52 protein-coding genes are annotated in these 51,690 nt (G+C 67.0%); 25 read left to right on the top strand and 27 right to left on the bottom strand.

Annotation, left to right across the window (positions count from 1 at the left end):
- Positions 1 to 118: 118 nt before the first annotated feature.
- Positions 119 to 1,066: a 2,3,4,5-tetrahydropyridine-2,6-dicarboxylate N-succinyltransferase gene (gene dapD / locus ACFQZZ_RS29545; protein WP_378687286.1), complete on the bottom strand. Its 948-nt coding sequence runs from the start codon at positions 1,064 to 1,066 to the stop codon at positions 119 to 121.
- 337 nt (positions 1,067 to 1,403) lie between these two features.
- Here dapD and dapE point away from each other — a divergent pair, with 337 nt between their 5' ends.
- The 9 genes from dapE to ACFQZZ_RS29500 all read left to right on the top strand — a co-directional run bounded on the left by dapE (position 1,404) and on the right by ACFQZZ_RS29500 (position 11,767).
- The gene (dapE, locus tag ACFQZZ_RS29540) at positions 1,404 to 2,507 is read left to right on the top strand and encodes a succinyl-diaminopimelate desuccinylase (RefSeq protein WP_378687284.1); all 1,104 of its coding nucleotides are present in this window, start codon (positions 1,404 to 1,406) and stop codon (positions 2,505 to 2,507) included.
- 252 nt (positions 2,508 to 2,759) lie between these two features.
- On the top strand, positions 2,760 to 3,566 hold the full coding sequence (locus ACFQZZ_RS29535) for a TIGR00730 family Rossman fold protein (RefSeq protein ID WP_378687282.1): 807 nt from the start codon (positions 2,760 to 2,762) through the stop codon (positions 3,564 to 3,566).
- Positions 3,560 to 4,153 carry a TIGR00730 family Rossman fold protein gene (locus ACFQZZ_RS29530; RefSeq protein ID WP_378687280.1) on the top strand — a complete coding sequence of 198 codons (594 nt, stop codon included), beginning with the start codon at positions 3,560 to 3,562 and terminating at the stop codon, positions 4,151 to 4,153. Before ACFQZZ_RS29535 ends, ACFQZZ_RS29530 begins: the two co-directional genes overlap by 7 nt.
- Complete coding sequence (locus ACFQZZ_RS29525; RefSeq protein WP_378687278.1) at positions 4,122 to 5,930, top strand: long-chain-acyl-CoA synthetase; 1,809 nt, start codon at positions 4,122 to 4,124, stop codon at positions 5,928 to 5,930. The genes ACFQZZ_RS29530 and ACFQZZ_RS29525 overlap by 32 nt, the downstream gene beginning before the upstream one ends.
- Before the next feature lie 74 nt (positions 5,931 to 6,004).
- Positions 6,005 to 6,886 carry a dihydropteroate synthase gene (gene folP, locus ACFQZZ_RS29520; protein ID WP_378687276.1) on the top strand — a complete coding sequence of 294 codons (882 nt, stop codon included), beginning with the start codon at positions 6,005 to 6,007 and terminating at the stop codon, positions 6,884 to 6,886.
- A complete protein-coding gene (locus tag ACFQZZ_RS29515; protein ID WP_378687274.1) occupies positions 6,883 to 7,821 on the top strand; it encodes a glucosyl-3-phosphoglycerate synthase in 939 nt (312 codons plus the stop codon). The genes folP and ACFQZZ_RS29515 overlap by 4 nt, the downstream gene beginning before the upstream one ends.
- A 162-nt stretch (positions 7,822 to 7,983) precedes the next feature.
- Positions 7,984 to 8,523 carry a (2Fe-2S)-binding protein gene (locus tag ACFQZZ_RS29510; RefSeq protein WP_378687272.1) on the top strand — a complete coding sequence of 180 codons (540 nt, stop codon included), beginning with the start codon at positions 7,984 to 7,986 and terminating at the stop codon, positions 8,521 to 8,523.
- Complete coding sequence (locus ACFQZZ_RS29505; RefSeq protein ID WP_378687271.1) at positions 8,520 to 9,530, top strand: FAD binding domain-containing protein; 1,011 nt, start codon at positions 8,520 to 8,522, stop codon at positions 9,528 to 9,530. The genes ACFQZZ_RS29510 and ACFQZZ_RS29505 overlap by 4 nt, the downstream gene beginning before the upstream one ends.
- Positions 9,527 to 11,767 (top strand): xanthine dehydrogenase family protein molybdopterin-binding subunit, encoded by a 2,241-nt coding sequence (locus ACFQZZ_RS29500; protein ID WP_378687269.1) that lies wholly within the window; start codon positions 9,527 to 9,529, stop codon positions 11,765 to 11,767. Before ACFQZZ_RS29505 ends, ACFQZZ_RS29500 begins: the two co-directional genes overlap by 4 nt.
- Positions 11,768 to 11,868: 101 nt before the next feature.
- On the opposite strand, the gene ACFQZZ_RS29495 is transcribed toward ACFQZZ_RS29500, so the two are convergent.
- From ACFQZZ_RS29495 to sigE, 6 genes are all read right to left on the bottom strand, one after another.
- Entirely contained in the window at positions 11,869 to 12,945 is a 1,077-nt protein-coding gene (locus ACFQZZ_RS29495; RefSeq protein WP_378687267.1) for an XdhC family protein, read from the bottom strand.
- A gap of 328 nt (positions 12,946 to 13,273) precedes the next feature.
- Positions 13,274 to 14,131 carry a hypothetical protein gene (locus ACFQZZ_RS29490; protein WP_378687265.1) on the bottom strand — a complete coding sequence of 286 codons (858 nt, stop codon included), beginning with the start codon at positions 14,129 to 14,131 and terminating at the stop codon, positions 13,274 to 13,276.
- Between the two features lie 85 nt (positions 14,132 to 14,216).
- On the bottom strand, positions 14,217 to 14,633 hold the full coding sequence (gene tatB / locus ACFQZZ_RS29485) for a Sec-independent protein translocase protein TatB (protein WP_378687263.1): 417 nt from the start codon (positions 14,631 to 14,633) through the stop codon (positions 14,217 to 14,219).
- 33 nt (positions 14,634 to 14,666) lie between these two features.
- Positions 14,667 to 16,205 (bottom strand): S1C family serine protease, encoded by a 1,539-nt coding sequence (locus ACFQZZ_RS29480; RefSeq protein WP_378687261.1) that lies wholly within the window; start codon positions 16,203 to 16,205, stop codon positions 14,667 to 14,669.
- Between the two features lie 10 nt (positions 16,206 to 16,215).
- Positions 16,216 to 16,641 carry a hypothetical protein gene (locus ACFQZZ_RS29475; RefSeq protein WP_378687259.1) on the bottom strand — a complete coding sequence of 142 codons (426 nt, stop codon included), beginning with the start codon at positions 16,639 to 16,641 and terminating at the stop codon, positions 16,216 to 16,218.
- A gap of 61 nt (positions 16,642 to 16,702) precedes the next feature.
- The gene (gene sigE / locus ACFQZZ_RS29470) at positions 16,703 to 17,365 is read right to left on the bottom strand and encodes an RNA polymerase sigma factor SigE (protein WP_378687293.1); all 663 of its coding nucleotides are present in this window, start codon (positions 17,363 to 17,365) and stop codon (positions 16,703 to 16,705) included.
- 389 nt (positions 17,366 to 17,754) lie between these two features.
- On the opposite strand from sigE, the gene ACFQZZ_RS29465 reads away from it, so the two are divergent.
- A complete protein-coding gene (locus ACFQZZ_RS29465; RefSeq protein WP_378687257.1) occupies positions 17,755 to 18,387 on the top strand; it encodes an O-methyltransferase in 633 nt (210 codons plus the stop codon).
- A gap of 22 nt (positions 18,388 to 18,409) precedes the next feature.
- Here the strand turns inward: ACFQZZ_RS29465 and ACFQZZ_RS29460 are convergent, their stop codons facing one another.
- Positions 18,410 to 19,582 (bottom strand): MAB_1171c family putative transporter, encoded by a 1,173-nt coding sequence (locus ACFQZZ_RS29460; protein ID WP_378687255.1) that lies wholly within the window; start codon positions 19,580 to 19,582, stop codon positions 18,410 to 18,412.
- 15 nt (positions 19,583 to 19,597) lie between these two features.
- Positions 19,598 to 20,098, bottom strand: coding sequence for a hypothetical protein (locus ACFQZZ_RS29455; protein ID WP_378687253.1), 501 nt, complete (start codon positions 20,096 to 20,098; stop codon positions 19,598 to 19,600).
- 249 nt (positions 20,099 to 20,347) lie between these two features.
- Here ACFQZZ_RS29455 and ACFQZZ_RS29450 point away from each other — a divergent pair, with 249 nt between their 5' ends.
- Positions 20,348 to 20,701 (top strand): hypothetical protein, encoded by a 354-nt coding sequence (locus ACFQZZ_RS29450; protein WP_378687251.1) that lies wholly within the window; start codon positions 20,348 to 20,350, stop codon positions 20,699 to 20,701.
- A 15-nt stretch (positions 20,702 to 20,716) separates the two neighbouring features.
- Here ACFQZZ_RS29450 and glgC read toward each other — a convergent pair whose 3' ends face one another.
- Complete coding sequence (gene glgC / locus ACFQZZ_RS29445; protein ID WP_378687249.1) at positions 20,717 to 21,931, bottom strand: glucose-1-phosphate adenylyltransferase; 1,215 nt, start codon at positions 21,929 to 21,931, stop codon at positions 20,717 to 20,719.
- Positions 21,932 to 22,092: 161 nt separating this feature from the next.
- On the opposite strand from glgC, the gene glgA reads away from it, so the two are divergent.
- Positions 22,093 to 23,250 (top strand): glycogen synthase, encoded by a 1,158-nt coding sequence (glgA, locus tag ACFQZZ_RS29440; protein WP_378687291.1) that lies wholly within the window; start codon positions 22,093 to 22,095, stop codon positions 23,248 to 23,250.
- On the opposite strand, the gene ACFQZZ_RS29435 is transcribed toward glgA, so the two are convergent.
- From ACFQZZ_RS29435 to ACFQZZ_RS29405, 7 genes are all read right to left on the bottom strand, one after another.
- Entirely contained in the window at positions 23,226 to 24,110 is an 885-nt protein-coding gene (locus tag ACFQZZ_RS29435) for a putative RNA methyltransferase (protein WP_378687247.1), read from the bottom strand. The two genes, glgA and ACFQZZ_RS29435, sit on opposite strands and share 25 nt — an antisense overlap.
- The gene (locus ACFQZZ_RS29430; RefSeq protein ID WP_011211259.1) at positions 24,097 to 24,264 is read right to left on the bottom strand and encodes a DUF3117 domain-containing protein; all 168 of its coding nucleotides are present in this window, start codon (positions 24,262 to 24,264) and stop codon (positions 24,097 to 24,099) included. The genes ACFQZZ_RS29435 and ACFQZZ_RS29430 overlap by 14 nt, the downstream gene beginning before the upstream one ends.
- A 102-nt stretch (positions 24,265 to 24,366) precedes the next feature.
- Positions 24,367 to 25,008: a DNA-3-methyladenine glycosylase I gene (locus ACFQZZ_RS29425; RefSeq protein WP_378687245.1), complete on the bottom strand. Its 642-nt coding sequence runs from the start codon at positions 25,006 to 25,008 to the stop codon at positions 24,367 to 24,369.
- The gene (locus tag ACFQZZ_RS29420; RefSeq protein ID WP_378687243.1) at positions 25,005 to 25,325 is read right to left on the bottom strand and encodes a DivIVA domain-containing protein; all 321 of its coding nucleotides are present in this window, start codon (positions 25,323 to 25,325) and stop codon (positions 25,005 to 25,007) included. Before ACFQZZ_RS29420 ends, ACFQZZ_RS29425 begins: the two co-directional genes overlap by 4 nt.
- A 141-nt stretch (positions 25,326 to 25,466) precedes the next feature.
- The gene (locus ACFQZZ_RS29415; RefSeq protein WP_378687241.1) at positions 25,467 to 26,603 is read right to left on the bottom strand and encodes an Mrp/NBP35 family ATP-binding protein; all 1,137 of its coding nucleotides are present in this window, start codon (positions 26,601 to 26,603) and stop codon (positions 25,467 to 25,469) included.
- Positions 26,604 to 26,623: 20 nt separating this feature from the next.
- Positions 26,624 to 27,496, bottom strand: a complete 873-nt coding sequence (locus ACFQZZ_RS29410; RefSeq protein WP_378687289.1) for a lytic transglycosylase domain-containing protein — start codon at positions 27,494 to 27,496, stop codon at positions 26,624 to 26,626.
- 115 nt (positions 27,497 to 27,611) lie between these two features.
- Positions 27,612 to 28,832 (bottom strand): lytic murein transglycosylase, encoded by a 1,221-nt coding sequence (locus ACFQZZ_RS29405; RefSeq protein ID WP_378687239.1) that lies wholly within the window; start codon positions 28,830 to 28,832, stop codon positions 27,612 to 27,614.
- Positions 28,833 to 28,860: 28 nt separating this feature from the next.
- On the opposite strand from ACFQZZ_RS29405, the gene ACFQZZ_RS29400 reads away from it, so the two are divergent.
- On the top strand, positions 28,861 to 28,992 hold the full coding sequence (locus ACFQZZ_RS29400) for a hypothetical protein (RefSeq protein WP_378687237.1): 132 nt from the start codon (positions 28,861 to 28,863) through the stop codon (positions 28,990 to 28,992).
- Between the two features lie 199 nt (positions 28,993 to 29,191).
- Here the strand turns inward: ACFQZZ_RS29400 and ACFQZZ_RS29395 are convergent, their stop codons facing one another.
- A complete protein-coding gene (locus tag ACFQZZ_RS29395) occupies positions 29,192 to 29,809 on the bottom strand; it encodes a DUF1003 domain-containing protein (protein WP_378687235.1) in 618 nt (205 codons plus the stop codon).
- Complete coding sequence (locus ACFQZZ_RS29390) at positions 29,802 to 31,088, bottom strand: magnesium transporter MgtE N-terminal domain-containing protein (RefSeq protein ID WP_378687233.1); 1,287 nt, start codon at positions 31,086 to 31,088, stop codon at positions 29,802 to 29,804. The genes ACFQZZ_RS29395 and ACFQZZ_RS29390 overlap by 8 nt, the downstream gene beginning before the upstream one ends.
- A gap of 63 nt (positions 31,089 to 31,151) precedes the next feature.
- Here ACFQZZ_RS29390 and ACFQZZ_RS29385 point away from each other — a divergent pair, with 63 nt between their 5' ends.
- Genes ACFQZZ_RS29385 through ACFQZZ_RS29375 form a run of 3 tightly spaced genes read left to right on the top strand, consistent with a single transcriptional unit; the run spans position 31,152 to position 33,216 of the window.
- The gene (locus tag ACFQZZ_RS29385) at positions 31,152 to 32,081 is read left to right on the top strand and encodes an HpcH/HpaI aldolase/citrate lyase family protein (RefSeq protein ID WP_378687232.1); all 930 of its coding nucleotides are present in this window, start codon (positions 31,152 to 31,154) and stop codon (positions 32,079 to 32,081) included.
- 57 nt (positions 32,082 to 32,138) lie between these two features.
- Positions 32,139 to 32,630, top strand: a complete 492-nt coding sequence (locus ACFQZZ_RS29380) for a general stress protein (RefSeq protein ID WP_378687230.1) — start codon at positions 32,139 to 32,141, stop codon at positions 32,628 to 32,630.
- Between the two features lie 4 nt (positions 32,631 to 32,634).
- Positions 32,635 to 33,216, top strand: a complete 582-nt coding sequence (locus ACFQZZ_RS29375) for a suppressor of fused domain protein (protein ID WP_378687228.1) — start codon at positions 32,635 to 32,637, stop codon at positions 33,214 to 33,216.
- A 30-nt stretch (positions 33,217 to 33,246) separates the two neighbouring features.
- Here ACFQZZ_RS29375 and ACFQZZ_RS29370 read toward each other — a convergent pair whose 3' ends face one another.
- Positions 33,247 to 34,323 (bottom strand): magnesium and cobalt transport protein CorA, encoded by a 1,077-nt coding sequence (locus tag ACFQZZ_RS29370; RefSeq protein WP_378687226.1) that lies wholly within the window; start codon positions 34,321 to 34,323, stop codon positions 33,247 to 33,249.
- Between the two features lie 62 nt (positions 34,324 to 34,385).
- Between ACFQZZ_RS29370 and ACFQZZ_RS29365 the strand changes: the two genes are divergently transcribed.
- From ACFQZZ_RS29365 to ACFQZZ_RS29345, 5 genes are all read left to right on the top strand, one after another.
- Complete coding sequence (locus tag ACFQZZ_RS29365) at positions 34,386 to 35,240, top strand: PHP domain-containing protein (RefSeq protein ID WP_378687224.1); 855 nt, start codon at positions 34,386 to 34,388, stop codon at positions 35,238 to 35,240.
- Positions 35,241 to 35,284: 44 nt separating this feature from the next.
- Positions 35,285 to 35,503: a hypothetical protein gene (locus ACFQZZ_RS29360; RefSeq protein WP_378687222.1), complete on the top strand. Its 219-nt coding sequence runs from the start codon at positions 35,285 to 35,287 to the stop codon at positions 35,501 to 35,503.
- 51 nt (positions 35,504 to 35,554) lie between these two features.
- Entirely contained in the window at positions 35,555 to 36,559 is a 1,005-nt protein-coding gene (locus tag ACFQZZ_RS29355) for an FAD-dependent oxidoreductase (RefSeq protein WP_378687220.1), read from the top strand.
- Positions 36,468 to 37,217 (top strand): hypothetical protein, encoded by a 750-nt coding sequence (locus ACFQZZ_RS29350; RefSeq protein WP_378687288.1) that lies wholly within the window; start codon positions 36,468 to 36,470, stop codon positions 37,215 to 37,217. Before ACFQZZ_RS29355 ends, ACFQZZ_RS29350 begins: the two co-directional genes overlap by 92 nt.
- 438 nt (positions 37,218 to 37,655) lie before the next feature.
- Positions 37,656 to 38,852: an NADP-dependent malic enzyme gene (locus tag ACFQZZ_RS29345; protein ID WP_378687218.1), complete on the top strand. Its 1,197-nt coding sequence runs from the start codon at positions 37,656 to 37,658 to the stop codon at positions 38,850 to 38,852.
- Between the two features lie 122 nt (positions 38,853 to 38,974).
- Here ACFQZZ_RS29345 and ACFQZZ_RS29340 read toward each other — a convergent pair whose 3' ends face one another.
- The 5 genes from ACFQZZ_RS29340 to ACFQZZ_RS29320 form a co-directional block, all read right to left on the bottom strand.
- Positions 38,975 to 40,303 carry an MFS transporter gene (locus tag ACFQZZ_RS29340; protein ID WP_378687216.1) on the bottom strand — a complete coding sequence of 443 codons (1,329 nt, stop codon included), beginning with the start codon at positions 40,301 to 40,303 and terminating at the stop codon, positions 38,975 to 38,977.
- A 117-nt stretch (positions 40,304 to 40,420) separates the two neighbouring features.
- Complete coding sequence (locus ACFQZZ_RS29335) at positions 40,421 to 41,134, bottom strand: ABC transporter permease (protein WP_378687214.1); 714 nt, start codon at positions 41,132 to 41,134, stop codon at positions 40,421 to 40,423.
- Positions 41,131 to 41,799, bottom strand: coding sequence for an ABC transporter permease (locus ACFQZZ_RS29330; RefSeq protein ID WP_378687212.1), 669 nt, complete (start codon positions 41,797 to 41,799; stop codon positions 41,131 to 41,133). Before ACFQZZ_RS29330 ends, ACFQZZ_RS29335 begins: the two co-directional genes overlap by 4 nt.
- Positions 41,796 to 42,947 (bottom strand): ABC transporter ATP-binding protein, encoded by a 1,152-nt coding sequence (locus ACFQZZ_RS29325; RefSeq protein ID WP_378687210.1) that lies wholly within the window; start codon positions 42,945 to 42,947, stop codon positions 41,796 to 41,798. The genes ACFQZZ_RS29330 and ACFQZZ_RS29325 overlap by 4 nt, the downstream gene beginning before the upstream one ends.
- Before the next feature lie 46 nt (positions 42,948 to 42,993).
- On the bottom strand, positions 42,994 to 43,932 hold the full coding sequence (locus tag ACFQZZ_RS29320) for an ABC transporter substrate-binding protein (RefSeq protein WP_378687287.1): 939 nt from the start codon (positions 43,930 to 43,932) through the stop codon (positions 42,994 to 42,996).
- 207 nt (positions 43,933 to 44,139) lie between these two features.
- On the opposite strand from ACFQZZ_RS29320, the gene ACFQZZ_RS29315 reads away from it, so the two are divergent.
- The 3 genes from ACFQZZ_RS29315 (at position 44,140) to ACFQZZ_RS29305 (ending at position 47,596) form a co-directional block, all read left to right on the top strand.
- Positions 44,140 to 45,042: a glycine betaine ABC transporter substrate-binding protein gene (locus tag ACFQZZ_RS29315; RefSeq protein WP_378687208.1), complete on the top strand. Its 903-nt coding sequence runs from the start codon at positions 44,140 to 44,142 to the stop codon at positions 45,040 to 45,042.
- A gap of 318 nt (positions 45,043 to 45,360) precedes the next feature.
- On the top strand, positions 45,361 to 46,056 hold the full coding sequence (locus tag ACFQZZ_RS29310) for a PadR family transcriptional regulator (protein ID WP_378687206.1): 696 nt from the start codon (positions 45,361 to 45,363) through the stop codon (positions 46,054 to 46,056).
- Positions 46,057 to 46,126: 70 nt separating this feature from the next.
- Positions 46,127 to 47,596 (top strand): DHA2 family efflux MFS transporter permease subunit, encoded by a 1,470-nt coding sequence (locus tag ACFQZZ_RS29305; protein ID WP_378687204.1) that lies wholly within the window; start codon positions 46,127 to 46,129, stop codon positions 47,594 to 47,596.
- Between the two features lie 56 nt (positions 47,597 to 47,652).
- On the opposite strand, the gene ACFQZZ_RS29300 is transcribed toward ACFQZZ_RS29305, so the two are convergent.
- Together ACFQZZ_RS29300 and ACFQZZ_RS29295 are read right to left on the bottom strand one after the other, a co-directional pair.
- A complete protein-coding gene (locus tag ACFQZZ_RS29300; protein ID WP_378687203.1) occupies positions 47,653 to 49,449 on the bottom strand; it encodes a molybdopterin-dependent oxidoreductase in 1,797 nt (598 codons plus the stop codon).
- Between the two features lie 110 nt (positions 49,450 to 49,559).
- The gene (locus tag ACFQZZ_RS29295; RefSeq protein WP_378687201.1) at positions 49,560 to 50,129 is read right to left on the bottom strand and encodes a CGNR zinc finger domain-containing protein; all 570 of its coding nucleotides are present in this window, start codon (positions 50,127 to 50,129) and stop codon (positions 49,560 to 49,562) included.
- 88 nt (positions 50,130 to 50,217) lie between these two features.
- On the opposite strand from ACFQZZ_RS29295, the gene ACFQZZ_RS29290 reads away from it, so the two are divergent.
- Complete coding sequence (locus ACFQZZ_RS29290) at positions 50,218 to 51,087, top strand: alpha/beta fold hydrolase (RefSeq protein WP_378687199.1); 870 nt, start codon at positions 50,218 to 50,220, stop codon at positions 51,085 to 51,087.
- The last annotated feature ends 603 nt before the right edge of the window (positions 51,088 to 51,690 follow it).

The following is a 51,690-nucleotide window of genomic DNA, read 5'->3' as shown; positions in this document are numbered from 1 at the left end:
GTTCGGCTGTGACACGGGGTGTGAGGACGGCAGTGGGGGTGCGGGGTGGGTGGGGGTGGGGCTTCGGAGGTGCCTTTTTGCTGCGCTTGTCACCCCGGCGCCCGCAGTGGAAAGGGCGTTAGTCGTTGGCGTGCAGAGCGGCGTTGAGTTCGATGCCGGTTCCCTTGCGCGGCACCACTTCTACCGCACCGGTGAGGGAGTTGCGGCGGAACAGGAGGTTGTTCTGACCGGCGAGCTCCGAGGCCTTGGCGGTGGTGCCGTCGGGGGTGATGACCTTGGTGCCTGCGGTGAGGTACAGGCCGGCTTCCAGCACGCAGTCGTCGCCGAGCGGGATGCCGAGGCCGGCGTTCGCGCCGAGCAGTGAGCGTTCGCCGACGGAGATGACGGTGGTGCCGCCGCCGGAGAGGGTACCCATGATGGAGGCGCCACCGCCGACGTCGGAGCCGTCGCCGACCACCACACCCGCGGAGATGCGACCCTCGACCATCGAGGTGCCAAGGGTGCCAGCGTTGAAGTTCACGAAGCCCTCGTGCATGACGGTGGTGCCGGAGGCCAGGTGTGCGCCGAGCCGGACCCGGTCGGCGTCGCCGATGCGGATGCCGGAGGGCAGCACGTAATCCACCATCCGCGGGAACTTGTCCACGCTGTAGACGGTGACCGGGCCGCGGGCACGCAGCTTGGCGCGGGTCAGCTCGAAGCCCTCCACCGCGGCGGGCCCGTGGTTGGTCCACACCACATTGCTGAGCAGCCCGAACTGGCCGTCGAGGCTCAACCCGTGTGGGCGAACCAGGCGGTGCGAGAGCAGGTGCAGGCGAAGGTAGACGTCGTGCGCGTCGACCGGCGCCGCGGACAGATCGGCGATGGTGGTCTGTACCGCGATCACCTCGACGCCGCGGGCATCGTCGAAGCCGACGAGCGCTGCGAGCTCATCGGGAGCCTGGTCCAGCCGCTTGGTGCCGGTCTCGGTGAACTCGCCCAGTTGCGGGTTCGGATACCAGGTGTCCAGGACGGTTCCGTCCGCGGTCACATTGGCGATACCGACTGCTGTTGCTCCCTGAATACTCACGTCACGAGAGAATACCGACTGCAACCCCTCGGCAGGGACGCACGTCTGTGACGTCGAGCCCACAGTGGTGACGCATGGGGTAGCCCCTGGTACCCGCCATCTGCCGTAGCTGCCTGCATGGGCGGCGACCAGTTCGAGGACGCCCTCCTCCTGCCCTGCGTCCAAGTCCATACCTACGCGCCATGGACGGGCGTCCCGCCGGGTGCGGTCAACGCCGACGCCCGTCCTCCGTGTCGATCGCGATTCGTACGGATGGACGGGCGTCGCGCCGGGTGCGGTCAACGCACACGCCTGTCCTCCGTGTCGATCGCGATTCGTACGGACCTAGGCTGAGGCAGTGACCCTCGACCTGCGCGCCGACCCGATCCAGCTCACCGCCGCCCTCGTCGATATCGAGAGTGTGTCCCGCGACGAGGCGAGGATCGCCGACATCGTCGAGCGGGCGCTGCGCGAACAGACCGTGGGATTCGAGGTACTGCGGCACGGCAACGTGGTGCTCGCCCGCACCGATCGCGGATTGCCGACCAGGGTGATTCTGGCCGGGCACCTGGACACCGTCCCCATCGCCGACAATGTGCCCGGCCGATTCGAGGTGGACGAGGCCGGGGAGCAGGTGCTCTACGGCTGTGGCACCGTCGACATGAAATCCGGCGACGCCGTGTTCCTGCACCTGGCCGCCACCGTCGCCGAACCCGTGCACGACCTGACGCTGATCTTCTACGACTGCGAGGAGATCGCCGCCGAATTCAACGGACTCGGCCAGATCGAACGCGAACTGCCGCAGTGGCTGGCGGGCGATATGGCGATTCTCGGCGAGCCCTCCGGCGGTTGGATCGAGGCGGGTTGCCAGGGCACGCTTCGGGTTCGGCTCACCACCGCGGGCGTCCGCGCGCATTCGGCACGAGCATGGCTCGGCGACAACGCCATTCATCGTCTCGCACCGGTCCTGCAGCGCCTGGCCGACTACCAAGCGCGCGAGGTCGATATCGATGGCTGCGTCTACCGGGAGGGCCTGTCCGCGGTCCGAGTCGCGGGTGGTGTCGCTGGCAATGTGGTCCCCGACGCCGCCGAGGTGGACGTGAACTTCCGCTTCGCCCCCGACCGTTCCGTCGAGCAGGCCGTTGACCACGTCCGTGAGGTCTTCGCCGGACTCGACCTGGCTTTCGAGGTGACCGATTCCGCAGCCGGTGCACTTCCCGGCCTCACCGCACCCGCGGCCAAGGACCTCATCGCCTCGGTCAATGCCCACGGTGGCGGCGGCGTGCGCGCCAAGTACGGCTGGACCGACGTCTCCCGCTTCGCCGCGCGCGGCATCCCCGCTGTGAACTTCGGCCCCGGCGATCCGAACCTGGCCCATAAGCGCGAAGAGCACGTTCCGGTCGCGCAGATCACCGCGGTCACCGCCATGCTGCGCAGCTATCTCACCGGCGCGGGTCACTGATTCTGCTCGACTGATTTCGCGAGTACATGGGTAACTCATGAGGTACGTCCAGACCTCGACGTGACACGCGACCGCCCGGTCCGCGACGAAAATGTGGTGCACCCTATGCCCGGCAAGAATCGCGGAGAGGCGGGGGAGTACACCCAGAAGTCAGCCGGGCACTAGGTCGTCGGGTGCCCCGAATATAACTTCGGGCACCCGACTACCGGCAGAAGATCCGAGGAGGCGGGTGGGCGCGGTAGCGTGGGCGCCATGTCCACCGAAGCCGCCGATAACGAGGTCGCAAGCACGCCGAAGTCGACACCCAAGTTCCGCGGACCGATCATGTTCCGCCGCGATCTCAAGCCGGGTGGCACCGCCGATCAGAATCTGCTGGATCAGCATGGACCCAGCGACTGGGTGCACACCGATCCGTGGCGGGTGCTACGCATCCAGGCCGAATTCGTCGAGGGCTTCGGCGCGCTCGCCGAGGTGCCGCGCGCGGTGACGGTCTTCGGTTCCGCGCGCACCCTCGCCGGTCACCCGGAATACGAGGCCGCACGGGCGATCGGCGGCGCACTGGCGCAGGCCGGTTTCGCGGTGATCACCGGTGGCGGGCCCGGCGTGATGGAGGCGGCCAACCGCGGCGCATCGGAGGCGGGCGGATATTCGATCGGTCTCGGTATCGAGTTGCCGTTCGAGCAGAGCCTCAACGAGTGGGTCGATCTGGGCATCAATTTCCGCTACTTCTTCGCCCGCAAGACCATGTTCGTGAAGTACTCGCAGGCATTCGTCTGCCTGCCCGGCGGTTTCGGCACCCTCGATGAGCTGTTCGAGGCGCTGACCCTGGTGCAGACCCGGAAGATCACCCGCTTCCCGATCATCCTGTTCGGCACCAAATACTGGGCGGGGCTGGTGGATTGGCTACGCGATTCGCTGGGTGGGTCCGGCAAGATCGCGCCGGGTGATCTCGGTCTGCTGCATGTCACCGACAGCGTCGACGAGATATGTCAGATCGTCCTCAGCGCCGCCGAAAACGGTGGGAACCTGGAAGCGGTCGGGACGGAGGACCAGTGGTGAGCGCGGCTCCGGTGTACTCCATCTGTGTCTACTGCTCGGCCAGCACCGCCGACCAGGCCCACATCGCACTCGCCGCCCGGGTGGGCACCGAGATCGCCAGGCGCGGTTGGCAATTGGTTTCCGGTGGCGGGCATGTCTCGATGATGGGCGCGGTCGCGACCGCGGCGCGGGCGGGTGGCGCGAACACTGTCGGGGTGATCCCGAAACATCTGGTGCACAAGGAAGTCGCCGATGTCGACGCCGACGAACTCGTCGTCACCGACACCATGCGCCAGCGCAAACAGGTCATGGAGGACCGCGCCGACGCGTTCCTCACGCTGCCCGGCGGTATCGGCACGCTCGAGGAATTCTTCGAGACCTGGACCGGGGGCTACCTCGGTCAGCACGACAAGCCCGTGGTGGTGCTCGATCAGGACGGCTTCTACGACGGCCTGTTCCGCTGGTTGGACGAGCTGTACGACCGGAAGTTCGTGTCCGATTTTGCCAGGGACCGGATCACCGTGGCCACCGATCTGCGGTCGGCCTTCGCGGCGCTGGAACCCCCTGCGGCACTGGATGACAGCTCCACCCCCGACAAGGAGGATTGACAGCGTGAGCACCGAGGCCCGCTCGACCGTCAGCCTGTTCGATGTGGTGAAACGACTGCCTGGCATGGCCGTCGACGCTCCGTCCATGCTTCGGAGCGCCCTCGGTATGCGCATACGCCCGGACGACAAGTCCTCGGTCGGGCTGTACTTCCAGCGCAACGCGCACCGCCATCCGGATCGCCCGTTCCTGCGGTTCGAGGGCAGGACTGTCAGCTACGGCGATGCCAACGCGCAGGTGAACCGGTACGCGAACGTGTTGACCGCGCGGGGTGTTCGCCGCGGCGATGTGGTCGGCGTGCTGATGACGAACCGGCCGGAAACGCTGTTCGTGGTGCTGGCTTCGGTGAAGCTCGGCGCGACCGTCGGGCTGCTCAACCACCATCAGCGCGACACCGTGCTCGCCCACAGCTTCGGCCTGCTCGGCAGCGTGCTGAATGTCGTCGGTGCGGAATGCAAGGAGGCGCTGGACTCACTGCCCGAGCCGCTCGCCGACGTGCTCCAGGCGCAAGAACTCCACGACGCCGCCGAGACCGCGGATGCCGCCGATCCGCCGATGTGCGCGCAGGTCACCGCGAAGGAACGGGCCTTCCTGATCTTCACCTCCGGTACTACCGGGTTGCCGAAGGCCAGCGTGATGACGCATCTGCGCTGGACCAAGAGCATGGCAGGCCTAGGCGGACTCGGAATTCGCCTGCGCGGCACCGACACTCTGTACTGCTGCCTGCCGCTGTACCACAACAATGCGGTGACCGTCGCGCTGTCGTCGGTGCTGTCCGCGGGCGGCACGTTCGCCCTCGGCAGGAAGTTCTCCGCGTCCGGGTTCTGGGACGAGGTCATTCGGGAGAAGGCGACCGCGTTCATCTATATCGGTGAGCTGTGCCGGTATCTGCTCAACCAACCGGCGAAGCCGGTCGACCGGCAGCACAAAGTCCGGCTTGTCGTCGGCAATGGTCTGCGGCCGGAGCTGTGGGACGAGTTCGAGAACCGTTTCGGCATCGACAGGATCGTCGAGTTCTACGGTGCGAGCGAGGTGAATATCGCCTTCGTCAACGCGTTCGGGGTCGACCGCACCGCGGGCTTCGGTCCGCTGCCGTACGCGATCGTCGAATACGACGACGCCACCGGAAAAGCCGAGCGCGGCAAGGACGGACGGCTGCGGCGCGTCCCCTCCGGCGGGGTCGGACTGCTGCTTGCCAAGGTGACAAGCCGCTCACCGGCCGACGGATACACCGACAAGGCCGCTTCCGAGGCCAAGCTGGTCCGTGACGGCTTCAAGGACGGTGACGTCTGGTTCGACACCGGCGACCTGGTCCGCGACCAGGGCTTGCACCACATCGCGTTCGTGGACCGGCTCGGCGACACCTTCCGCTGGAAGGGTGAGAACGTCGCCACCACCGAGGTCGAACGCGCTCTCGCCGCGGCCGAAGCGATCTCGCAGGCCGTGGTCTACGGCGTGGACATTCCGGGCGCCGACGGCAAAGCAGGCATGGGTGCGGTGACGCTGTACCCCGACGTCGAGTTCGACGGGCACGCGCTCGCCGAGCAGGTCTACGCGCTGTTGCCCGGGTACGCCGTGCCGCTGTTCATCCGGGTGGTGCCGGAACTCGAGCTGACCTCCACGTTCAAGAGCCGCAAGGTGGAACTGCGCAAGCAGGGCTACGAGCCCGACGACCACAGTTCGCTGTACGTTCTGGCCGGCCGGTCGGAAGGCTATGTCCCGGCCTACGACGGCTACGTCGTGGACGTCGCGGCGGGACGAGTGCCGAGCAGCACCTGACTGAGCACGACCTTCGCGGCACCTAACTTGTATGGCCTGAGTACGCGGAGTGGCGGATTAGCTACAGTCGAGCCATGCTCAGCCCGCCAGCGCCGCTCCCGACTTTGTGCGGTAAGCCGGTGGCGACGGATCGCGCGTTGGTGATGGCGATTGTCAACCGCACCCCCGACTCGTTCTACGACAAGGGTGCGACGTTCACCGATGAGGCGGCCATGGACGCGGTCGCGCGGGCGGTCGACGAGGGCGCGGATCTTGTCGATATCGGCGGGGTCAAAGCAGGTCCGGGGACGCTGGTCGACGCGGCCGAGGAGGCCGCAAGGGTGGTCCCGTTCGTCGCGGCGATCCGGGCCAAGTACCCGGAGCTACTGATCAGCATCGACACCTGGCGGGCCGAAGTGGCCGCCGCCGCGGTCGGCGAGGGCGCTGATCTGATCAACGACACCTGGGCGGGCGCCGACCCGGATCTGGTGCGGATCGCGGCGGAATTGGGTGTCGGCATCGTGTGCAGCCACACCGGTGGCGCGGTGCCGCGAACCAGGCCGCATCGGGTGCGCTACGCCGATGTGGTGGCCGAAGTGACCGAGACGGTGGTCGCAGCCGCCGAGAATGCGGTCGCGAAGGGCGTTCGCAAGGATTCGATCCTGATCGATCCGACCCATGATTTCGGCAAAAACACCTACCACGGGCTCGAGTTGTTGCGCGGAATCGACATTCTTGTAAATACCGGATGGCCAGTCTTGATGGCACTGAGCAACAAGGATTTTATCGGGGAGACTCTAGGTGTCGGTCTTTCCGAACGGTTGGAGGGCACATTGGCAGCAACGGCGTGGTCGGCAGCGGCCGGCGCCCGAGTCTTCCGAGTCCACGAGGTCGCCGAAACCCGGCGAGTGGTGGACATGATCGCCGCGATTCAGGGCATCCGGCCCCCCGCACGAACCTTGCGAGGTCTGGTATGAAAATCCAACACCGCGAGCCCGCATGGGCGACGACCAATACCTGGGACACACCCGATTGGACGGTGGACGAACTCGTCGCCGCCAAGGACGGGCGCACCGTTTCCGTGGTGCTGCCCGCGCTGAACGAAGAACGCACCGTCGCCGACGTGGTGGCCAGTATCCGGCCGCTGCTCGGCACGCTGGTGGACGAACTGGTGGTGCTCGACTCCGGGTCGACGGACGCCACCGCCGAACGCGCTCGCGCCGCGGGCGCCGATGTGATCAGCCGCGAAGAAGCCGTTCCCGAACTCGATCCGCTCCCGGGCAAGGGCGAGGTGCTGTGGCGCTCGCTTGCGGTGACCAGCGGTGATCTTGTCGCCTTCGTCGACTCCGATCTGATCGACCCGGACCCGGCCTTCGTGCCGAAGCTGCTCGGCCCACTGTTGATGGTCGAGGACATGCATCTGGTCAAGGCTTACTACCGCAGGCCGCTGCGCCAGGGCGCCGCGGTGGACGCGCACGGTGGCGGCCGGGTTACCGAACTCGTCGCCCGCCCGCTGCTCGCCGCATTGCGTCCGGAGCTGTCCGACGTGCTGCAGCCGCTGGGCGGCGAATACGCGGGCACCCGAGAACTGTTGACATCGGTGCCGTTCGCCCCCGGTTACGGCGTCGAGATCGGGCTGCTGCTCGATGCCTACGACCAACTCGGCTTGTCCGCGATCGGACAGGTGAACCTCGGCGTGCGTACGCACCGCAACCGCCCGCTCGCCGATCTCGGTGTGATGAGCCGACAGATCCTCGGCACCGTGCTCGGTCGCAGCGGCGTGCAGGACTCCGGTGCTGCGCTCACACAGTTCCCGCTGGTCGGTGACGCGTTCACCGCGCAAAGCACCGAGGTTTCGCTGGCCGATCGTCCGCCGATGAATACGCTGCGCCCCGCCCGCGCGGCCGCATGATCGATCGCACTGATCACATGCAACGGGTGGGTTAAGAAGTCCTCCCGTCACCTATCGAGTTTGCTGTCTGGTCGCTAGTCTGAATCGCAGGTCCGAACCGTTTGGTTCTGTCCGTCGAGATTGTGTATCCGTTGCGCGTCCACGAGCAGGAGATACGAGTCGATGACGATTGGCGAATTGCCCAAGCAGGACACTCGGCAACCAGAGTTTGCCGGTCCCGGTTATACGTTGGCCACGCTGCGCGTCAACGGCCATGTCTATCCGGTGGCGTTGGAGCCACGGGTCAGTCTGCTCGACGCGTTGCGCGAGTATCTGCGTTTGACCGGCACCAAGAAAGGCTGCGATCAGGGTGCCTGCGGAGCCTGCACGGTATGGGTGGACGGCAAGCGCGAATTATCTTGCCTGACACTGGCACTCAGCGCGCAGGGGCGTGAGGTCACGACGATCGAAGGCGTTGCCGAAGGCGAGGAACTGCATCCGGTGCAGAGGGCCTTCATCGACCGCGACGGCCTGCAGTGCGGATACTGCACGCCAGGGCAGATCATGTCCGCCATCGCGTGTATCGACGAGGGGCACACCGGCAGCGACGAGGAGATCGCGGAATGGATGAGCGGCAATATCTGCCGCTGTGCCGCGTACCAGAATATTCGCGAGGCCATAAAGAGCGCTCGTGACGAAATGTCGGGCGGTGCGTCGAAATGAAGTCGATTTCCTTCGCACGGGCCGAGACGGTGGACGAGGCGATCGCCGCCGTCACCGCCCGCCCGAATACCGTATTCCTGGCCGGCGGAACCACATTGGTCGACATGCTGCGCATCGGTGCGATGGAGCCCGACAATGTGGTCGACATCAACCGGTTGCCGCTTACCGGTCTCGCGCACACCCCGGACGGTGGCCTGCGCATCGGCGCGATGGTCCGGATGAGCGAGGTCGCCGCCGATCCCGGGGTGATTCAGCGGTATCCGTTCCTGTCGATCGCATTGTGGAAGGGCGCATCCCCGCAGATCCGCAATATGGCCTCGATGGGCGGCAATCTGATGCAGAAGGTGCGCTGCCCAGGGTTCCGCGATACCGCGTTCGCGTGCAACAAACGCGATCCGGGCAGCGGCTGCGGTGTCATGGAGGGATTTCATCGCGGTAATGCGGTACTCGGCACCAGCGAGCACTGCTTCGCCATGCATCCCTCCGATGTCGCGAACCCGTTGACCGCCCTCGACGCCGTGGTCCATGTGCAGGGCCCCAAGGGAACTCGGTCCATCGCCTTCGACGACTTCTTCCTGCTGCCGGGGGACACCCCGCACCTGGAGCATCCGATCACCCAGGACGAACTCATCGTCCGCATCGATGTGCCCGCGCTGCCTTTCGCGGTGAATTCGCACTACCTGAAGGTGCGCGACCGCGAGTCCTATGAATTCGCGGGCGCGTCCGCGGCCGTGGCACTCGATATCGAAGACGGGGCCGTGCGCGATGTCCGTATCGGGCTCGGCGGTGTCGCGACAAAACCGTGGCGGGCTCGGATCGCCGAATCGGTGCTCGTCGGGAAGCCGGCGACGAAGGATAATTTCGCGGCGGCCGCCGGTGTCGAGTTGGAAGCGGCCGATGCCACCCATCCGATGAACCGGTTCAAAATCACGCTGGCGCAACGCACCCTGGTGCGTGCGCTGGAGATCGTCACGAACCGGATAGCCGCGAGGGAGGGGCGGAAATGAGCGCACCCACCGCGACACGGAAGCTGGTCGGCCAGGGGATCGATCGTGTCGACGGTCGGGCCAAGGTCACCGGCTCGGCCCGCTATACCGCTGAGATTCCGATGCCGAATGCCGCCTACGGCGTGCTCGTCGGAGCCGAAATCGGTAGCGGCACAATGACGTCGATCGATACCTCCGCCGCGCTGCGGGCCGGTGCTGTCGCGGTGTTCACTCACGAGAATCTACCGAAAGTGGCTACGGTGCCGGTGTTTCCCTCCGGATACGGTGGGCCGGCGCCAGGCCAGACCTTCTTTCCCATGCAGGACACCAGGATTCACTACTTCGGGCAGCCGATCGCGGTCGTCGTCGCCGATACCTTCGAGGTGGCCCAGCAGGCCGCCCGGCTGATCGAGGCGACCTACCAGGCCGAGCCTGTCATGGTGCGCATCGACGACGGCCGGGACCAGCAGTACCTGCCGGACAAGATCTTCTGCAATCTGGTGCCCGCTACCCAATCTCGCGGTGATTTCGCGGCGGCGGCGGCGCAGGCAACGCACACCGTCGATGCCACTTACCATTTCGCCGCGAACCATCACAATCCCATCGAATGCTCGGCGACCGCCGCAATGTGGGACGGTGATTCGGTCACCGTCTACGACGCGAGCCAGGGCATCGTCGCCTCGCAGCTGACCATTGCCGCGTACCTCGGTATGTCACCGGGCAAGGTGCGGGTCATCGCCGACTACGTCGGCGGCGGTTTCGGCGGCAAGGCCATGATGTGGCCGCACGTTACCCTCGCGCCGCTGGTCGCCAGGGAAATGGGCAGGCCGGTGCGGGTGATTCTGAACCGGGAGCAGATGTTCTACGGCACCGGATTGCGCGAAGAACAGGAACAGCACATCACGCTGGTCGCCGACGCCGACGGCCGGATTTCCGGCCTGCGCCACCACAAGCTCTCGATGACATCGCAATTCGACGACTGGGCCGAGCTGTCGCTCGAGGTCGCGGGCAAGGCGTATGGAATTCCCAACTGGGACGGGCAGTATCGGCTGATCAAGGGCAACACCATGACGCCGACGTTCATGCGCGGCCCCGGCGAGACCTCCGGCATGGTCGCGCTGGAATGCGCGATCGACGAACTGGCCGACGAACTCGGGCTCGATCCGGTCGAACTGCGCCGCCGCAATCACGCGGCCGTCGACCCGCAGAGCGGGAACCCGTGGACCTCCGACGGCTACCTGGACTGTCTGAACCAGGCGGCCGAACGCTTCGGCTGGGCCGAGCGGACCGGCGGACCGCGCACCGACGGCAACTGGCTGATCGGCTCGGGCGTCGGCACCGCGGGCTATCCGGTGTATCTGCCCGGCCAGCCGCAACGCGCACACGCCAGGCTGCGTGCCGATGGCTCACTGGTGGTGCAGGCGGCGACGCAAGAGTTCGGCACGGGTGTTGCCACCGCCATGACCCAGGTCGCGGGCGATGCAATGGGCGTGCCGTTCGACCGGATCCGCTTCGACATCGGCACCACCGAATACCCGAACATCGCCGCCACCGTGGGATCGATGGGTGCGGGCATGGTCAGTGCGGCCGTGCACACCGCGTGTACCGAACTGCTCGACCAGCTGATCCGTCTCGCTATCGCGGACGAACAGTCGCCGCTGCACGGCTACGCGCCAGACCTCATCGAAGGCGTCGACGGTCTGCTGCGACCGAAATCCGAACCGGCGCCGACCGACTCGTATGCAGACGTTTTGGGCCGAAGCGGGCTCACCGATATCGAGGCGATCGGCAGCTGGCAGCCGACCGCCGACCCGACCGAGCACGGAATGCTGAGCTTCGGCGCGCAGTTCGCCGAGGTCGGCGTCGACCCCGAACTGGGGCTCATCCGGGTACGTCGCATGGTGGGCGTGTTCGCGCCCGGCCGAGTGCTCAACGCCAAACTCGCACGCAGCCAGGTGCTCGGCGGCCTGAACTGGGGGCTGTCCCAGGCGCTCATGGAGGGATCGGTGGCCGACACCAGAGATGGCCGATGGGCCAATTCCTCACTGCTGGAATACCTCCTGCCGGTCAACGCCGATGCTCCAGAGGTCGACATCTCCTTCGTCGAGGTCGACGATCAGGTGGTCAACCCGCTCGGCGTCAAGGGTCTCGGCGAACTCGGCATGGTCGGCGCCGCCGCCGCGATCATCAACGCCGTGCACCACGCCACCGGCCGCCGCATACGTGAGATCCCGCTGCGGATCGAACACCTGCTCTGATATCGCGCCAATCTCTTTCAGCACGCCGCGGGCTGGTGACGCCACCGACCGGGCGTTCGCGGAGGTGACGAGGTCCGGAGGGCGGTTGGCCGACGCGGCGGTCAGTGGTGAATGGGGCCGTCGGTCCGGTCGAGCGGGCGTGCTGAGCTACCACCGCGCTCGGCCAGGATCTGGGCGGCGATGGAGATTGCGGTTTCGTCGGGTGTGCGGGCATTGAGATCAAGGCCGAGTGGGCTTTTCAGCCGTGCGAGTCGGCCCTCGGTGACTCCGGCGGCGCGCAGCCGCTCCGTCCGCTCGGCGTGGGTGCGGCGCGAACCCAATGCGCCGACGAAGGCGATCTCGTCCATGTTCAGCGCGGCCGCGATCGCGGGCACGTCGAACTTGGTGTCATGGGTGAGCACGCAGACCACGGTGCGGTCGTCTATCCGACCGGCGGCCCGCTCCGCCGCGAAATACCGGTGTGGCCAGTCGACGATCACCTCGTGCGCGGCGGGGAATCGTGCTGTGGTCGCGAAGGTTTCGCGAGCGTCGACCACGGTGACCCGGTAGCCGAGCTGTCGACCGGTCCTGGCCAGCGCTCGAACGAAGTCGTTGGCACCGGCCAGAATCATGCGGGCCGGAATACCGAAGGTCTGTACGAAGACTCGCGGTCGCCGAGTCTGCTCCGTTTCGCACTCCTCGGCGCCGACCACCCCGCTGCGCCCGGCAGCGAACAGGGCCCGCGCGTCCCTGTCCACGCCACGCCATGGTTCGGAATCGCCGGGCCGCAATAGTTTCCACTCCACGACTGAGTCCAGCGTTGTCGCCAGCGCGACCGGCCTATCCGCGTCGATCTGCTGGCGTAACGCCTCGAGCGGCACCAGACGATCGTCGTCGACCCGCTCCACGAACACTTCGATCTCGCCGCCGCAGGTCAACCCCACCTCGAAGCCGTCGCCGTCGGCGTAGCCGAATCGATCGCTCACCGCGTGCCCGGTGGCGAGCACCTGCCGCGCCGACTCGACGACGGTGGATTCGACGCAGCCGCCCGAGAGCGACCCGAACACCTCGCCCGCCGCGGTGACCACCATGGCGGCCCCCGGCTCGCGCGGTCCGGCGCCGGTCGTATCCACGATCCGCGCCAATGCCACCGGCCCACGACGGGTCAGCGTGATCAACTGCTCGAGCATCGCGCGCACAGGCAAAGCCTAGCTACGGAACGGCTATTGCGCGTGTCCGCACATCAGGACTCGCGGGTCGGCGCCGCGCGCTTGCCGGGTTCGCCGATCGGCTCGGCCGCGCCTTCCGCGGCAAGGCGTGCCCGCGGGTTCGCCACGGTCAGGTGCGTGAGCGGGAACGGGTCCGCAAAAGCGCGTCCAGCTGCTCGGCAGAAGGCGGTCTGCGCGGGTAGTCCGCCTCGAGCTTGCCGTGAACCGGATCATCTGATCGCCGACCGCAAGGCGAATCGCGGTGTCGAGGAACGAACCTCGGCTACGCGATATCAGATGTCGGCGGGCGACCTACGACTCAGCGTCTGATACCAGGCAGTGGCGACCGCGGTTCATGGTCGTGCCGGTAGACAGGCGTGAGCAATTCGGCTTCCTGCGGTTCACCGGTGGAGCGGTCGTAGCGCACCGCGACGAGCACCGAGAACAGGTGGGCGGCCGCGCGCTCGTGCAGCGTGGCCAGCCGCGTGGCGAGCAGGCGGATGGCACCGAGCGAGCCGGGCGGATGCAGGCCATCGATGATCAGGACGGTGCCGCGGCCATCAGGGCGCGGCAGTCGGGCCAGGTATGCGATGTCGTGCGGTTCGGGGCCGCCCGGTCGGTATATCCGCCGGGCCGCACGGTCCTCGATGCCGCGTCGAGCATCGCCCGCCCTGGCTACCGCGCGGCGCAGGCGCGGATCGGCCGTGATCAATTGGCGCACACTGGGGGACAGCTCGGGACCGCCGAGCATGATCAGCCCGTCCCGATTCAGGTCGACCGGCCTGCCTGGCAGAAAGTGCTCGACCTCGGCGGTGAAGCCGAGTTCGCGTAGCAACTCGACGAGTCGCTGTGCCGCGGTCGGATCGGGAGCGCCGAGCACCCGACCGCTGCGCACCTCGGGTGCGAGCACGGTGATCGAGCCATGCCCGAAGAACAATCCCTCCGGTGCCGGTCCCTGGGTGCTCACCTGATGGATCCGGGCGCGGGAAAGTCCCGCGGCCGCACCGATTCTGGCGAATGTCCAGCCCTCGGCATGAAGTTCCCTGATTACCGCGCGCCGAATCCTGGTGAGTTCGTTGATGGTCTGCTGGGCCGCCGCCACACCATCGGTGGCTGCTTTCAGTCGCTCGACCTTGTCTTCGATTGCGAAAACGCGCGCCACGTCATCGGCCGACATGTGCGAAGTCTAGACAGCTCGACAGGACGTTGTGTCTAGCCTGCTTGACAGAACTTCGCCCGTTTCAATAGCTCAGCGCCCCTTTTCAGGTCGCGTCGGTGTCGATCGGCGGACGTTCGTTGCGGTCCAACGGCTTTTCCAGCTTGGGCATCGGGTAGTCCGGCATCCCACTGGCTGTGCCCAACAGGTCCTTCCGGTCCGGCACCGCGCTCTCCAAATTGCGGAGCAGCGAATCGTCGCCACTGAGAAGATGTTTGGTCACCATCGAGCGCGGCGACATCTGGCGCAACTCGTTCAGGTCGGCGAGCGGCTTGCGCAACTCCTCGAATTCCGGCCCGAGTTCCTGCTGCAGTTGCTGGGTGGCGCCACTGGCATAGTCGCGCACCTGGCGCAAACTACGCGTGGTCCAGCGAACCGCGCCGGGCAGTCGCTCCGGGCCGAGGATCACGAGGGCGGCGACGAGCAGGATGACCATCTCGCTCCAGCCGATGTTGCTGAACACAGATCCAGGCTACCCGGGGATGTCCGTCGCAGCTCAGTCGGATTCCAGGGTGACCGGCAGGTCCACCTGCCTGCCGTCACGGATCAGCTGCACGTTCACCGTCTGGCCGATTTTGCTCGACTGCACCGCGACGACCAGCTCGTCAGGACCGGTCACCTCGCGGTCGCCGATCTTCACGATCACATCGCCCTCGACGATCCCGGCCTTCGCCGCCGGACCGTTGGGTGCTACGTCGGCGACAGCGGCGCCGCTCATCACCTCGTTCGCCACCTGTTTGCTGCGGGCACTGAGCCCGATCATCGGGTGGTGCATCCGGCCGTCGCGGATGAGGGTCTGCGCGACCTCGGTCACCATGTCGACCGGAATAGCGAAGCCGAGGCCGACCGAACCGCCGGTCTCGCTGCGGATCGCGGTGTTGATGCCGATGACCCGGCCCTCCATGTCGACCAGCGCGCCACCGGAGTTGCCCGGGTTGATCGACGCGTCGGTCTGTACCGCGTCGATCACGGCCTTGGTGTCGCTGCCCTCACCGGACAGCGCGACCGGACGGTGCAGCGCGCTGACGATGCCGGAGGTGACGGTCTTGCTGAGGCCGAGCGGCGAGCCGATCGCCAATACGTCGTCACCGACCTGGACGTCCTTGGACTTGCCCAATTGCGCCACCGTGAGATTCTTCACATCGACCTTGAGCACCGCAAGGTCGGTCTTCGGATCGCGTCCGACGATGTTCGCGGGCACCCGGGTGCCGTCGGAGAAGGTCACCTGGATAGCCGCCCGATTCGACTTGTCCTGGGCCGCCATCGAAATCACGTGGTTGTTCGTCGCGATATAGCCCGCGCCGTCGATCACGACGCCGGAGCCGGTCGCGCCGTTGTCGCCGACGGTGACACGGATCGACACCACCGACGGCAGCACCGCATTGGCGACCTTGGCGATCTGGCCATGCGGCTGTTCGACGCCGCCGGTCTGCTCCAGTGCGACCTTGCGCGAGGTCAGCGGTGCGGCGGCCTCGGCGGTCAGCCTGCCGACCAGCCCGCCGAGCACGCCGATCGCCAAGGCGACCACGGCGAGCAGGGCGAGCGCCTTCGGCGCGACGCGGGCACCGAACAGCACTTCGCGGGCCGAGAGCTTCTTCGCCGGTGGTAGCGGCGCGGGTTGCGGCGTCGGCACGGCGGGCGCGCCGAGCCGGGCGCCGGTCTCCGGATCGCGCCACGGGTCGGCGGGCCCGGCAGCGGGTGCGGTGCCATCCGCGGCATCGGGATCACGCTGCAGGAGCTCGGTGGAGCCTTCCGGGCGTCCGAATGCCTCGGCGAGCACGGCGTCCGGCGGACGGTTCTGCATATCCGGGCCGAGGTGCGGTGCGGCCGAACCGGATTGCGGTGCGGCGTACTCGGCGAACGACCCGGTTTGTCCCGAGGGGCGGCGGAAGGCATGTGCCGTGTGGGTGTCGACATGGGGTCGGTAGACCGGGCGCGGCCCGAGCACAGGCGCGTCCGACGGCCTCAGGTTCCCCCGGTTGGCCGCCGAATCCGGGGTGTCGGCCGATCCGGAGTTCGTCGATTCGGTGGTCACTCGCCAAACTCTACTTGCGCCACCACGTTGTCCACCTGGTCGCGGTGAACGAATCGGTCAGAAAGCCGAAAACCGCCTCGTTGCGCGGGGTCCCATTCGTTGGCGGCGTCGATCCGTTGGTCGCGCCACCGGGTAGTTCGGCCAGCGGAATGCGAGTCAGGCTGTCGTGCAGGCCGGTGGGAATCGACACGTGACCGGCTCGGCGCAGCGCGATCCTGGCCTGCTGCTGCGCATCGACCTCCGCCGCGCATTCCGGGCAGAGGGCGAGATGTTGAGCTGCCCGCAGGTAGGCGTTCATCCGCAGTTCGCCATCGACATAGGCCGCGATCGCCTCACTCGCCAGATGCTCGGTGGGCTGAAAACGCTGCGGCCTTGGGTTCGCGCGCCCATGCTGCTCGTGCGACGGACGACCTGACGTGCTGGAGTCGCCACTCATTCGGTGTTCACCCTTCCGACCGACATCATCCAATGTGTGGGTGACGTCGACACCCGACCGATCACCCTACGTTCGCGTCAGCGGCGAACCGCTCCTCAGTTCCATTATGCGCAAGGTAGTCACGCAGTGCCTGACGGCCACGGTGGATTCGGCTGCGCACTGTACCGAGCTTGACACCAAGGGTTGCGCCGATCTCCTCGTAGGACAGGCCTTCGATGTCACACAGCACGACCGCGGCGCGGAATTCCGGGGCCAGCGAGTCGAGCGCGGACTGCAGGTCCGGGTCGAGCCGAGCATCGTGATAGGCCTGCTCCGGGCTCGGGCCCTCGGCGGGCACCCGGTCGTAGTCCTCGGGTAGCGCCTCCATCCGGATCCGGTTGCGCCTGCGCACCATGTCCAGGAACAGGTTCGTGGTGATGCGATGCAGCCAGCCCTCGAAGGTGCCCGGCTGGTAGTTCGACAGCGAACGGAACACCCGGATGAAGGTCTCCTGGGTGAGGTCGTCGGCGTCTTGGGCGTCGCCGGACAGGCGGTAGGCCAGCCGGTACACCCGATCGGCATGTTCGCGGACCAGTTCGTCCCAGGACGGCATCACCGATCGGTCACCGGTGGCATCGAACGCGGCAGTACCGCTCAGCTCGTCCATCGACTCTGCTGCCGTCTCGAGCTCGATCGGCAGTGCTTGCTCTGGCAGGGTGGCGTATTCGCGCGCCGCATCGACCATGTGGATGGGGCTACCTCCTACTCGGGACCGTGGGCTCTGGGACTCGGCGCCGATCCAGATCTGCGGATCATCGCTGACGGGTACAACAGCCAACCTGCATGTCGTTGTTCCCGCGTCCCGCACCGGGCGGTCAGCTGGTCTTGCGTAGGGCTCACTCTTCTTTGTTCCGATATGCCGCGGATATGGAGACCCTGAGGGACACCTGAGAATCTGGAGCCGCGGCACTTCTTAATTCGGTTATCGCGTCGTACACCGCCGTTGTTGCCAGGCGTGACGCACATAAACCCGTAGGCACGCAATTGCGCGGCGTTGTGCCGGCGGCAAGATTGGACGCACACACTTGTGTGCTGGAAACGCGGACACGCGGACTCGCGAGATAGCCTGCTTAGGTGGCATCGAACCTGGAGCGAAATCTCTCCTACGTGGAGGAATCCGTCGTGGAAGACGAGATCCTCATCAGCGCGCGCGAACGGGCCACCGAACTCGGTGCGGCGCCGATCGCGCCATCGGTCGGGGCGCTGCTCAGCATGTACGCGCAATTGCTCGGTGCCAGGACCGTCGTCGAGGTGGGTACCGGCGCGGGTATCAGCGGGTTGTGGCTGCTGGACGGGATGCGTGAGGACGGGACGCTGACCACCATCGATTCCGAGCCGGAACACCAGCGGGCCGCCAAGGAAGCGTTCCGGACGGCCGAGATCCTGCCCGCCCGCACCAGGCTCATCAACGGCCGTGCCCTCGATGTGCTGCCACGGCTCGCGGACGGCGCCTACGACCTGGTCTTCATCGATGCGGCGCCGCTCGAGCATCCGCAGTACGTCACGCAGGCCGTGCGGCTACTGCGCGCGGGCGGCGCCATCCTGCTGCACAATGCGCTGCTCGGTGGCCGCGTTCCCGATGCGACCCAGCGCGACCCTGCCACGCAGGCCGTGCGCGCCGCCACCAGGGCGATCGCCGAGGACCCCGAGCTCACCAGCGTGCTCATCCCGGTCGGCGACGGCCTGCTCTGCGCCTCACGCGGCTAGTTTCTCGCGGGCAGATCGTCGGTTACTCGACGCGGGTCTGCTGCGGGTACTCGCTGACTTGATCGGCGAGCGCGCGGGCGTGTGGCCAGTGCGCGGCGATCGCGGCGAGCTGGTCGACCTCGTCGAATAGGTCGCGCGCCGGGGGCAGGCGCAGTGCGCCGACAACAGACGTGGGGGCGCCGCGTTCTTTTGCGGTGCAGGCTCTGGCGAGGCGGACGGCGAGGTCGAGTGCGTCGCGCTCAGGGCCGGGCGGCGCAGCATCGGCTATGTCGGTCTCGAGCTTCGGCGGATTCGGCGTCGCGTAGTGCGTGAGGGCGCGGACGCTGTCGCGGACTTCGATGACCGTGCGGTGCACCAGATATCGGCTGCGGCGGGCGACCGCGGGTGCCGGTGCGTGATGGACGATCTCCGGACACGCGGCCGTGAGATCCGACCACATCGGCAGCAGTCGTTTGCGCCTGCGCGACCAACTGTCCAGCGACAGCAATTCGACGAGTCGGGACAGCGCGGGAATGGTCGCGATAATGCAGAGCAGTAGCAGCAGGATGGTGTCGTTGGTCCGCGCCGAATTGTGCACGGCCCTGGTCTGGCGCCAATCGCTGCTGCTGTGCACCTGGAATGCCGCGGACACCGTGAGCCACACGGCATCCGCGACAAGGATGAACAGCAATGCGCCGAACATCAGATACAGCGCGCTCTCCCGCCTGCGCAATGGCGTGCGCAGCTCGGCGATGCCGAGACGCAGCACCGTCACCGTGGACCAGATCGGCGCGGGCAGCACGAACAACCAGAAGGCGAGCGGAGCCAAGCCGACCTGATCGTGCACGGGAATTCCCATCCTGCGTGCGCTCGTCCCGCAGATGATCAGAGCGATCGCGCAGGCCGTCGTGATGGCATAGACGAGCCGGGGACGGGCGGAGGTGTTGTGCACTGCTTGCGCCAGCAACATGGCGGTGACCATGTTGAACAGTCCCGCGATGGTGGCGAGTTGATACAGCAGCGCGCTGGCGAGAATGCCGTCGGACCAGGTCGTCAGCCACTGCTGCACCGTGGCAAGCCGCAGCGTGGTTGCCACGGCGCTCAGACAGACGATCCTGTTCAATCGGCGATCGACGAGGGTCGAGCGGAACCAGAGCGTGCGAATGCCGAATATCAGCCAGGCATATCCGTCGACGACCGCTGCAAGCCAGTTCACCTCGGACGTCGTGCGTCAGTCGCGGAAGATCGCGCGGGCCAGGAACGAGGTCGACCTCGCGCCGACCGTGTCGGACAGGATCAGCGACGCGAACAATTCCGCCTGACTTTCGTGGGCGTCGTCGTAATCGGTGCGCGCGAGGACCCGCAGCACGCTCTCGGCGTCGATATCGGGAAACAATGCCCGCATTGTCCGGCTTTTCGATTGTGGCGAGACGAAGCCCGCGTGGTCGAGCAGCAGATGGGCGATCTCGTGCAGCACGATGTGATCGGCGTGGTAGCCCGAGCTGGTCGCGTCGTAGGTCACGACGATGTTGTCGGCGCGTTCTAGGACGAGACCGCACGGGAAGCCGCCCTTGGCCAGATCGGGCTGCGGGATGAGCACGATCGGTTTTCCCACCCGCTCGGACACGTGCTCGATGAACGTTTCGAGCCGCCACGGCCGCGGAACCTGCAACGATGCGGCCAGGCGATGCACCTGCTCGCCCTCGCGATCGCGCTTGGTCCGCCTGATCATGCCCCCAATCCTCGGGGCTGCTGTTACGGATGTCCAGCGCCGTATGTCATTCGGCGTACGCGACACTCGCACCGCGTCAAGGGCGTTGGGCTGTCTGCGTCGTTCGCGCGGTGCATATCGAAATGGTCGAGATGTCCGACATCGAGGTTCGTATCCTGGGTTGGGCGGGTAGGGGTAGCTGTGACCGACCCAGGAGGGCAGGACCGTCGCCGGTGCCTCGGCGTCATTCATGAGGTGAGAGGGGTACGAATGCGCCGAAACGGGCCCGAGGCGGAAATCGGGGAGGCGGCCGCCGCGCGGGTGGCCGAGTCGCTGGGGTTCGGCCGAGTCGAGTCAACCGGTCATGACCGCCGCCGAGAGCATCATCAAAAAGCTGTGCTGGACTACATCATCGGCAATACACACTCGGATTTCGTCGAGCGGGTATCGGGAGTGCCGCTCGACGACGAGGTGGTCGCTGCCGTCCGTGCGATCGCCGTGCAGACCCTGTGGGTCGGACTGCTCAGCGCCGGTCTGCCCGCGTCGGTTGCCGCGGCGGCGCTGGTACGGCTGACCGAGGTGGCCGAGCGCGGCACGATCACCGGCGAGTTGCGGCTGGAGTAACGAGATGGTCGGTGGTTAGACCCAGACGCCCTTGCCGACGGTGACGACGCCGCCGTTGCTCACGGCGAAGCGCTCGCGGTCGCGGTCCAGATCTACGCCGATGATCTCGCCCTCGCCGACGACCACGTTCTTGTCCAGGATGGCGCGGCGGACCACGGCGCCGCGACCCACGCGGACGCCCGGCATCAGGACGCTGCCCTCGATGGTGGCGCCGTCGTCGACCATCACATTGGAGCTGAGCACCGAGTTGCGGACCGTGGCCGCCGACAGGATGCAGCCGGAACCGATCACGCACTCCTGCGCAAGACCGCCTTGCGCGAACTTCGCGGGGGGCAGATTCTCGGCGGCGCCGCGGATCGGCCAGTGCTTGTTGTAGAGGTTGAACACCGGGTGCACCGACACCAGATCCATGTGCGCCTCGTAGAAGGCGTCGATGGTGCCGACATCGCGCCAGTAGCCGCGGTCGCGGTCGGTGGCGCCGGGGACATCGTTGTCGGCGAAGTCGTACACCGCCGCCTCGTCCGCGGCGACCAGCGAGGGAATGATGTCGCCGCCCATATCGTGGTCGGAGTCGGAGTTGTCGGCGTCCGCGCGGATCGAATCCACCAGCACCTTGGTAGTGAACACATAGTTGCCCATGGAGGCGAACGTCATGTTCGGGTCGTCCGGCGTGCCGGGCGGATGTGCGGGCTTCTCCAGGAACTGGGTGATCCGACCGGACTCGTCGGAGTCGATGCAGCCGAAGGCGCTTGCCTCGCTGCGCGGCACCCGGATGCCCGCCACGGTCACGCCGGCGCCGGAATCGATATGGGCCGCGAGCATTTGCTCCGGATCCATCCGGTACACGTGGTCCGCGCCGAACACCACGATGTAGTCGGGGTCCTCGTCGTAGATCAGGTTCAGCGACTGCATGATCGCGTCGGCGCTGCCGGTGTACCAGCGTGGACCGAGCCGCTGCTGGGCGGGCACCGGCGTGATGTATTCGCCGCCGAAACCCGATAGCCGCCAGGTCTGCGAAATATGCCGGTCCAGCGAATGCGACTTGTACTGGGTGAGCACACACAGCCGCAGGAAACCCGCGTTGACCAGGTTGCTGAGCACGAAGTCGATGAGTCGGTAGGCACCACCGAAAGGAACGGCTGGCTTGGCCCGGTCCGCGGTGAGTGGAAACAGGCGCTTGCCCTCGCCACCGGCGAGCACGATCCCGAGTACGTGCGGCTGGCTCCTCACATCTGCCAAACTACCGCGCCGCACGGGCGAGAGTGGCCCCGTGCGACCCGAACGTCTACTTTGAACCGGTGAGTTTCGGCACGGAGGGCGCGCGCTCGGCGGCAGGATCCGGGCAGGAGCGAATCGACCAGGGCCTTCAGCAGGACCGGCTTCGGGTCGCGATGTTGACCCGCGAGTACCCGCCGGAGGTGTACGGCGGTGCGGGAGTGCATGTCACCCAGTTGGCCGCGCAGTTGCGGCAGTTGTGCGAGGTGACCGTGCACTGCATGGGCGTGCCGCGCACCGATGCGGTGGTGCACCAACCGGATCCGATGCTCTATGCCGCCAATGCCGCGCTGCAGATGATGTCGGCGCAGCTGCGCATGGCCGATGCCGCGGGACAGGTGGACGTGGTGCACTCGCACACCTGGTACACCGGGCTGGCCGGCCATCTCGCGGCCACCCTGTACGGAATACCGCACGTGCTGACTGCCCACTCGCTGGAGCCGCGGCGGCCGTGGAAGGCCGAACAGCTCGGCGGCGGTTATCGGCTGTCCTCGTGGTCGGAACGCAACGCGGTCGAGCATGCCGACGCCATCATCGCGGTCAGCGAGGGTATGCGGCACGACGTGCTCGACGCCTACCCGGCGATCGACCCGGACCGGGTTCATGTAGTGCACAACGGCATCGACGCCGCGGTGTGGCATCCAGGACCGCCCGCCGCCGGTTCCACCTCGATCCTGACCGAGCTTGGGGTGCGCACCGACCGGCCGATCGCGGCCTTCGTCGGCCGGATCACCCGGCAGAAGGGTGTCGGGCATTTACTCGCCGCGGCACGGGATTTCGATCCGGACATCCAGGTGGTGCTGTGCGCGGGCGCGGCCGACACCAGGGAGCTGGAGTTGGAAGTGTCCGCGGCGGTCGCCGAGTTGCAGCACAACCGCGGCAATGTGTTCTGGGTGCGCGAGATGCTCCCCACCGAGCAGATCCGGCAGATCCTGGCCGCCGCAACGGTCTTCGTCTGTCCGTCGGTCTACGAGCCGCTCGGCATCGTGAATTTGGAAGCGATGGCATGCGCGACCGCGGTGGTCGCCTCGGATGTCGGCGGCATCCCCGAGGTCGTCGCCGACGGTGCGACCGGACGGCTGGTGCACTATGACCCGAACACGTCGCCGGACTACGAGCGGGAACTCGCCGCCGCCGTGAACGAGGTCGCGGGCGACGCGGTGCTTGCCGCGGAATTCGGAGCCGCGGGACGAGCAAGGGCGATCGCCGAATTCGACTGGCTCCAGGTCGCTGCCCGCACGGTCGGTGTCTACGAGCGGGTCCGCAAACCCTGACGCCCGGCCCAGCTGGGCTGTGGCCGGTAGGTGGAGACCAGAACGGACGCGGTGACCTCGACGGTCTCCGGCATCGCAGCGATCCGCGGATCATCCGATACGTCGGCATGGTGCCCGGACGGGCCCATCCCGACCACATGGGCCACGTCGGCCCGACCGAGTTTCATCGAGTACTCGACGACGGCGCGGTCGAGGGCATCGAAGTGGCCGGACATCGCCTCGCCGAGCCTGCGATCCTTGTCCGGATCCACCGTCACCATGCCGAGCGGCCCGATCAACTCGGCCAGATGGCGTTCGGTGGGTGTGGCGATGACAAAGCTGCCGTCCGCGGCCAGTACCCGGGCCGCCTCGCCCGGGTTGCGTGGCGCGAACACCGAAAGCACCCGGCTCAACGCGCCGTCCCGGATCGGCAGTCCGCGCCAGGCGTCGGCAAGCACCGATGCGGCGCGCGGATGCGCACGGGCGCCGCGCCGAGCCGCTGACTTGGCAACGTCCAGCGCGATGCCGTTGGCGTCCGGCGCGGCATCGAGCACACCGGCCAGGTAATAACCTGTGCCCGCGCCGATCTCCAGCACTGTGCCGGACGTCGAACCGACCGCCGCGGCGACCGCAGCGGCGATCGGCGCGAAATGTCCCCCACTCTGAAATGCGGCACGCGCGTCGAGCATCGCCGCGGTATCACCGGTCATCTTGGTCGACGCGCCGGTCAGCAGACTGACGTAACCCTGCCGGGCTATGTCGAAACTGTGCCCGGTTCCACAGCGCAGCACCCGATCCTGCGGCTCGAATCCGAGACCGCATTCGGGACAGGCCAATAGACCGGCCACATCAGCAAGCGCCGAGCGACTAGCTGGTGACACTCTTCAATTCGTCACCGAGCGCTGCTGCCTCATCCGGCGTGAGCTCAACGACCAAACGCCCGCCACCCTCGAGTGGAACCCGCATGACGATTCCACGCCCTTCCTTGGTTGCCTCGAGGGGACCGTCCCCGGTGCGGGGCTTCATGGCCGCCATCCTCTGCTCCCTCCAGATCTGCGCGATATGCTGCGCACTTTCTTGGAACTCCAGTTGTCACCAACCAGCGAGCTCGCCGGCATTTGGCGAGCTACACCGGTCCTATTCTTCCCTATCGCCGTTGTGGACGGATACCTGAGTTCGAAATGTGACCGCTCGGCCTGTGTTCGGCGGGTCACTATCGACCCAGCAATCGGCCAGGTGATCGTCGACCATTCCGGTCGCCTGCATCAGTGCGTAGGCGGTTGTCGGGCCGACGAAACGGAACCCGCGCCGCTTCAATTCTTTTGCCAGAGCTACGGATTCGGCGGTGATCGCGGGCACGTCGGCGACCTGCCGCGGGCGCGGGCGTGGCGGCGGCGCGAACGACCAGATCAGCTCGTCGAGGCCGATATCGAGGTCGAGGGCAACCCGCGCGTTGGCGATGGCGGCGACGATCTTGGACCGGTTGCGCACGATGCCTGGGTCGGCGAGTAACCGCGCCACATCGTCGTCGCCGAACTCGGCCACCCTGCTGATCTCGAACCCGGCAAACGCGGTGCGGAACGCGGGGCGCTTGCGCAGGATGGTGATCCACGACAGCCCTGATTGGAACGCCTCTAGACAGACACGCTCGAACATGGCGTCGGCGCCGTGCAGCGGCCTACCCCATTCGCGATCGTGATAGTCACGGTAGAGCTGAGAGGCCTCCGACCACGGGCAGCGGATCCGGCCGTCGCTCGCCGAGTCGGCTACGGCGCTCACTTCGGCTCGGGCGTGACCGGAACCTGCCGCTGCACACTGCGCGCCTCGGCAAGCTGGAACTGCAACTCGTCGATCCTCGCGGCAAGCCGAGTCAACGCCCAATCCACTTCGCCTGCCTTGTAGCCCCGAACGACCTGCTGAAAGCGCAACGCGCGCACGTCCGCGCCCGAGATGCCCTCGACGGGCAGCACGGTCGCCGTTGTCCCCTCCGGTAGCGGCCCGAGCTCCTCGGACCGTCCGAACACCGCACTGGCCACCAGAAACAGCACCGCGGCGACCAAGCCGACGATCAGCACATATAACAGCAGCGTGAGCATGCTAGCCCGCCTCTCCGCGTATTCGAGCCAGACTCGGGTGCCGCGATTGTGCGGCCGTCTGTGAGGTGGTGGATTCGTTGGCCCGTACCAGGCGAGCTACCCAGGTACGTGCGAGATCAGTCGTCACCGGAAGACAACCCTTTACAAGTGGCGGGTGGTATCGATGCCGAGGGACATGCCTGCCAGGCCGCGGCGACGGACGGCGAGTTTGTCCGCGATCTCCAACAGTGCCTTGGCGGCCGGGGTCTCCGGGTCGCTCAGCACGATGGGTGTGCCTTCGTCACCTGCTTCCCGCACGGCCTGTTCGATCGGGATCTGACCGAGCAGCGGGACATCGGCGCCGACAGCGCGGGTGAGCCGTTCGGCGACGACCTGGCCGCCGCCGGAGCCGTAGAGGTCCATGCGGCTGCCGTCGGGCAGGTCGAGCCAGGACATGTTCTCGATGACGCCCGCGATACGCTGCCGGGTCTGCAGGGCGATCGCGCCCGCGCGCTCGGCGACTTCCGCGGCGGCGATCTGCGGGGTGGTGACGACCAGGATCTCGGCGCCCGGGATGAGCTGGGCGATGGAGATGGCGATATCGCCGGTGCCGGGCGGCAGGTCGAGCAGCAGCACGTCCAGGTCGCCCCAGAACACGTCGGCGAGGAACTGCTGCAGCGCGCGGTGCAGCATCGGGCCGCGCCACACCACGGGCGTATTGCCCTTGGTGAACTGCGCGATGGAGATCATCTTCACGCCGTGCGATTGCGGCGGCATGATCATCCGCTCGACCTGGGTCGGGCGGGCATCGGTACCGAGCATGCGGGGGATCGAGTGGCCGTAGATATCCGCGTCGAGCACGCCGACCGAGAGACCGCGCGCGGCCATGGCCGCGGCGAGATTGACCGTGACACTGGACTTTCCGACGCCACCCTTACCGGAGGCGACCGCGTACACGCGGGTGAGCGAGCCGGGCTGGGCGAACGGGATGACCGGATCGGCCGAGTCGCCGCGCAGCTGCTTGCGCAGGTTGGTGCGCTGCTCGTCGCTCATCACATCGAGCTCGACCGTGACGGTGCCGACGCCGGCGACGTCGGCTACCGCCTTGGTGACCCGCTGCGTGATCTCGGTGCGCAGCGGGCAACCCGCGGTCGTCAAGAAGATCTCGATGTGGACATTGCTGTCCGCGCCGATCGCAATGCTCTTCACCATGCCGATTTCGGTGATCGGCTTGCGGATCTCCGGGTCGTCGACCTTAGCGAGGGCTCCCCGCACATCCGCTTCCGTAACCACTGACATGGCAATAATTTTACGTTGCGTCAGATCCGCGGCAGCTGTCCGGGCTGAGGTGCGACCCCGCTGCTGTAAGAAGTCGCCCACGCCATGACGTTGGCGACGTAGGCCATCGAGTTGTTATAACGCAGGATCGCCCGTGACTGCTGGGTGAGATCGTGCATGTTCAGTCCGCCGTCGCAGAGGTACTTTCCGGCGGTCAGCGCCGCGTCGAAGAGGTTCTGCGGGTCGGCGATGCCGTCGCCGTTGCCGTCGGCGGCGTAGTGCTTCCACGTTTCCGGCAGGAACTGCATCGGGCCGATCGCGCGGTCGTACCCGGCCAGGCCGTCGAGTGCGCCGTCGTCGGAATCGTGGATGACATTGTTGCCCGCCAGGCTGCCGTCGAGCACTGGTCCGTAGACGGGGCTCAGCGGATTGCCCTCCGCATCGGCCTTGCCGCCGAAGGCATGGGTGGATTCGACGCGGCCGATTCCCGCGAGCAGGTACCAGGGCATTCCGCAGACGGGGTTCTCGGCGGCGAGGGTGCGTTCGGCGGATTGATACGCGGCGATGGCGACGCCTGGCACACCTAGCGGACCTGAAGGCATCGCGGCGCGTTGTCTACCATCCGGCAGCGCAACGGTTTTCACGACGGGAGGCGCGCCGCGCGTCTGTCGGGCCATCGCGTGAGCGACGAAGTCGGCCGTCGCTGGTGGTTCGGCGACGGCCGGAGGTCTCGGCCCCTGATCGTCTGGTTCGTCCCCCGGCAGATATTGCAAGACCGACGCTGCGGTCTGATCGGCAGCACCCACATCGGACGCGGCGGTGACTGCCACGAGCCCAGCGGGAACCAATCCGGTCAATGCGATAACGGAGCTGCGTTTTACGGTGGCAGCCGGTTGTTTTCGGTGACGCCCCACTGTGCGGTGACCCTCCCACTGGCTCGACATCGAGCCCTTCGTGATGGACGAAGATGAGGGTACCGCATTCGAGACCTTTTTGTTACTGCTTCGTGACCTGTTTCAGGTTTGGGTATCAGCCTTGCGGCGGCAGTGGGATCACGATGCCGAACGGCAACGTGACACCCGGCGGCGGAGTCGGTGTTGGGGCGGCGGCCGGTTCGGGTTCGGCCTGGTCGGGCTCGGCCGGGCCGGGTTCGGGTGTCTTCGCAACCTCCGGCTTCTCGGTCGCCGGGGCCTGCAGCGCTTCGCCCGGCGATTGTGCGGGAATCTGCTCGTTCGGAGCCGTGCCCGGCCGTACGCACGAGGCGGGCAGCTGCGGCGGCTGTGGACGTTCGGGCGCGTTCGGTTCATCCGCCGTGTTCGGTTCGCCCGCCGTGTTCGGTTCGCCGGCCGCGCCGTAGGTCTGTCCGGGGACGATCGGCGCCAGTATGCGCTCGCCCGGCCGCGGCATCGGCGCCGCCACCACCGGCGGATCACACGGATTCACCGGCTTGGGCGGTGGCGGGCAGAAGATGCCGCACGGGATCGGCGGCAGACCGGGGATGTTGATCATCACCTGGGTCGGCACGGCGGGAGCGACGGTGGTCGGCGCGGTCGGCGGTAGCTCGGCAGCGGTGGTGGGGGCGACCGTGTTGGCGGCCAGCATGTCCGGGCGTGCCTGGATCGGCGCGGTGCCCGGCGGGATCAGATCGGGGGAGATGTTCACCTGGCGCGGGGTGCCGCCGGTGCGGTATGCCGCCGACCAGCTCAGCACATTGGCGGCGTAGGCCATCGAGTTGTTATAGCGCAGCACCGAGCGCAGCTCCTGGGCCTGATCGCGCAGGTTCAATCCGCCCGAGCACAGGTACTTGCCCGCGGCGAGCGAGGAGTCGAAAACGTTGTGCGGGTCGGCAACTCCGTCGCCGTTGCCGTCGCTGGCGTACAGCCGCCAGGTGCCCGGCAGGAACTGCATCGGGCCGATGGCGCGGACCGCGCTGCCGTCGGCGGCCCTGATCACCTCGTTGCCAGGCAGGGTGCCGTCGAGGGCGGGTCCGAAGATAGGTGTGACGGTCGTGCCCGCGGCGTCGGTGCGCCCACTGCCCGCGTGTGCCGATTCGATCCGGCCGATACCGGCGAGCAGGCTCCAGGACAGCCCGCAACCGGGCAACGAAGATTCCAGCGCCAGCTCGGCATTGCGGTAGGCCGCGAGCACAACCTCAGGGATTCCGAGTGCGCCACCGGTCATGGGCAGCGCGATGTCGTGCAGCGGCACGGAGCCGGCGAACATCGGCAATCCATCGGCGGACGGAGTCATTGCCCGAAGTTTGCGGGGTGTGTCCGGCGTGACCGGCAGGAGGCCAACTGTCCGGGACAATGGCGCCTCCGCGGCGTTGCTCGCCGCACCGCTGCCCGCTGCCGGACCGCTCGACGCGGCAAGCAACGCTTCCGGCGCCTTGGGGGGCGTGGTCGATTGAGCAGTGTGAGAACCGGATCCAGCAGAGACGAGACCCGCGACGACTAGGGCCGACACGGTTATCGGAGCAGATATTCGCATTCAGCCACACCAATCGTCGACGTCGTGAAAGCGCCTGTCCGGGCCATCCCCTGCCCGAGCGCTCGGGACAACGTGCTCCAGGTTACCCACCAGTCAGGTGCGATGTTGAGCATTTCCGGTCAATCATGAGCTAGTGGCGGCCATTCCGGGCCCACGGCTGGCTTTCGACCGGAGCTTTTCTTTCGATTCGCCTTTGCGGGTTTATCAGACTGAGTGACTCGATCCGAAGTCCCTGCGGCTGCTTCGATGCGGTCGAGCACCTCCCGCATCTCGTCCAATTCCCGGCGCAGATAGTCGCGGGTGGCCACTTCGCCCACCGCAATTCGCAATGCCGCGAGTTCGCGGGCGAGGTATTCGGTGTCCGCTTTGGTCTGCGCGGCGCGAGTTCGGTCCTCCTCCAACGACACTCGGTCGCGGTTGTCCTGCCGGTTCTGGGCCAGCAGGATCAGCGGCGCCGCGTACGCGGCCTGGGTGGAGAACGCGAGGTTGAGCAGGATGAACGGATACGGGTCCCAGCGCAGCGCGACCGCGAACACGTTCAGCAGGATCCAGATGATCACCAAGATGGTCTGCATCGCCAGATATCGACCGGTGCCGAGGAATCGGGCGACTCGCTCGCTGCTGCGCGCCAGCGCCTCGGCGTCCCAATCGATCCGGAACCTGGTTTCGAGCGGTGTCTCCAGGCGTTGACGCGCCGAACTCGACCCGGACCTGCCGCTTGCGGATTTGTCACTCATGTCCGAGTACCCCCATGTGCGCTTCTTCCTCGTCGCGCCAATCCTCCGGCAGCAGATGATCGAGGACATCGTCGACGCTCACCGCGCCGAGCAGATGGTTCTCCGCGTCCACCACCGGCCCGCAGACCAGGTTGTAGGTGGCGAAGTAGCGAGTCACCGCGCCGAGCGAGACGTCGGGCCGCAGCGGGGCGAGGTCGGTGTCCAGAATGCCGCCGACCAGATGGGCCGGTGGTTCGCGCAGGAGTTGCTGGATGTGCACACAACCCAGATATCGGCCGGTCGGAGTTGCCGTCGGCGGGCGAACCACGAACACCATCGAGGCAAGTGCGGGCGTCAGATCCGGATTGCGGACGCGGGCCAGCGCTTCGGCGACCGTCGTCGCCGGAGTCAGGATCACCGGTTTCGGTGTCATCAGACCGCCCGCGGTGTCGGGGGAGTGTTCCAGCAGCCTGCGCACCGGCTCGGACTCCTCCGGATCCATCAGCGCGAGCAGCGATTCGCGTTCCCCCGTGGACAATTCGCCGAGCAGGTCGGCGGCGTCGTCGGGGTCCATCGCCTCGAGTACATCGGCGGCCCTGCGCACCTCCAGATGTCCGAGCAGGTCGACCTGGTCGTCATCGGGCAGTTCCTGGACGACATCGGCGAGCCGCTCGTCGTCGAGCGCCTCGGCGACCTCGATGCGCCGCTTCTCCGGAAGCTCGCGCAGCAGGTGTGCGACATCGGCGGGTCGCATGCCTTCGAACTGGGAAAGCAATTGGGTGACGTCCTGGCCCGGCCTGCCTACTTCATAGGGCGTCAGACCGCTGACCTGTGTCCAATCCACCACGTGCACGGTGCGACGGCGACCGATGCGCCGGTGCCCGCGCACCGCCACCCTGGTCACCACCCAGTCCCTTGTCCTGGTCTGCTCGATCCCGAGATCGGCCACGAATACGTCGACATCGGCGAGGTCGGGCAGGTTCGGATCGTGCACGCGCACCGAGGAATCCACGATCTGGGCGATCGCGAGCAGTTCGCCGGGCCGCTGGGCGAATCGGCGCAGGCTGACCGTGCCGGTATTCAGCGTCACCACACCGGGCTCGATCGCGGTGACCCGCAACATCGGCACGAAAATCCGCCGCCGGGTGGGCAGTTCGACGACGAGACCGTGAATGCGTGGCTGCTGGCCGTCGTAGCGGATGGCCACGACGACGTCGCGGATACGGCCGATAGACTCGCCGTCCGGGCCGAGCACCACCAGGCCGGCCAGCCTGGCAACGTACACCCTGGTTGCTGCCATAGTTGCCAGGCTAGAGGTTCGCGGGCGGGTGTACGCGCCACGCCACGATCGACGGGAGTGATCATGAAGCCGCGCCGTTCGGTGCTTGCCTGCCCCGGCAGCAACCCGAAAATGATCGAGAAGGCCAAGGGCCTGCCCGTGGACGAGGTGTTTCTCGATCTGGAGGACGCGGTAGCGCCGGTGGCCAAGGCCGCCGCCCGCGCGAATATCGTGGCGGCGCTGAACGAACCGGGTTGGGGCACACAGCTGCGGGTGGTGCGCGTCAACGACTGGACCACCGAGTGGACCTACGCCGACGTCATCACGGTCGTCGAGGGGGCGGGCGCGGCGCTGGATGCGATCCTGCTGCCCAAGGTCACCGACGCCGGTCAGGTGAGGGCTCTCGATCTGCTGCTCACACAGCTGGAGAAGGCCAGCGGACTCGAGGTCGGCAGGATCGGCATCGAACCGCAGATCGAGAACGCGCTCGGGCTGCGCAATATCGACGAGATCGCCACCGCGAGTCCGCGGGTGCAAACGCTGGTTTTCGGCCCCGCCGATTTCATGGCAAGCATCAACATGCGCACCCTCGTGGTCGGCGAACAACCGGAGGGCTACGACACCGGCGACGCCTACCACCACATCCTGATGACCATTCTGCTCGCGGCCCGTGCGCACGGGCTGCAGGCGATCGACGGCCCGTACCTGCAGATCCGCGACGTCGACGGGTTCCGCAGGGCGGCAGGACGCACCGCGGCGCTGGGCTTCGACGGCAAGTGGGTGCTGCATCCGGGCCAAATCGACGCCGCCAACGAGATTTTCAGCCCGAGGCAGGCCGATTACGACCGCGCCGAACAGATTTTGGACGCGTACGCCTTCCATACCTCCGCGGCGGGTGGCGCGCGTGGTGCGGTCATGCTCGGTGACGAGATGATCGACGAGGCGAGCGCGAAGATGGCCCAGGTGATTGCCGACAAGGGCCGGGCGGCGGGAATGCAGCGTTCGTCTCAATGACAGGCAGCGGGGCGTTTCACACCACCGAACGACCAGTAGGAATAGCACAATAGAGGTATGACGAATCCCATGGGGAACGCGAACCGCGCACGGCAGGGTCTGCCGACGCCGCCGACAGGCTGGCCGGTGGGCTCGTACCCGACCTACGCCGAGGCGCAGAAGGCGGTCGACTTCCTGGCCGACGGGCAGTTCCCAGTACAGGACGTGACCATCGTCGGCGTCGACCTGATGCAGGTCGAGCGCGTCCTATACCGGCTGACCTGGGGCAAGGTAATCGGTGGTGGAGTCGTTTCCGGCGCCTGGCTCGGCCTGTTCCTCGGTCTGCTGCTCAGCCTGTTCACCACCAGCGGCGCGCTCGGTCCACTGTTGGTCGGCCTGGTCGGCGGCATCATCTTCGGCGTCATCTCCACCTCGATCCCGTACGCGGCGACCAAGGGGCAGCGCGATTTCGCCTCCACCATGCAGTTGGTGGCGGGCCGCTACGACGTGCTGTGCGATCCGAAGTCGGCCGAGCAGGCGCGCGACATGCTGGCGCGGCTGGCGATCTGAACGCATGGAGGTAGTGGATAAGGTCCGCACCGAGGTGCTGGACCATTTCGGCGTGGATACGGCGGCCGTCGATTCGGCGTCGGTGACGTTCCTCGGGTTGGAGCCCATCGAAATACTGCGGATTCCCGGCGACGAGCTCGTGCACTACGTGACCCTGGGCGGGTCGCGCCATCCGATGGGCGATCCCAGCGACCTGCTCGCGGACCCGGTGCGCGGACCGCGCGCCGAGTTGGTGCTCGCCTTGCGCGCCGGGGCCGGGTCGAACGCCGGGCTGGCCAAGACGCTCGGCGTGCTTGCCGCGACGCCTGTCGTGGAAGGAGTTGTGCTGCAGGCGGATGCGCTGCTCGACCTGGGTGAGCCGATGTGGCGGGATGCGCCGTTCACCGCGGTTCTGTTGGGCGAGAGCGACATTCCCGACGTGGTGCTGCCCGAGCCCGCCGAGCCGGTTCGGTATCTGACGGTCGTCCCGGTGACCGCCACCGAGGCGGCTTGGGTACGAGTGCGTGGCGCGCAGGCGTTGCGGGATGCATGGGTGGAGGCGGGGATCGATGTGCACGATCCGGCGAGAGGTGCTGCGTCGCTGTAGGTAGATGGGCGCCTGTACGGGCAGGGCCGATCAGAGCCAGTTGTTGCGGCGGAAAGTGACGAACAGGCTGATGCAGATGGTCGCGATGACGATCAGGACCAGCGGGTACCCCCAGACTTGCCGCAGTTCTGGCATGTGGTCGAAGTTCATCCCGTAGATTCCGGCGATCATCGTCGGCACTGCGGCGATGGCGACCCAGGAGGAGATCTTGCGCATGTCGGTGTTCTGTTGCACGGCGATCTTGGCGAGCGCGGCGCTGATCAGCGCGCTCAGTGAATCGTCGAAATCGGTGATGCGCTCGGCCACCGAGGTGTGATGGTCGGCCACATCCCGCATATAGCGCCGAATTTCCATGGGCAGCGGCAGGTCTGGCTTGTTGGCGAGTAACTGCAGGGGGATCGCGAGCGGGTTCACCGCCCGCCGCAGCTCGACCACCTCGCGCTTGAGCTGGTAGATCGATTCGATGGTGACCTGATTGCGAGGGGTGAAGATCTCTTCCTCCATCTCCTCGATATCGTTCTCGACCGACTGTGCCACCTCGATGTAGGAATCCACGACATGGTCGGCGACCGCGTGCAGCACCGCACCGGGGCCGAACATGAGCTGTTCGGGGTTGTTCTCCAACTCATTGCGGACTCCGGCGAGTCCGGTGTGCTCGCCGTGCCGGACGGTCACCGCGAAGTTGGGTCCGGTGAAGACCATGATGTCGCCGGTCTCGACGATCTCACTGACACTGTGCATTTCGTGCGGGACGTAGCTGACGGTGCGCAGGACGAGGAAGAGGGTGTCGTCATAGCGTTCGAGTTTCGGTCGCTGATGAGCCTTGACCGCATCCTCAACGGCGAGGGGGTGCAGGTCGAAGGTCTTGGCGATATCGGCCATCTGGTACTCATCCGGATCGTGCAGTCCGACCCACACGAATCCGGCTCCGCGGTTTCCTACCTCGGCCATCGCGTCCGCGGCAGAGAACCGGCCTGGCAGCCGTTTGCCATTGAGATAGACCGCGCAGTCGACCACCGCGCGCGCGGTAGGAACGGGGATGTGCGGCCGTGGCGCCGCCGCTCGAGCTTTGCCGCGAAACGACGGTCGCGGCGGAATAGATGGCACCGATTGATGCTACGTCGCCTGCGCGTGATGGTCCGCCGCGAGCGCACTGTAAGACTGAAGGCGTGCGCATCGACCTGCATACCCATTCGACCGCGTCCGACGGCACCGACTCCCCGGCCGAACTTGTTCGGAACGCGGCAGCGGCAGGCCTGGACGTCGTCGCGATCACCGACCACGACACCACCGCCGGGTGGACCGAAGCGGTCGACGCGCTGCCGAAGGGTTTGACGCTGGTGCGCGGCATGGAGATGTCGTGCATCGGCCTGGGTGCGGACGGCTGGCCCGTCCCGGTGCATCTGCTCGCGTACCTCTTCGACCCGGCCGATCGGTGTTTCGCCGACGAGCGAGAGCGGTTGCGTGCCGAACGCGTCGATCGGCTGCGTGCGATGGCCGAGCTGATGCGCGCCGACGGGCTACCCATCGATCCGGACGCGGTACTGGCCTCGGCCGGGCCGTCGGCCGGACGGCCGCACCTCGCGCGGGCGCTGGTCGAGGCGGGCGTGGTGCCGAGTGTCGACGCGGCATTCACCGAACTGCTGGCGCCGCACGGACCGTATTACGCGGAAAAGGCCGATACGCCGCTGCGCCGGGCGGTCGAAATGATCGCCACCGCCGGTGGCGTGAGCGTGCTCGCGCACACGCGGGCCCGCAAGCGTGGACGGCTATTGGCGCTGGACGATATTCGCGAACTCGCCACGCTCGGTCTGGGCGGGCTCGAAATCGACCACCCGGACCATTCCGCGGCCGACCGCGCGGTGCTGGCGGCGCTTGCGACCGAGCTCGGTCTGCTCACCACCGGCTCGTCGGACTACCACGGCGCGAACAAGACCATCCGGCTCGGTGAATTCACCACCGACCCTGCGCAATTCGAGGAACTTGTGGGCAAAGCCACGGGAGTGCCGGTGATCGCCTCGTGAGACCGGTGCGCGGGCTGAGCGGAGTTGTGGCCGCGGGGACGTTCGTGCTGACGCTGGTCGTCATCGGCACCGCGATCATCGCTGCCAGGCGTGAGTTTCCCGGTCCGGGTGGTGAGTCGGTGACCTGGCATCTGGCCATGTCCTCGACCGCCGTCGCGGCACAGATTTTTTCGGATAAACATCGGGGTTTTGCCGCCTTTTCCGGATCGCTGGTTGTTTTCTTGGCTGCCGGATTATTGCTGTGGACGCAGTGGTGGAGCTGAATATCCAGTAATGGTTGCGGCCGGGTGAATTGTGGTCGAACATTTCTCTTTGTGAGCGAAATCGAGACGGACGTACTGGTCCTCGGCGGCGGTCCCGCCGGAGCCTGGGCCGCCGTCTCCGCCGCCGCGACGGGAGCGCGGGTGGTGCTTGTCGACAAGGGACGCTGCGGGACCAGCGGCCCCACCGCCTTCGGGACGACATCGCTGTGGAATATCCCGCCAGGACCGGCCAGGGACGAGGCGGTGGCGCACGCGTACGCGCACGGCGGTGGCCTCGGCGATCCGGACTGGATGCATCGGGTGCTGGAGGAGACCCATCTGCGCGTCGAGCAGTTGGTGCGCTGGGGATACCGGTTTCCCGGCGAGGGCCGTGACCCGGGTGGCCGTGGACTGACGCCCGTGCCGGATCGGCGAACCTCGCTGCGGGTGTGCGTGGACGGGGCGAGCTACCTACGCAGGATGCGACGCAGCGTGCTCGATGCCGGGGTGCGCATTCTCGATCACCATCCCGCACTACAACTGCTCGTCGATCGCGACGGCGTTGCGGCCGGAGCGACCGGAGTGCAGCAGCACAACAGGTTTCGCGGTTGGACGGTCCGGGCGGGCGCGGTGGTGGTGGCCACCGGCGGTTGCGCTTTCCTGTCGGGCGGCGCGGGCACCGACGTCGACACCGGTGACGGACTGCTGTTGGCGGCCGAGGCGGGGGCGCAACTGTCGGGCATGGAATTCTCCAGCGCCTACGGTCTGGAGCCGGTGCTGAACTCGACGTTCGTCTCCGGCCTCGCACTGCACTTCGCCACTCGAATCCGGTGCGGCCATCACCGGTCATCGCGCCGCGGCGTTCGCGGCGATCGCCGACGGCCGCGGCGTATACGCCGCACTCGAAGACGTGCCCTACGCCGTGCGTTGCCGACTGTCGCGGCAAGGCGTGGTGGACAAGACCAAGCGGGTCCCGCTGCGTGCGGTGCTGGAGGGCACGGTGCGCGGGACCGGTGGACTCCGCATCGCCGGGACGGACTGCGCGACCACGGTGGCCGGACTCTACGGTGCGGGTGATGTGACGACGCGGGAGCCGATCACCGGAGCGGTCAGCGGATTCGGCGGACAGGGCGGCGCGTGGGCCATCGCCTCGGGCGTGTGGGCCGGAGCGGGCGCTGCCGGATTCGCGCGCCGCAGGGGCAAGCCGGGCCCGGCGCGCGAGGTGCCAGGGGCCGGGCTCAACCCGGAGGCGCGGATCGACTCGCGCGCGGTGGTCGGGCTGGTGCAGGAGCACACGCTGCCGCTGCGGCGCAGCTACTGGCGCAGCGCGGGCAGCCTGCGCGACAGCATCGGCGAACTCGACGGCCTGTGGCCTGGCGCCGAATTCGGACTCGGCGGTTCCGGCGCGGACCGACTGCGAGCCAGGCAGGCGGCGGCGTTGCTCGCGGTGGCGCGCTGGACCAAGCACAGCGCGCTCGCGCGCACCGAGAGCCGCGGTATGCACCGGCGCACCGATCACCCCGATGCCGCGGCCGATTGGCGGGTGCGGTTGACCTCCGGCGGGCTCGACACGGTGTGGGTACGTGCGGATTTGCGGTCGCCCGCGGTCGGTGAGCCCGCCGCGGCGCCGACGCAATCAGCAGCAGTCGTGCGGGAACAAGCGGGAGTCGTCGCGCCGATCGTGCGGGAGTTTGCCGATCCCGACCTCACCGCGGGCGATCCACTGCCGTTGTGACAGTTCTCCGCCCACCCGATCCGAAATGCGAGTTTCCGCTTACCTCCGGGTAATTCCGGTGACCTATCCTGGGAGTATGGCGCGCGACCGGGATTCGACACACCGGTTTGGCAAGTCGTCGATCCGGCTGGCAGAATGTGTCGGATTCCCCACCTATGCCACCGCCGGGTTCGGGAATCACGGAGATCTCCGCCTCACGACGCACCGTCGCGACCCGAAGATCTCTCCGCATGTTCCGTCCGGACCTACCCGTCCGGCTCCCGCTCTGCGGATCAGTGCCGCGCCACGTGATCGAGATATCGGCATCTCTTGCCCACGCGCAAGCCGACTCGAAACGTACCGGTCAGCGCACTCGATGAGCGGTATGAGTCACCTATTACCTAAATACCCGGCGGTAACCGTTTCCCGGTTGTGCCCGACCCGAGCAGGAGTGAAATCGTGTCACCTGTGACTGACGCACCGAATGCCACTGCCAGCCTTTCCGAGATCACTCACGAAGAGATCTTCGCGGGTCACCTCGGCGGCAAGCTCTCGGTCGAACTCGCCGCGCCGCTGGAGACTCAGCGCGACCTTTCGATCGCCTACACCCCCGGCGTGGCTCAGGTCAGCCGCGCCATCGCCACCGACGAAGCGCTGTATAAGCGCTACACCTGGACCGACCGGCTAGTGGTCGTGGTCAGCGACGGCACCGCGGTGCTCGGTCTCGGTGACATCGGCCCGCGCGCCTCGCTCCCGGTGATGGAGGGCAAGGCGGCGCTGTTCAAGAAGTTCGCCGGGCTCAACTCGATCCCGATCGTGCTGGACACCAAGGATTCCGACGAGATCGTCGAGACGATCATCCGGCTGCGTCCGAGCTTCGGCGCGGTGAACCTGGAAGACATCTCCGCCCCGCGCTGCTTCGAGATCGAGAAGCGGCTCATCGAGGCGCTGGACTGCCCGGTCATGCACGACGATCAGCACGGCACCGCCATCGTGGTGCTCGCCGCCCTCAACGGCGCGGCCAAGGTGCAGGGTCGCGGCATCGCGGGCCTGAAGGTCGTGGTGTCCGGCGCGGGCGCCGCGGGCGTCGCGTGCACGAACATCCTGCTCGCCGCCGGCGTGCAGGACGTGACCGTGCTCGACTCCAAGGGCATCGTCGGCCAGGACCGCAACGACCTCAATGACGTGAAGGCCGAACTGGCCAAGCGCACCAACCCGCGCGGGCTGACCGGTGGCGCCGCCGAGGCGCTGGCCGGCGCCGACGTGTTCCTCGGTCTGTCGGCCGGTCTGATCGCCGAGGACCTCATCGCCTCGATGGCGCCGGAGTCGATCGTGTTCGCCATGTCCAACCCGGACCCGGAGATCCACCCCGAGGTGGCTCGTAAGTACGCCGCGATCGTGGCAACGGGCCGCAGCGACTTCCCGAACCAGATCAACAATGTGCTCGCCTTCCCCGGCGTCTTCAAGGGCGCCCTCGACGCGGGCGCGCGCCGCATCACCGAGGGCATGAAGATCGCCGCCGCCGACGCCATCCTCAGCGTGGTTGCCGACGAACTCGGCCCGGAGAAGATCGTCCCGAGCCCGCTCGACCCCCGCGTCGCCCCGGCAGTCGCCGAGGCCGTGGCCGCCGCAGCTCGCGCCGAGGGCGTCGCGTAACCGCGACACAACTCGACAGGCCGAAGGGCGCCTCACTCATCACCGAGCGAGGCGCCCTTTCTGGATAGAGATCACCGGGGCTCTGAACGAGACGGCCAGCGGCTGTTGCCTTTCGTGGCTGCTTACATGGTGAGGTCCTTTGTCTCCACCAGTGCCTTGGTGCAGAAGAAGCTGAGCGCGGCGAGCGCGGCGAGCATGATGCCGATGGCATTGCTGCCGTAGGACGAGGCGAGTGGTGCGGCGATCAGTGGTGGGATCGCACCGCCGAGGACACCGGCCAGGTTGTAGCCGAGTCCGGCTCCGGTGTACCGATATCGGGTCTGGAACATCTCCGGGAGCAGTGCGCCGCATGGACCGTAGGCGATTCCGAAGATCGACAGGGTCGTGACGACGCCGATGACGAAGGCCACCGGTGAGCGGGTGTCGAGGATCGGGAACAGCACCAGGGCCCAGGCGACGGCTAGCCCGCACGATGCCATGATGACGCGACGTCGGCCGATGCGGTCGGAGTACATAGCGGAGACGATGATCGCCGCGCCGAATGCCACGGCGGCCGCGATGCCCACGGTCAGCACGAACGGGCGGCCGAACCCGAGCGTCTTGGTCCCGTAGCTGGTGAGAAACGCTGTGCCCATGTAGAAGAAGGCGAACAGGCACGCCAGCGCACCAGCGGAGAGCAGGATCTCCTTGGTCTGGAAGCGCCAGGCGTCGAGGAACGGCAGGGTCGTCGCCCTGCCCTCCGGGGCGTCGAGTGCGCGCTGCATCTGGTTCGCGCGGAAGACCGGGGTCTCCTCGATAGCGAGGCGCATGTACAGGCCGATACCGACCAGGACGATGGAGAACACGAACGGGATCCGCCAGCCCCAGTTGAGGAAGGTGTCGTTCGCGTCGCCGAGCACCGCTCCGGTGATGAGGAAGGTGCTGCACGACAGTATGAACGCGAAGGCCGGGCCGATCTGCGGGAACATCGCGTAGAGGCCACGTTTGCCCGGTGGGGCGTATTCGGCGGTCAGTAGGGTCGCGCCGGCCCATTCGCCGCCGACCGCGAATCCTTGGCCGAATCGCAGCAGCACCAGGATGATCGGGGCCGCGACCCCGATGGTGGCCGCGCCGGGTAGCAGGCCGATCAGCAAGGTGCTGACGCCCATCAGCAGCAGTGTCGAGACGAGTGTCTTCTTGCGACCGATCCGGTCGCCATAGTGGCCGAACAGCATGGCACCGACCGGACGCGCGATGAAAGCGACGGCGAAGGTCGCGAACGAGGCGACGGTACCCGCCGTCGATCCGAGCGCAGGAAAGAACACCTTCGGGAAGACAAGGGCGGCAGCGGTGCCGTAGATGAAGAAATCGTAGAACTCGATCGTGGTGCCGATGCAACTCGCTATGGCCACCCTGCGCACGCTCGTGCCTGGCGTCATCACCGCTGTCTCTGTTGGAGACACTCTCATCATGTGTTCCTCTTCTCATGCCCGGTGCGCTGCCCGGTCGGGCTTCGCTGGGTGAGAGGGAAAGTAGTGATGTGGCTCACTCCGCAGCTACCCCCGAAAGGGGGTGGAACCGCGGTGAGCTCAGTTCGTGGTCTCCAGGATGGCGGCCGGGGTGACGTTCACGGGGGTGCGGCGCAGGCGGCCGGTACCCGGCGCGCTCGCCCAGACAGTGAAGGCGAGCAGGCCGTCGAGGACCATGGCGAGGACGGCCACCAGCAGGGCGCCGACGAGGACACGGTCGTAGCGGTAGAGGCCGATGCCGTCGAAGATGTAGCGCCCGAGACCGCCGAGGTTGACGTAGGCGGCGATGGTCGCGGTGGCGACGACCTGGAGGGTGGCGCCGCGCAGCCCGGTGAGCAGGATCGGTAGCGCGTTGGGGACTTCGACGCGGAACAGGATCTGGGTTTCGGTCATCCCCATGGCGCGGGAGGCATCGACGACATCCGCCGGCACATTGGCGATTCCGGCGTACGCGCCCGCGAGCAGTGGCGGAATGCCGACGGTGACGAGCGCCAGCAATGGTGGGACGAGGCCGAGGCCCATCAGCAGCACCAGGAAGGTGAGCAAGCCGAGGGTAGGCAGGGCGCGCATGGCGTTGGCGAAGCCGACGAGCACGGCCGCGCCGCGCTTGGTGTGGCCGATGATCAGGCCGAGCGGCACCGCGACGACGGCCGAGGCGGCGACCGCGAGGAAGCTGTACCAAAGATGTTGGGCGATACGGTGTTCGATGCCGGTCGGCCCACTCCAGTTCGCGCCGTCGGTGAGGTAGTGCCAGGCGTCGAGGAAAAGGTTCACGCGGCTGCCCCTTTCGCTTTCGCGGCCTTGGCGTCGGCCCGCGCCCACGGTGTCGACCAGCGGCCGAGCGCGTACACCAGCCGGTCGAAGATCAGGGCGAGCGCCAGCGTCACGATGATGCCCGCGATGATCTCGTCCGGGTAGTCACGCTGATAGCCCTGGGTGAACAGCTTGCCGAGCCCGCCGACACCGATCAGCGCACCGACCGACACCATGGCGATATTGGAGACGACCACCACCCGCAGGCTGGACACGAAAACCGGTACGGCGAGCGGCATATCGACGGTCAGGGTGCGCCGCAGCGGGCCGAACCCGACCGCGTCGGCGGCGTCGATCACACTGGCGGGCACCGAATCCAGTGCCGTAGGCACCGCGATCACCAGCAGCGCAGTCGAATACACAGTGAGCGCGATGATCACATTCATCGGATCGATAGTGGAGATCCCAACCAACGGCGGGATGATCACGAACAACGCAAGCGACGGCACCGTATAGGCCAGGCTCGACACCGTCACGGTGACGCGCCGCAGCCATGACACCCGACGAACCAACGCCCCCAACGGAATCGCGATCACCAAGCCCAGCGCCAGCGGCACCAGCGCCAGGTACAGGTGAGTCTTGGTGAACCCCATGATCTCCGAGAAATTGTCGATCAAGTACTTCATTGCGCGGCTTCTTGTTCGAAATAGTGCCGGTTGCGTTCGGCGTCCTCGGTTGCCCGCTGGCCCGCGAGCTGCTCGAGGACTTCGGTGGCGAGCACGCCGCCGCGCACAGCGCCCGAATCATCCACGGCGACACCGACTCCGGACGGTGAGGAGATCGCCGCGTCCAGCGCCTGGCGCAGATCGCCCGAGGGCGTGAACAGCGAGCCGCCCGCCGACATGCTTTCCTGCAGTGCCCGTTCGGCGCGCACCGCTTCGACGCCGGTCACATCGACCCAGCCGACGGGTCGGTCGTCCGCGTCGACCACCAGCACCCAGTCGCCGCGCTCCAGGCGCAGTTTGGCCACCTCGTCGGCGGTTGCGGTCTGGATCTCGTGCAGTGGAACGTCATTCGCGGCACGGAAGGACAAGCCGCGATAGCCGCGATCGCGGCCGACGAAATCGGCGACGAAATCGGTGGCGGGCTGAGCGAGGACGCGCTGCGGCGGATCGTATTGCTGCAATACGCCGCCGCGACCGAACACCGCGACCCGATCGCCGAGGGTGATCGCCTCGTCGATGTCGTGGGTGACGAACACGATGGTTTTGTGCAATTCGGCTTGCAGCCTTTGCATTTCGACCTGAAGTTCGGCCCGCACCACAGGGTCGACCGCGCTGAACGGCTCGTCCATCAGCAGCACCGGCGGGTCGGCGGCCAGTGCCCGTGCCACCCCGACGCGCTGCTGCTGCCCGCCGGACAGCTGTGCCGGATACCGCCCGGCCAGCGAGCGGTCCAGACCGACCCGGTCCAGAACCTTGAGCGCTGCCGCACGCGCGGCGCGGCGCGAATCACCACGCAGCACCGGCACCGTCGCGACATTGTCGACCACGGTGCGGTGCGGCAGCAGCCCACCGCTTTGGATCACGTACCCGATACCGAGCCGAAGCTTGACCGGATCGATCGTCGAAATATCCTGCCCGGCAATGGTGATCGTGCCGGCGGTCGGGCGGATCATCCGGTTGATCATCCGCATGGAGGTTGTCTTTCCGCAGCCGGACGGGCCGACGAATACGGTGAACGATCCCGATTCGATGCGCAGGTCGAGGTCGGTGACGGCATGGGTGCCGTCCGGATAGGTCTTGCTGATATCGCTGAATTCGATATCGGACACGCGGGCTCCTGTACACGGCGCGGCGGGACGAAGCCCGCCATCGCCCTTATCCGGTCGGCTTATTCAATCCTTGGGCGGCGACCCACGCCGCGGCAGCGGCCTTGGGCTCGGTCTTGCTGCTACCGGAGACCGCCTCGTTGAGCTTGATCAGTTCGTCGGTGGTCAGCTTCGCGGAAACGGCATTGAGCGCGGCGAGCGACTTATCCGACTTCTTGGCGGCATTGAACAGCGGGACCACGTTCTGGGCCGGGAAGTTGTGCTTCGGGTCTTCCAGCACGACAAGGTTGTTCTGCGCGATCGCGGGCGAGGTGGTGAAGATATTGGCCGCGGTCACCTGGCCGTCGACCAGGGCGCGCACCGTGGCGGGCCCGCCGCCGTCGGCGATCGGCACGAAGTTGTTCGCGGCGATATCGAGGTTGTAGTTCTTCCTCAGGCCGGGCAGGCCGCCTGCCCGCTCCTGGAACTCGGCGGGTGCGCCGAACTTCACCTCGGCCGAATGTGCGGCCAGATCCGCGATGGTGCGCAGGTTCCAGCGCTCGGCGGTGGCCTTGGTGACCACGACCGCGTCGGAATCCTGGCCGGGCGCGGGAGTGCCGATGGCCAGATCGGAACCGAGCGCCTTCGGCAGTGCGCTATCGATGTCGGCGGCGCTGGTCGCGGTCGCGGACTTGTCCAGGTACTGCAGCAGGTTGCCGGTGTACTCCGGGATCACCGAGATGGCGCACTGGCGCAGCGCCGGGATGTAGGCTTCGCGGCTGCCGATATTGAGCCGGGTGTCTACCTTGAATCCGTTGGCCCGCAACACTTCCGCGTAAACGTTGGCAACCGTCTCGGACTCGGGGAAGTTCGCCGAGCCGACGGTCAGCCCGTCGCCCTCGCAGCTGCCCGTGGCCGCCAGTGGATCGGAATTGCCACATGCGGACAGGATCATGGCGGCGGCCAGCGCTGCCGCGGCGACGAGGGTCCGGGTCGCGCGCAGCGTCATGCGCAGCGCCGACCGCCCGTGCCGTGCGGCATCGGGGGAAATTGTGGTGTTCACTGGGGTCCTTCCGGCAAAAGCGGGCGATGCGACGGGCCGTGCCTCAACGGCCACCGGTACATTCTGGTTGTTCATACTGCCCGTTGCATGATCTTCCTGTTGGCTACGGAGAGTTGGTGTCGCCGGATGATGTTGGCCGCGTCGAGGCGGGTAGTGGCTCGGGTAGTGGTCGTCGCGGCCGTCACACTGGCCGTTTCCTGTGGAAACGACACCCAGGGCCCCACCCTAGTGGTCGGCGCGGGTGATTCGATGGAATCGAATCTGCTTGCGCAAATCTATTCCGCAGCGCTGTCCCGTACCGGTGTGCCCGCCTCCGTCGCACCACATCTCGGCAATCGCGCCGACTATCTGGCCGCGTTGGACGCGGGCACCGTTGCGGTGGTCGGTGAACACAGCGGTGAGTTGCTCGCGTTCCTTGACGCCAATTCGCGGGCGCGCAAGCCCGAGGTGGCTGCCGAGGTGGCGAATCGGCCGGTGCCTGAACTGTCGGTGACCGAGGCGGTGAACAGGTCGTTGCCCGAGGGGCTTGCGGTCTCCGATCCGGCCGACGGCACGGACATGCGCCCGCGAATGCTGGTGGCCGAGGCGGCGGCGACCCGCGATCGGGTACGGTCCATCGGCGATCTCGCGTCCCGGTGCGGTGAACTCGAGGTCGGCGTGGCTCCGGTGCCGGAGGTGCTGCGTTCGCCTGCTGCCTTGCTTCAGGTGTCCGGCTGTAGCTTTGCCGGAACCAAGCCCTTTCCCGATGCCGCCACCCTTCGAAAAGCCTTGCTGGACGGCGAGGTCCAGGCCGGAGTCCTTGGCGGGCCCCCCTCGCTTGCCCCGGGGGCAACCGATGGGCTGACCGTCCTGTCCGACGACGACTACGCATTCCGTGCGGAGAACGTGTTGGCCGTGTATCGCAAGGGTCTGCTCGACGATCGGCAGATCCGGAAGCTGAACTATGTCGCGGGAGAGCTGACCACCGATGAGCTCGTCGCCATGATCCGCCGGATACGCGACGGTGCCGTCCCTGCTGACGTAGCGCGCGCCTGGCTGGACGCACACGCTCTGTAGACACCGGCCGGTGCAGCCGCCGCGGCCACAGGGTTTGTTGCCGCCGCTCGATTGTTGCCGCATGCCCGGGTGTCGAACGTCTGCACAGGACAGCCTGATTCGGCTGGTCCTGATCACCGCGCCGAGTGGCCGCTGAATCTGGGTTGCGGTCCGCCTGACCGGCATCTGCTGTGCCGCCGATCACCTTTCCGATCGCCGAAACGTCTTGCGGCTCGATTGCTCCACACCGTATATTCCACGTGGAGTATTCAGAAGGGGGCATTCGGTGGTAGCCGTGGCTATCGTGCGTGGTCTCGGAAATCCACAGGAGGTACCGGTATGGGGCGGCAGGCGCGCTCCGCGGTGACGCCATTGGCGATCTCCGTGCTCGCACTGCTCGAAGAGCGGCCGATGCATCCCTACGAGATGTATCAAGTGCTGATCGCCCGTCGGGAAGACATGCTGGTGAAGGTGCGACCCGGCTCTCTCTATCACACAGTCGCGCGGCTGGCCGATCAGGAACTGGTGCTGGCCGAGGGCATCGACCGAGAAGGGAATCGGCCCGAGCGCACCACCTATCGGATCACCGACAGCGGTCGAACGGCGTTGCGCGCCAGAATCACCGAGATCCTGCGGGCTCCCGCGCCGGAGTATCCGATGTTCCCCGTCGCGCTCGCGGAGGCGCACAACCTGCCGAAGGCGGATGTGCTCGCGCTGCTGCGGGAGCGCGTCGAGCACCTGGAACACGACCAGGCCGACAACGAGGCGATGGACAGATGGGCAGGCATGCACGCGGTGCCGCGCCGCTACTGGATTGTGCTCCCGTATCTGCGCGCCACCATCGCCGCCGAGATCGCCTGGATCAACGACCTCATCACCGAGCTCGACAGCGGTGAGATGGAGTGGGAGGAATTCGATCCGAAGACCGGTGTTCGGATCTCAGGGGGCCACGACGCATGGTCCGAAGCCGCCGACGCACTCGATGCCGAATTGCCACCGGTGCCCCGGCGTGCGACGGGGACGAGCCCGCCCTGATGTCAACTGTCGAACCAGCCATGCACCGAAACTTCGTCATCCGGAGACGTCCGAGATAGGAACGAAATCCATGTCCACCCAACGCAATCCGTGGCTAGCGCTTTTCGCGCTGGTCGTCGGCTTCTTCATGATCCTGCTGGACATGACGATCGTCGCAGTCGCCAACCCGGCCATCATGCGCGACCTGGGCGCCGATATTTCCCAGGTCATCTGGGTAACCAGCGCCTATCTGCTCACCTACGCGGTGCCGCTGCTCGTCACCGGCAGGCTCGGTGATCGCTACGGCCCCAAGAACATGTACCTCATCGGCCTCGCGATATTCACCGCCGCGTCGCTGTGGTGCGGCCTGTCGGGAACCATCACCATGCTGATCGCCGCGCGCGCCGTGCAGGGCCTCGGCGCGGCATTGATGACCCCGCAGACCATGGCTGTGATCACCAGGACATTCCCGCCGGACAAGCGCGGCGCGGCGATGGGTCTGTGGGGCGGCGTCGCCGGACTTGCCACCCTGGTCGGCCCGATCCTCGGTGGCGTGCTCGTCGACGGCCTCGGCTGGGAGTGGATCTTCATCGTCAACGTTCCGGTCGGCGTCCTCGCCTTCGCGCTGGCGGTCTGGCTGGTGCCCGCGCTGCCGACGCACGAGCACAAGTTCGATATTCCCGGCGTGGTGCTCAGCGGTGTCGGCCTGTTCCTGCTGGTGTTCGGGATCCAGGAGGGCAACACCTACGACTGGTCGTTGCGGATCTGGCTGATGATCGTCGCGGGCGCGCTGGTGCTGGTGGCGTTCGTGGTGAACCAAGCGCGCAATACCGGTGAGCCGCTGCTGCCGTTGCGCCTGTTCCGCGACCGCAACTTCGGGCTGTCCAACCTGGCTATCGCCTCGATGGGCGCCGCGGTCACCTCGATGATGGTGCCGTCGTACTTCTATCTGCAGGCGGTGCGTGAGATGTCACCGACCAAGTCCGCGTTGGTGTTCGCGCCGATGGCGATCGTGACCGGCATTTTCGCGCCGGTGATCGGCAAGTACTCCGACAAGCTCCATCCGCGCATCGTCCCGACCATCGGCTTCGTCGGATTCGCGTTCTCGGTCTTCTGGTTCGCGGCGGTGATGACGCCGGACTCGTCGATCGTGTGGTTCCTGCTGTCGGCCGCGCTGGCCGGCTTCGCCAACGCCTGCATCTGGGCGCCGCTGGCCTCGACCGCAACCCACAATCTGCCGGTGCAGTTCGCAGGCGCGGGCGCGGGCGTCTACAACACCACCCGTCAGGTGGGCTCGGTACTCGGCAGCGCTGCCATCAGCGCCCTGGTCGCGGCCCGAATGAGCGCCAACGGCCTAGGTGGCGGCAAAGTCACCGAGGGCGGCGGCGGACCCGTCCCCGAATTCGTCAAGGACGCCTTCAGCACCGCCCTGAGCCAGTCCATCCTGCTCCCCGCAGGCATCCTCCTCATCGGCGTCATCGCCTCGGCCCTCTTTATCCGCCACGGCGAAGGCGCCACCGCGAGCACCGAGTCCGAACCGGCCGACACCGTCGCGGCTTGAGTTGTCTGTGCCCCGTGTGCAATCCGCGCACGGGGCACACGCATGTGCTGGGTCTGTCAGCTCACCTGGACGGTGACGGTGGGGTAGCCGGTGGCGCCGTCGGGGACTACGTCGCGGCGTTCGGAGGTTTGGGTTTCGCCGGTGCCGTCGGTGGCGCGGGCGCGGATGGTGTGGGTGCCGGGGGTGGCGTTCCAGTCGTAGACCCATTGGCGCCAGGTGTCGATGGATTGTTCGGTGGACAGGCGGGTGGGTTGCCAGTCGCCGTCGTCGATTTGGACTTCGACCGCTGTGATGCCGCGGTGCTGGGCCCAGGCGACGCCTGCGATGGGAATGGCGCCCGCCTTGATGCGTGCGCGGGAACGAGGGGTGTCGATTCGAGACGCGGTCTTGATCGGGCCTTTGGCGGACCAGCCGCGGCGGGTCCAGTAGGCGGTGGCGCGGTCGAATCGGGTGACCTCGAGTTCGGTGACCCATTTGGTGGCGGAGACGTAGCCGTAGAGGCCGGGCACGACGAGTCGGGCGGGGTAGCCGTGGGTGACCGGCAGTGGCTCGCCGTTCATGCCGACCGCGAGCAAGGCGTCGCGGCCGTCGGTGAGCACGGCCAGCGGGCTGCCCGCGGTGAAACCGTCGATGCTGTGGGAGAGAACCATATCCGCGTCCGGGTGCGGGCCGGCCTCGGCGAGCAGGGCATCGAGCCGGTAGCCGCGCCAGCGGGCATTGCCGATCAGATCGCCGCCCACCGGATTCGAGACACAGGCCAGTGTCACCAGGCTCTCGACGGCGGTCCGATTCGCGAGGTCTGCCCAGCTGATCCGGACTTCGCGATCCACCATGCCGTGGATGCGCAGCGACCAGTCATCGATGGATACCTGCGGAACGATCAGCGCGGTGTCGATCCGATAGAAGTCGGCATTCGACGTCAGGTAGGGCGTCAGCCCCGGCAATCGCAGATCCACACCGGGCGCGAGTGGCGTCTCCGGCTCGATCGGCTCCGGCAACTGCACCGCCGCCCGCTCACCCGAAACGTCATGCCGTTGCGCGCCCAACAGCCGCCCACCCACTCCGGCGAGTACCGCCAAACCGCCGGTGATCGCGAGTCCGCGCAACACCTGCCGTCGTTCTGGCGCTGCCGTTGTCGGATTGGCGGCTTGCCTTGTCGCATCCGTGGATTCGCCCACTGACGGGGATACTTCCGCACGCTCTTCCCCCGGCGTGGCGGAGGCGTTGCGCGAGCGCGCTGCGGACCTGTCGATGGCCTCCGGGTGACTGGTCGAGGTATCGGTATCGGGCGGGCGTATGGCCGAGGCTGCGGTGGACTGGGTTGCAGCACGAGCATTGTCCTCGGCCGAGACGTCACTCGGTGAGTTCGTGGGGTTGTCGGCGGATGTCCCGGAGACAGCCGATGTCCCCGAGGCGGCTGACTCGGCGGCCTCGTCGATTCGGCGAGTCAGGGCTCGAAGAGCGTAAATGCCTGCGGTGACGCCGATTACAGTGGGGAGGGCGCCGGAGAGTCCGGTGCGGTTGGCGGCGATGACGGCCGCAATGACGCCGAAGAGGGCCAGCAGCGTAGAGCCTGCGGCGCGGGTGGTGCGTTCGATTGCGCCTGACAGTCCGGCGACGATGATCGCCACCACCGCCATACAGATGTACAGCACCGCTTTGTCGTTGGTGCCGAAGGTGGAGATGACCCATTCGCGCAGACCGTCGGGGGTGTGATCGACGACGGTGTTGCCGAGGGCTGCGAGTGGGGCGCGTTCGGGGCCCATGAAGGCCGCGAGCAGTTCGGCGACGCCCAGCGCCAGCCCGGCGGAAACTATCCCCGCCACCACCCGAAGCACCCGCACATCGGCCATAAGAAGGAGCCTACTGCCGCATTCGACCACAAAGAATGAGCATTCGGTGACGAACACCCGGGTCCCCGGCGTACCCGCCCAGCTGAGTGGCGCGTCGGTTCGGCACGGATTCAGTCCGCTGTGCCCGCTGGCCTGTGTCGCTGGTAGTACCGCGCCACGCGGACCCGGTTTCCGCAGCGCTGGGCTGAGCACCAGCGCCGACGGGGGTGGGTGGGCAGGAACAGCAGCACGCAGTCGTCGGCTTCGCAGCGCTTGAGTTTGCCGATCGAGGGGTCGGTGAACAGGTCGATGGCGGACTCGGCCAACGCGGCCGCCGCCGCGGCGCCGAGCGGGCCGCGGCGGCGAGCGGTCGCGACCACAGTGTCGCCGTTCCAGTCCAGCTCTCGGATCAGGGGTGCGGCGGCCTGGGCTCTTTCCAATCCACGCAGGGCAGTGGCAGGCGGTCTCCGACCGGCCAGCAATGCCTCGAGCGCTGTGGCGGTGTCTTCGCGTACAGCGCGAACGGCGATCAGGTCGGCGGCGGTGGGCTGCTCGATCGCGACGCCGTGCAGCCGATCCGCTTGCAGTGCAAGCCATTCCGTCAACTGCGCTGGTGTATCCAGCAGATCTGGGCCGTCCGGTGCGGTGTTGACCAGGTCCAGCGCTAGCGGCTCGCCGATCAGCGGGGTCGAATCGCTCATAGCCCTAATGCTACTCCTACGTCTTGACACATTAGGTCGACATGGGCTAAAACTAATGCAACATCTTCAGAAGAAAGCGTGTGAATAGATGATCGCCTTGCCTCGAGTCGAGCACCGCAGCGTCGACGTAGCCGGAGTCCAGGTCTTCTACCGGGAGTCGGTCCCGGATCGCGCTGACGCGCCGGTGTTGTTGCTGCTGCACGGGTTTCCCTCGGCCTCGCACCAGTTCCGCAGACTGATCGACGTCCTCGGCAGCCGATACCGGCTGATCGCACCGGACTATCCCGGCTTCGGCCACACCGTCGCCCCCGCGGACTTCGAGTACACCTTCGATCGGCTCGCCGACGTGGTGGAGGGTTTCCTGGAGCGCCTCGACGTGCGCCGCTTCGCGATGTACGTCTTCGACTTCGGCGCCCCCGTCGGCTTCCGGATCGCCACCAGGCACCCGGAGTGGATCGCGGGTCTCGTGGTGCAGAACGGCAACGCCTACGAAGCCGGATTGTCGGACGGCGCCAAGGAATTCACCGCGCTGACACCGGAGCAGCCAGGTGCCGAAGAGACGATCCGCGGGCTGCTCACCCTGGAGGGCACCCGTGGTCAGTACGAACACGGCGTCACCGACCCCACCCGGATCGCTCCAGAAAGCTGGACCCTCGATCAGCACTTCCTCGACCTCCCCGGCCGCAAGGAGGCTCAGGTAGCACTGGCCTTCGACTACAAATCCAACGTCGCCGAGTACCCCGAATGGCAGGCCTGGCTGCGCAAATACACCCCACCCGCCCTGATCACCTGGGGCGCCAACGATCCCTTTTTCCCCGCCCCCGGCGCCCACGCGTATCTCGCCGACCTTCCCGACGCCGAACTGCACCTCTTCGACACCGGTCACTTCGCCCTGGAAACTCACCTGGATGACATCGCGCCGCTGATCGCAAACCTCCTCGAAAAACTCCGTAACTAGCCCTCCCCGCCGCAACCTACCGCCCTTCTCCCCGCGCCCGTGGACAGCCGTTCACCCCACACCCCCCTCCCTCAACCGCGCACCCAGTGTGCGGCTGCAACACGGGGTGTTCGGTACTCGGGCGGCATCCGCTCGTGACGCAATCACAGTCAGACGATCACGTTGGCAGCTGGCGCTGCGCATCCTGACACCCCGCGTCGTAACCGTGCACCCAGTACACCGGGTGCGCGGTTACGACGCGGGGTGTTCGGTACCCGGGCCGCATCGCTCGCGACGCACCCACAGTCAGACGGCCACGTTGGCAGCTGGCACTGCGCATCCGAACACCCCTTACACCAGCCGTACACCCAGTGCACGGGGTGCGCGGTTGCTACACGGGGTGTTCGGTTCTCGGGTGGCGTCGCTGGCGAGGCACCCACAGTCAGACGGCCACGTTGGCAGCTGGTGCTGCGCATCCTGACACCCCGCGTCGTAACCGTGCACCCAGTACACCGGGTGCGCGGTTACGACGCGGGGTGTCCGGTGCTTCAATCACGCCGCGTGCGGGGGCGGGGAGGAGGTTGTCGGCGATGAGCGGCGGGTTGTTTGCGTCGGAACGATGGG

This window comes from Nocardia sp. GCM10030253, assembly GCF_042675075.1.
GTDB lineage: Bacteria > Actinomycetota > Actinomycetes > Mycobacteriales > Mycobacteriaceae > Nocardia.
This window is presented reverse-complemented; position numbering and strand designations above follow the sequence as displayed.

Coding starts and splice junctions, on each gene's coding strand:
- ACFQZZ_RS29295 (WP_378687201.1), bottom strand. CDS start 50,129: ATGAGCGATTCGACCCCGCTGATCGGCGAGCCGCTAGCGCTGGACCTG.
- ACFQZZ_RS29450 (WP_378687251.1), top strand. CDS start 20,348: ATGCGCCGAAACGGGCCCGAGGCGGAAATCGGGGAGGCGGCCGCCGCG.
- ACFQZZ_RS29505 (WP_378687271.1), top strand. CDS start 8,520: ATGAAGTCGATTTCCTTCGCACGGGCCGAGACGGTGGACGAGGCGATC.
- ACFQZZ_RS29525 (WP_378687278.1), top strand. CDS start 4,122: ATGACAGCTCCACCCCCGACAAGGAGGATTGACAGCGTGAGCACCGAG.
- ACFQZZ_RS29405 (WP_378687239.1), bottom strand. CDS start 28,832: ATGACTCCGTCCGCCGATGGATTGCCGATGTTCGCCGGCTCCGTGCCG.
- ACFQZZ_RS29330 (WP_378687212.1), bottom strand. CDS start 41,799: ATGAAGTACTTGATCGACAATTTCTCGGAGATCATGGGGTTCACCAAG.
- sigE (WP_378687293.1), bottom strand. CDS start 17,365: ATGGTCGATGCGGCGCGCGAATACGCCACCCTGCCAGAGCAAGCACTG.
- ACFQZZ_RS29475 (WP_378687259.1), bottom strand. CDS start 16,641: ATGAGTGGCGACTCCAGCACGTCAGGTCGTCCGTCGCACGAGCAGCAT.
- ACFQZZ_RS29385 (WP_378687232.1), top strand. CDS start 31,152: ATGAAGCCGCGCCGTTCGGTGCTTGCCTGCCCCGGCAGCAACCCGAAA.
- glgA (WP_378687291.1), top strand. CDS start 22,093: ATGTTGACCCGCGAGTACCCGCCGGAGGTGTACGGCGGTGCGGGAGTG.
- ACFQZZ_RS29395 (WP_378687235.1), bottom strand. CDS start 29,809: ATGAGTGACAAATCCGCAAGCGGCAGGTCCGGGTCGAGTTCGGCGCGT.
- ACFQZZ_RS29340 (WP_378687216.1), bottom strand. CDS start 40,303: ATGATGAGAGTGTCTCCAACAGAGACAGCGGTGATGACGCCAGGCACG.
- ACFQZZ_RS29320 (WP_378687287.1), bottom strand. CDS start 43,932: ATGACGCTGCGCGCGACCCGGACCCTCGTCGCCGCGGCAGCGCTGGCC.
- ACFQZZ_RS29420 (WP_378687243.1), bottom strand. CDS start 25,325: ATGCTCACGCTGCTGTTATATGTGCTGATCGTCGGCTTGGTCGCCGCG.
- ACFQZZ_RS29380 (WP_378687230.1), top strand. CDS start 32,139: ATGACGAATCCCATGGGGAACGCGAACCGCGCACGGCAGGGTCTGCCG.
- ACFQZZ_RS29535 (WP_378687282.1), top strand. CDS start 2,760: ATGTCCACCGAAGCCGCCGATAACGAGGTCGCAAGCACGCCGAAGTCG.
- ACFQZZ_RS29310 (WP_378687206.1), top strand. CDS start 45,361: ATGGGGCGGCAGGCGCGCTCCGCGGTGACGCCATTGGCGATCTCCGTG.
- ACFQZZ_RS29415 (WP_378687241.1), bottom strand. CDS start 26,603: ATGTCAGTGGTTACGGAAGCGGATGTGCGGGGAGCCCTCGCTAAGGTC.
- ACFQZZ_RS29510 (WP_378687272.1), top strand. CDS start 7,984: ATGACGATTGGCGAATTGCCCAAGCAGGACACTCGGCAACCAGAGTTT.
- ACFQZZ_RS29390 (WP_378687233.1), bottom strand. CDS start 31,088: ATGGCAGCAACCAGGGTGTACGTTGCCAGGCTGGCCGGCCTGGTGGTG.
- ACFQZZ_RS29430 (WP_011211259.1), bottom strand. CDS start 24,264: ATGGCGGCCATGAAGCCCCGCACCGGGGACGGTCCCCTCGAGGCAACC.
- ACFQZZ_RS29490 (WP_378687265.1), bottom strand. CDS start 14,131: ATGTCGGCCGATGACGTGGCGCGCGTTTTCGCAATCGAAGACAAGGTC.
- ACFQZZ_RS29515 (WP_378687274.1), top strand. CDS start 6,883: ATGAAAATCCAACACCGCGAGCCCGCATGGGCGACGACCAATACCTGG.
- folP (WP_378687276.1), top strand. CDS start 6,005: ATGCTCAGCCCGCCAGCGCCGCTCCCGACTTTGTGCGGTAAGCCGGTG.
- ACFQZZ_RS29455 (WP_378687253.1), bottom strand. CDS start 20,098: ATGATCAGGCGGACCAAGCGCGATCGCGAGGGCGAGCAGGTGCATCGC.
- ACFQZZ_RS29300 (WP_378687203.1), bottom strand. CDS start 49,449: ATGGCCGATGTGCGGGTGCTTCGGGTGGTGGCGGGGATAGTTTCCGCC.
- ACFQZZ_RS29500 (WP_378687269.1), top strand. CDS start 9,527: ATGAGCGCACCCACCGCGACACGGAAGCTGGTCGGCCAGGGGATCGAT.
- ACFQZZ_RS29290 (WP_378687199.1), top strand. CDS start 50,218: ATGATCGCCTTGCCTCGAGTCGAGCACCGCAGCGTCGACGTAGCCGGA.
- ACFQZZ_RS29305 (WP_378687204.1), top strand. CDS start 46,127: ATGTCCACCCAACGCAATCCGTGGCTAGCGCTTTTCGCGCTGGTCGTC.
- ACFQZZ_RS29375 (WP_378687228.1), top strand. CDS start 32,635: ATGGAGGTAGTGGATAAGGTCCGCACCGAGGTGCTGGACCATTTCGGC.